General features: G+C 39.7%; 71 protein-coding genes (1 of these 71 cut by a window edge). 23 read left to right on the top strand and 48 right to left on the bottom strand.

Annotated features, from left to right (window positions below):
- The 5 genes from folD to PN471_RS16910 form a co-directional block, all read left to right on the top strand.
- Positions 1–498, top strand: partial view of a bifunctional methylenetetrahydrofolate dehydrogenase/methenyltetrahydrofolate cyclohydrolase FolD gene (gene folD / locus PN471_RS16930; protein ID WP_271777842.1) — the 3' portion only. It extends 378 nt beyond the left edge of the window; only the last 498 of its 876 coding nucleotides appear in the window; its start codon lies off the left edge, out of view; its stop codon occupies positions 496–498.
- Between the two features lie 683 nt (positions 499–1,181).
- Positions 1,182–2,120, top strand: coding sequence for a geranylgeranyl diphosphate synthase CrtE (gene crtE / locus PN471_RS16925; protein ID WP_271777841.1), 939 nt, complete (start codon positions 1,182–1,184; stop codon positions 2,118–2,120).
- Between the two features lie 79 nt (positions 2,121–2,199).
- Positions 2,200–2,655, top strand: a complete 456-nt coding sequence (locus PN471_RS16920) for a divergent PAP2 family protein (RefSeq protein WP_271777840.1) — start codon at positions 2,200–2,202, stop codon at positions 2,653–2,655.
- Between the two features lie 101 nt (positions 2,656–2,756).
- Positions 2,757–4,853 (top strand): RecQ family ATP-dependent DNA helicase, encoded by a 2,097-nt coding sequence (locus PN471_RS16915; RefSeq protein WP_271777839.1) that lies wholly within the window; start codon positions 2,757–2,759, stop codon positions 4,851–4,853.
- A 6-nt stretch (positions 4,854–4,859) separates the two neighbouring features.
- Entirely contained in the window at positions 4,860–6,101 is a 1,242-nt protein-coding gene (locus PN471_RS16910) for a DNA-processing protein DprA (RefSeq protein WP_271777838.1), read from the top strand.
- A 125-nt stretch (positions 6,102–6,226) separates the two neighbouring features.
- Here the strand turns inward: PN471_RS16910 and PN471_RS16905 are convergent, their stop codons facing one another.
- The 4 genes from PN471_RS16905 to PN471_RS16890 form a co-directional block, all read right to left on the bottom strand.
- Complete coding sequence (locus PN471_RS16905) at positions 6,227–6,880, bottom strand: hypothetical protein (protein WP_271777837.1); 654 nt, start codon at positions 6,878–6,880, stop codon at positions 6,227–6,229.
- A gap of 109 nt (positions 6,881–6,989) precedes the next feature.
- Positions 6,990–7,319 (bottom strand): MgPME-cyclase complex family protein, encoded by a 330-nt coding sequence (locus tag PN471_RS16900; RefSeq protein ID WP_271777836.1) that lies wholly within the window; start codon positions 7,317–7,319, stop codon positions 6,990–6,992.
- 277 nt (positions 7,320–7,596) lie between these two features.
- Positions 7,597–8,316: a SnoaL-like polyketide cyclase gene (locus PN471_RS16895; protein WP_271777835.1), complete on the bottom strand. Its 720-nt coding sequence runs from the start codon at positions 8,314–8,316 to the stop codon at positions 7,597–7,599.
- 130 nt (positions 8,317–8,446) lie between these two features.
- Positions 8,447–9,169, bottom strand: coding sequence for a pyridoxine 5'-phosphate synthase (locus tag PN471_RS16890; RefSeq protein ID WP_271777854.1), 723 nt, complete (start codon positions 9,167–9,169; stop codon positions 8,447–8,449).
- 124 nt (positions 9,170–9,293) lie between these two features.
- On the opposite strand from PN471_RS16890, the gene PN471_RS16885 reads away from it, so the two are divergent.
- Positions 9,294–9,932: a Uma2 family endonuclease gene (locus PN471_RS16885; protein ID WP_271777834.1), complete on the top strand. Its 639-nt coding sequence runs from the start codon at positions 9,294–9,296 to the stop codon at positions 9,930–9,932.
- Positions 9,933–10,275: 343 nt separating this feature from the next.
- On the opposite strand, the gene PN471_RS16880 is transcribed toward PN471_RS16885, so the two are convergent.
- Positions 10,276–11,157, bottom strand: a complete 882-nt coding sequence (locus PN471_RS16880; protein WP_271777853.1) for a PstS family phosphate ABC transporter substrate-binding protein — start codon at positions 11,155–11,157, stop codon at positions 10,276–10,278.
- A gap of 773 nt (positions 11,158–11,930) precedes the next feature.
- On the opposite strand from PN471_RS16880, the gene PN471_RS16875 reads away from it, so the two are divergent.
- Positions 11,931–13,589, top strand: a complete 1,659-nt coding sequence (locus tag PN471_RS16875) for a mechanosensitive ion channel family protein (protein WP_271777833.1) — start codon at positions 11,931–11,933, stop codon at positions 13,587–13,589.
- Positions 13,590–14,006: 417 nt separating this feature from the next.
- Here the strand turns inward: PN471_RS16875 and PN471_RS16870 are convergent, their stop codons facing one another.
- A complete protein-coding gene (locus tag PN471_RS16870) occupies positions 14,007–14,144 on the bottom strand; it encodes a hypothetical protein (protein WP_271777832.1) in 138 nt (45 codons plus the stop codon).
- Between the two features lie 122 nt (positions 14,145–14,266).
- On the opposite strand from PN471_RS16870, the gene PN471_RS16865 reads away from it, so the two are divergent.
- Positions 14,267–15,028, top strand: a complete 762-nt coding sequence (locus PN471_RS16865; RefSeq protein WP_271777831.1) for a Uma2 family endonuclease — start codon at positions 14,267–14,269, stop codon at positions 15,026–15,028.
- A 132-nt stretch (positions 15,029–15,160) separates the two neighbouring features.
- Here the strand turns inward: PN471_RS16865 and PN471_RS16860 are convergent, their stop codons facing one another.
- Complete coding sequence (locus PN471_RS16860; protein ID WP_271777830.1) at positions 15,161–15,943, bottom strand: ABC transporter permease; 783 nt, start codon at positions 15,941–15,943, stop codon at positions 15,161–15,163.
- 221 nt (positions 15,944–16,164) lie between these two features.
- On the opposite strand from PN471_RS16860, the gene PN471_RS16855 reads away from it, so the two are divergent.
- From PN471_RS16855 to PN471_RS16825, 7 genes are all read left to right on the top strand, one after another.
- Positions 16,165–16,770, top strand: coding sequence for a DedA family protein (locus tag PN471_RS16855; protein ID WP_271777829.1), 606 nt, complete (start codon positions 16,165–16,167; stop codon positions 16,768–16,770).
- Positions 16,771–16,845: 75 nt separating this feature from the next.
- Positions 16,846–18,570, top strand: coding sequence for an ABC transporter ATP-binding protein (locus PN471_RS16850; protein WP_271777828.1), 1,725 nt, complete (start codon positions 16,846–16,848; stop codon positions 18,568–18,570).
- 77 nt (positions 18,571–18,647) lie between these two features.
- The gene (locus PN471_RS16845) at positions 18,648–19,880 is read left to right on the top strand and encodes a DNA cytosine methyltransferase (RefSeq protein ID WP_271777827.1); all 1,233 of its coding nucleotides are present in this window, start codon (positions 18,648–18,650) and stop codon (positions 19,878–19,880) included.
- Positions 19,853–20,830 (top strand): Bpu10I family restriction endonuclease, encoded by a 978-nt coding sequence (locus PN471_RS16840; RefSeq protein WP_271777826.1) that lies wholly within the window; start codon positions 19,853–19,855, stop codon positions 20,828–20,830. Before PN471_RS16845 ends, PN471_RS16840 begins: the two co-directional genes overlap by 28 nt.
- A gap of 80 nt (positions 20,831–20,910) precedes the next feature.
- Complete coding sequence (locus tag PN471_RS16835) at positions 20,911–21,810, top strand: M48 family metallopeptidase (protein ID WP_271777825.1); 900 nt, start codon at positions 20,911–20,913, stop codon at positions 21,808–21,810.
- Between the two features lie 479 nt (positions 21,811–22,289).
- Complete coding sequence (locus tag PN471_RS16830) at positions 22,290–22,790, top strand: 2TM domain-containing protein (RefSeq protein WP_271777824.1); 501 nt, start codon at positions 22,290–22,292, stop codon at positions 22,788–22,790.
- Positions 22,791–22,878: 88 nt separating this feature from the next.
- Complete coding sequence (locus PN471_RS16825) at positions 22,879–23,460, top strand: Uma2 family endonuclease (protein ID WP_271777823.1); 582 nt, start codon at positions 22,879–22,881, stop codon at positions 23,458–23,460.
- 61 nt (positions 23,461–23,521) lie between these two features.
- Here PN471_RS16825 and PN471_RS16820 read toward each other — a convergent pair whose 3' ends face one another.
- Together PN471_RS16820 and PN471_RS16815 are read right to left on the bottom strand one after the other, a co-directional pair.
- Complete coding sequence (locus PN471_RS16820) at positions 23,522–23,938, bottom strand: type II toxin-antitoxin system VapC family toxin (RefSeq protein WP_271777822.1); 417 nt, start codon at positions 23,936–23,938, stop codon at positions 23,522–23,524.
- Entirely contained in the window at positions 23,935–24,219 is a 285-nt protein-coding gene (locus PN471_RS16815) for a hypothetical protein (protein ID WP_271777821.1), read from the bottom strand. The genes PN471_RS16820 and PN471_RS16815 overlap by 4 nt, the downstream gene beginning before the upstream one ends.
- 166 nt (positions 24,220–24,385) lie before the next feature.
- On the opposite strand from PN471_RS16815, the gene PN471_RS16810 reads away from it, so the two are divergent.
- Entirely contained in the window at positions 24,386–24,556 is a 171-nt protein-coding gene (locus PN471_RS16810) for a hypothetical protein (RefSeq protein WP_271777820.1), read from the top strand.
- A gap of 65 nt (positions 24,557–24,621) precedes the next feature.
- On the opposite strand, the gene PN471_RS16805 is transcribed toward PN471_RS16810, so the two are convergent.
- Both PN471_RS16805 and PN471_RS16800 read right to left on the bottom strand, forming a co-directional pair.
- Positions 24,622–24,912 (bottom strand): type II toxin-antitoxin system RelE/ParE family toxin, encoded by a 291-nt coding sequence (locus PN471_RS16805; protein ID WP_271777819.1) that lies wholly within the window; start codon positions 24,910–24,912, stop codon positions 24,622–24,624.
- A gap of 3 nt (positions 24,913–24,915) precedes the next feature.
- Positions 24,916–25,146 (bottom strand): addiction module protein, encoded by a 231-nt coding sequence (locus PN471_RS16800; RefSeq protein WP_271777818.1) that lies wholly within the window; start codon positions 25,144–25,146, stop codon positions 24,916–24,918.
- Between the two features lie 277 nt (positions 25,147–25,423).
- Between PN471_RS16800 and PN471_RS16795 the strand changes: the two genes are divergently transcribed.
- The 4 genes from PN471_RS16795 to PN471_RS16780 all read left to right on the top strand — a co-directional run bounded on the left by PN471_RS16795 (position 25,424) and on the right by PN471_RS16780 (position 29,114).
- Positions 25,424–26,434, top strand: a complete 1,011-nt coding sequence (locus PN471_RS16795; RefSeq protein WP_271777817.1) for a hypothetical protein — start codon at positions 25,424–25,426, stop codon at positions 26,432–26,434.
- Positions 26,435–26,453: 19 nt separating this feature from the next.
- Entirely contained in the window at positions 26,454–26,648 is a 195-nt protein-coding gene (locus PN471_RS16790) for a hypothetical protein (RefSeq protein ID WP_271777816.1), read from the top strand.
- Entirely contained in the window at positions 26,626–28,683 is a 2,058-nt protein-coding gene (locus PN471_RS16785; protein WP_271777815.1) for a dynamin family protein, read from the top strand. Before PN471_RS16790 ends, PN471_RS16785 begins: the two co-directional genes overlap by 23 nt.
- Before the next feature lie 71 nt (positions 28,684–28,754).
- Positions 28,755–29,114 carry a hypothetical protein gene (locus PN471_RS16780; RefSeq protein WP_271777814.1) on the top strand — a complete coding sequence of 120 codons (360 nt, stop codon included), beginning with the start codon at positions 28,755–28,757 and terminating at the stop codon, positions 29,112–29,114.
- A 167-nt stretch (positions 29,115–29,281) separates the two neighbouring features.
- Here PN471_RS16780 and prfA read toward each other — a convergent pair whose 3' ends face one another.
- From prfA to rplC, 31 genes are all read right to left on the bottom strand, one after another.
- Positions 29,282–30,382, bottom strand: coding sequence for a peptide chain release factor 1 (gene prfA, locus PN471_RS16775; RefSeq protein WP_271777813.1), 1,101 nt, complete (start codon positions 30,380–30,382; stop codon positions 29,282–29,284).
- 121 nt (positions 30,383–30,503) lie between these two features.
- Positions 30,504–30,740, bottom strand: a complete 237-nt coding sequence (rpmE, locus tag PN471_RS16770; protein ID WP_193898200.1) for a 50S ribosomal protein L31 — start codon at positions 30,738–30,740, stop codon at positions 30,504–30,506.
- A 110-nt stretch (positions 30,741–30,850) separates the two neighbouring features.
- Positions 30,851–31,267: a 30S ribosomal protein S9 gene (gene rpsI, locus PN471_RS16765; protein WP_271777812.1), complete on the bottom strand. Its 417-nt coding sequence runs from the start codon at positions 31,265–31,267 to the stop codon at positions 30,851–30,853.
- Complete coding sequence (rplM, locus tag PN471_RS16760; RefSeq protein WP_271777811.1) at positions 31,267–31,722, bottom strand: 50S ribosomal protein L13; 456 nt, start codon at positions 31,720–31,722, stop codon at positions 31,267–31,269. The genes rpsI and rplM overlap by 1 nt, the downstream gene beginning before the upstream one ends.
- 55 nt (positions 31,723–31,777) lie before the next feature.
- Positions 31,778–32,641: a tRNA pseudouridine(38-40) synthase TruA gene (truA, locus tag PN471_RS16755; protein ID WP_271777810.1), complete on the bottom strand. Its 864-nt coding sequence runs from the start codon at positions 32,639–32,641 to the stop codon at positions 31,778–31,780.
- Positions 32,642–32,731: 90 nt separating this feature from the next.
- Positions 32,732–33,082, bottom strand: coding sequence for a 50S ribosomal protein L17 (gene rplQ, locus PN471_RS16750; protein ID WP_193898197.1), 351 nt, complete (start codon positions 33,080–33,082; stop codon positions 32,732–32,734).
- A gap of 39 nt (positions 33,083–33,121) precedes the next feature.
- Complete coding sequence (locus PN471_RS16745; protein WP_193898194.1) at positions 33,122–34,066, bottom strand: DNA-directed RNA polymerase subunit alpha; 945 nt, start codon at positions 34,064–34,066, stop codon at positions 33,122–33,124.
- A 97-nt stretch (positions 34,067–34,163) separates the two neighbouring features.
- Positions 34,164–34,559 carry a 30S ribosomal protein S11 gene (rpsK, locus tag PN471_RS16740; RefSeq protein ID WP_015079191.1) on the bottom strand — a complete coding sequence of 132 codons (396 nt, stop codon included), beginning with the start codon at positions 34,557–34,559 and terminating at the stop codon, positions 34,164–34,166.
- A gap of 54 nt (positions 34,560–34,613) precedes the next feature.
- A complete protein-coding gene (rpsM, locus tag PN471_RS16735) occupies positions 34,614–34,994 on the bottom strand; it encodes a 30S ribosomal protein S13 (protein WP_096669278.1) in 381 nt (126 codons plus the stop codon).
- 106 nt (positions 34,995–35,100) lie between these two features.
- Entirely contained in the window at positions 35,101–35,214 is a 114-nt protein-coding gene (gene rpmJ / locus PN471_RS16730) for a 50S ribosomal protein L36 (RefSeq protein ID WP_015079193.1), read from the bottom strand.
- Positions 35,215–35,330: 116 nt separating this feature from the next.
- Positions 35,331–35,555 (bottom strand): translation initiation factor IF-1, encoded by a 225-nt coding sequence (infA, locus tag PN471_RS16725; RefSeq protein ID WP_006276978.1) that lies wholly within the window; start codon positions 35,553–35,555, stop codon positions 35,331–35,333.
- 204 nt (positions 35,556–35,759) lie between these two features.
- The gene (locus PN471_RS16720) at positions 35,760–36,314 is read right to left on the bottom strand and encodes an adenylate kinase (RefSeq protein ID WP_271777809.1); all 555 of its coding nucleotides are present in this window, start codon (positions 36,312–36,314) and stop codon (positions 35,760–35,762) included.
- Positions 36,314–37,627 carry a preprotein translocase subunit SecY gene (gene secY, locus PN471_RS16715; RefSeq protein ID WP_271777808.1) on the bottom strand — a complete coding sequence of 438 codons (1,314 nt, stop codon included), beginning with the start codon at positions 37,625–37,627 and terminating at the stop codon, positions 36,314–36,316. The genes PN471_RS16720 and secY overlap by 1 nt, the downstream gene beginning before the upstream one ends.
- Before the next feature lie 173 nt (positions 37,628–37,800).
- Entirely contained in the window at positions 37,801–38,244 is a 444-nt protein-coding gene (rplO, locus tag PN471_RS16710) for a 50S ribosomal protein L15 (RefSeq protein ID WP_271777807.1), read from the bottom strand.
- A gap of 64 nt (positions 38,245–38,308) precedes the next feature.
- The gene (gene rpsE, locus PN471_RS16705; RefSeq protein WP_027402091.1) at positions 38,309–38,833 is read right to left on the bottom strand and encodes a 30S ribosomal protein S5; all 525 of its coding nucleotides are present in this window, start codon (positions 38,831–38,833) and stop codon (positions 38,309–38,311) included.
- An 83-nt stretch (positions 38,834–38,916) separates the two neighbouring features.
- Positions 38,917–39,279, bottom strand: a complete 363-nt coding sequence (gene rplR, locus PN471_RS16700) for a 50S ribosomal protein L18 (RefSeq protein ID WP_271777806.1) — start codon at positions 39,277–39,279, stop codon at positions 38,917–38,919.
- 2 nt (positions 39,280–39,281) lie between these two features.
- The gene (rplF, locus tag PN471_RS16695; RefSeq protein ID WP_193898187.1) at positions 39,282–39,830 is read right to left on the bottom strand and encodes a 50S ribosomal protein L6; all 549 of its coding nucleotides are present in this window, start codon (positions 39,828–39,830) and stop codon (positions 39,282–39,284) included.
- 80 nt (positions 39,831–39,910) lie between these two features.
- A complete protein-coding gene (rpsH, locus tag PN471_RS16690; RefSeq protein ID WP_027402094.1) occupies positions 39,911–40,312 on the bottom strand; it encodes a 30S ribosomal protein S8 in 402 nt (133 codons plus the stop codon).
- A 20-nt stretch (positions 40,313–40,332) separates the two neighbouring features.
- Positions 40,333–40,881 carry a 50S ribosomal protein L5 gene (rplE, locus tag PN471_RS16685; RefSeq protein ID WP_271777805.1) on the bottom strand — a complete coding sequence of 183 codons (549 nt, stop codon included), beginning with the start codon at positions 40,879–40,881 and terminating at the stop codon, positions 40,333–40,335.
- 113 nt (positions 40,882–40,994) lie between these two features.
- Positions 40,995–41,345 carry a 50S ribosomal protein L24 gene (rplX, locus tag PN471_RS16680; RefSeq protein WP_027402096.1) on the bottom strand — a complete coding sequence of 117 codons (351 nt, stop codon included), beginning with the start codon at positions 41,343–41,345 and terminating at the stop codon, positions 40,995–40,997.
- The gene (gene rplN, locus PN471_RS16675; RefSeq protein ID WP_096669290.1) at positions 41,345–41,713 is read right to left on the bottom strand and encodes a 50S ribosomal protein L14; all 369 of its coding nucleotides are present in this window, start codon (positions 41,711–41,713) and stop codon (positions 41,345–41,347) included. The genes rplX and rplN overlap by 1 nt, the downstream gene beginning before the upstream one ends.
- Before the next feature lie 46 nt (positions 41,714–41,759).
- Positions 41,760–42,008 (bottom strand): 30S ribosomal protein S17, encoded by a 249-nt coding sequence (gene rpsQ, locus PN471_RS16670; RefSeq protein ID WP_271777804.1) that lies wholly within the window; start codon positions 42,006–42,008, stop codon positions 41,760–41,762.
- 6 nt (positions 42,009–42,014) lie between these two features.
- The gene (rpmC, locus tag PN471_RS16665) at positions 42,015–42,242 is read right to left on the bottom strand and encodes a 50S ribosomal protein L29 (protein WP_027402099.1); all 228 of its coding nucleotides are present in this window, start codon (positions 42,240–42,242) and stop codon (positions 42,015–42,017) included.
- A 3-nt stretch (positions 42,243–42,245) separates the two neighbouring features.
- Positions 42,246–42,671: a 50S ribosomal protein L16 gene (rplP, locus tag PN471_RS16660; protein WP_193898183.1), complete on the bottom strand. Its 426-nt coding sequence runs from the start codon at positions 42,669–42,671 to the stop codon at positions 42,246–42,248.
- 62 nt (positions 42,672–42,733) lie between these two features.
- Complete coding sequence (gene rpsC, locus PN471_RS16655; protein ID WP_271777803.1) at positions 42,734–43,513, bottom strand: 30S ribosomal protein S3; 780 nt, start codon at positions 43,511–43,513, stop codon at positions 42,734–42,736.
- Between the two features lie 57 nt (positions 43,514–43,570).
- Positions 43,571–43,930, bottom strand: coding sequence for a 50S ribosomal protein L22 (gene rplV, locus PN471_RS16650; RefSeq protein WP_039204355.1), 360 nt, complete (start codon positions 43,928–43,930; stop codon positions 43,571–43,573).
- A 96-nt stretch (positions 43,931–44,026) separates the two neighbouring features.
- The gene (gene rpsS / locus PN471_RS16645; RefSeq protein WP_027402103.1) at positions 44,027–44,305 is read right to left on the bottom strand and encodes a 30S ribosomal protein S19; all 279 of its coding nucleotides are present in this window, start codon (positions 44,303–44,305) and stop codon (positions 44,027–44,029) included.
- 146 nt (positions 44,306–44,451) lie between these two features.
- Entirely contained in the window at positions 44,452–45,315 is an 864-nt protein-coding gene (rplB, locus tag PN471_RS16640) for a 50S ribosomal protein L2 (protein WP_271777802.1), read from the bottom strand.
- A gap of 136 nt (positions 45,316–45,451) precedes the next feature.
- The gene (locus tag PN471_RS16635; RefSeq protein ID WP_027402105.1) at positions 45,452–45,769 is read right to left on the bottom strand and encodes a 50S ribosomal protein L23; all 318 of its coding nucleotides are present in this window, start codon (positions 45,767–45,769) and stop codon (positions 45,452–45,454) included.
- On the bottom strand, positions 45,762–46,394 hold the full coding sequence (gene rplD, locus PN471_RS16630) for a 50S ribosomal protein L4 (RefSeq protein WP_271777801.1): 633 nt from the start codon (positions 46,392–46,394) through the stop codon (positions 45,762–45,764). Before rplD ends, PN471_RS16635 begins: the two co-directional genes overlap by 8 nt.
- A 102-nt stretch (positions 46,395–46,496) precedes the next feature.
- A complete protein-coding gene (gene rplC / locus PN471_RS16625; protein ID WP_271777852.1) occupies positions 46,497–47,135 on the bottom strand; it encodes a 50S ribosomal protein L3 in 639 nt (212 codons plus the stop codon).
- Positions 47,136–48,008: 873 nt separating this feature from the next.
- On the opposite strand from rplC, the gene PN471_RS16620 reads away from it, so the two are divergent.
- Positions 48,009–48,485 carry an NAD(P)H-quinone oxidoreductase subunit N gene (locus PN471_RS16620; RefSeq protein ID WP_193898179.1) on the top strand — a complete coding sequence of 159 codons (477 nt, stop codon included), beginning with the start codon at positions 48,009–48,011 and terminating at the stop codon, positions 48,483–48,485.
- 78 nt (positions 48,486–48,563) lie between these two features.
- Here the strand turns inward: PN471_RS16620 and PN471_RS16615 are convergent, their stop codons facing one another.
- On the bottom strand, positions 48,564–49,223 hold the full coding sequence (locus tag PN471_RS16615; RefSeq protein WP_271777800.1) for a Uma2 family endonuclease: 660 nt from the start codon (positions 49,221–49,223) through the stop codon (positions 48,564–48,566).
- 196 nt (positions 49,224–49,419) lie between these two features.
- Here PN471_RS16615 and PN471_RS16610 point away from each other — a divergent pair, with 196 nt between their 5' ends.
- Positions 49,420–50,502, top strand: a complete 1,083-nt coding sequence (locus PN471_RS16610) for an ATP-binding protein (protein ID WP_193898872.1) — start codon at positions 49,420–49,422, stop codon at positions 50,500–50,502.
- Between the two features lie 46 nt (positions 50,503–50,548).
- On the opposite strand, the gene PN471_RS16605 is transcribed toward PN471_RS16610, so the two are convergent.
- The gene (locus tag PN471_RS16605) at positions 50,549–51,040 is read right to left on the bottom strand and encodes a GNAT family N-acetyltransferase (protein ID WP_193898874.1); all 492 of its coding nucleotides are present in this window, start codon (positions 51,038–51,040) and stop codon (positions 50,549–50,551) included.
- A 108-nt stretch (positions 51,041–51,148) separates the two neighbouring features.
- Here PN471_RS16605 and blaOXA point away from each other — a divergent pair, with 108 nt between their 5' ends.
- Positions 51,149–52,000, top strand: coding sequence for a class D beta-lactamase (gene blaOXA, locus PN471_RS16600; RefSeq protein WP_271777851.1), 852 nt, complete (start codon positions 51,149–51,151; stop codon positions 51,998–52,000).
- A 16-nt stretch (positions 52,001–52,016) separates the two neighbouring features.
- Here the strand turns inward: blaOXA and PN471_RS16595 are convergent, their stop codons facing one another.
- From PN471_RS16595 to PN471_RS16580, 4 genes are all read right to left on the bottom strand, one after another.
- Positions 52,017–52,736, bottom strand: coding sequence for a class I SAM-dependent methyltransferase (locus tag PN471_RS16595; RefSeq protein WP_271777799.1), 720 nt, complete (start codon positions 52,734–52,736; stop codon positions 52,017–52,019).
- A 101-nt stretch (positions 52,737–52,837) separates the two neighbouring features.
- The gene (locus PN471_RS16590) at positions 52,838–54,487 is read right to left on the bottom strand and encodes a dipeptide ABC transporter ATP-binding protein (RefSeq protein ID WP_271777798.1); all 1,650 of its coding nucleotides are present in this window, start codon (positions 54,485–54,487) and stop codon (positions 52,838–52,840) included.
- A gap of 180 nt (positions 54,488–54,667) precedes the next feature.
- Complete coding sequence (locus tag PN471_RS16585; protein ID WP_271777797.1) at positions 54,668–55,336, bottom strand: ABC transporter ATP-binding protein; 669 nt, start codon at positions 55,334–55,336, stop codon at positions 54,668–54,670.
- A 14-nt stretch (positions 55,337–55,350) separates the two neighbouring features.
- Entirely contained in the window at positions 55,351–55,623 is a 273-nt protein-coding gene (locus tag PN471_RS16580) for a hypothetical protein (protein ID WP_039204363.1), read from the bottom strand.
- Positions 55,624–55,816 lie beyond the last annotated feature (193 nt).

Raw genomic sequence — 55,816 nt, 5'->3', positions numbered from 1 at the left:
CCCGTGAACTTAGGACGACTGGTGCGAGGTGAAACAGGTTTACGCAGTTGTACTCCCGCCGGTGTGATGCGATTGTTAGGAGAATATAAAATTCCTTTACAGGGAAAAAAAGCTGTCGTCGTAGGCCGGAGTATTTTAGTAGGGAAACCGATGGCTTTGATGCTACTAGAAGCTAATGCTACAGTTACCATTACCCATTCTAAAACCCGGGATTTACAAAATATTACCAAAGATGCTGATATCTTGATCGCTGCCACCGGTATTCCCGGCATGATTAGTGCTGATATGGTAAAACCGGGCGCAATTGTGGTAGATGTGGGCATAAACCGGGTTACAGATAGCAATGGCAAAAGTCGGTTAGTTGGTGATATTCAATTTGAAGCGATCGCTAATGTGGCAGAATATATTACCCCTGTTCCCGGTGGTATTGGTCCAATGACAGTAGCCATGTTATTGCAAAATACTGTTTCTAGCTATTTACAAACAACAGGCAACTGAGAAATAATTTTTGTCAGTAACTCAGCCCTAAAGGGACTGAGCTTGTAAGAAATTGCAAGCTGTACTGACCAGTCTAAGTCTTCACTGACTACGTTTTTTGAGTCACGACACCCTGGAATGCGTAGCTAGTTCCCTGCTCTGTCATTTGCAATTAAACAGTTTTAAAGTCACTGAAACAGTGTTGCAAGTCTAAAAAGCTCTTAAAACATTGACGAAGCTAACATCACCCCGAAAGGGAGGCTCTTCGGAGCAACACATTATGCGTACAGAGTTAGGAAATTTGAATCGGTAATTGTCCCGTTGAAAGTACATCACAAAAGTACCCCGAATTTCCTAACTCCAAGGCGGTAATGAAAAAATATTCAAGGTGGTTAAAACCGTGGTCAGTGAGCTTGTCGAACTGCTCGTGTCGCTTCCCTCTCAGGTCTGAAGATTCTGAGTTTCCCGCATACCGCGAGGTTTTATGAATATTCATGATTCCTCAGTACAACGGGAATCAACAGCGGATTTTAGATTTATTCCCCGCATAAATTCGGGGACTTTAAACTCTTTAAGATTTTAAATCCAAAATCCAAAATCTAAAATCCAAAATTCGGTGAGTGTTTCCGCCCCAAACCCCCGTAAAATTGGTACACAGATCACAAACAACCCAATATTTTCAAAAGTCAAGAGGAATACAAAGCATGGTAGCAACGGACAAAAGATTGGAAACCCCCAAAAAATCAGAATCAGCTAGTTTTAACCTCGCTACCTATCTCAAAGAACGACAACAGCTTTGCGAACAGGCTTTGGATAATTCCATTACCGTCGTTTATCCAGAAAAGATTTATGAAGCCATGCGCTACTCACTCTTAGCTGGAGGGAAACGAGTTCGGCCTATTCTCTGTCTCGCTACTGCCGACATGATTGGTGGCACAATAGAAATGGCCATGCCTACAGCTTGTGCCGTAGAAATGATTCATACCATGTCATTGATTCATGATGATTTACCCGCAATGGATAACGATGATTATCGTCGCGGTAAACTCACCAATCATAAAGTTTATGGTGAAGATGTCGCTATTTTGGCAGGTGATGGTTTATTAGCTTTAGCCTTTGAACACGTGGCCGCCCAAACTCCTACAAATGTACCTAGAGATAGAGTATTACAAGTCATCATTCGCCTGGGTAAAGCATTAGGCGCGGCTGGCTTAGTCGGTGGTCAAGTAGTAGATTTAGAATCGGAAGGTAAATCCGATATTTCCTTAGAAACCCTGAATTTTATTCATAATCATAAAACAGCAGCCCTGTTAGAAGCTTGCGTAGTTTGTGGGGGAATTATTGCTGGTGCATCCGCTGAAGATGTGCAAAAATTAACTCGTTATTCTCAAAATATTGGTCTGGCTTTCCAAATCATTGATGATATTCTAGATATCACTGCTACCCAAGAGCAGTTGGGTAAAACCGCTGGGAAAGACCTCACAGCCCAGAAAGTCACCTATCCTAGTCTGTGGGGAATTGAAGAATCTCGCGCCAAAGCCCAACAACTGGTTGCTGAAGCTTGTGCTGAATTAGAATCCTATGGTGAAAAAGCCATTCCTTTGCAAGCGCTCGCCCACTTTATCACCAGTCGCAATCACTAAATCCAATTTTAGATTTTGGATTTTGAATTGCTGACTCCATACAACCACTACCCACACTTACTAACCTCACCAAAATACCATGCAGGACATAGGCGAAATTATCAACAACCGCGTGCTGCTGGTTGCGCTTGTAGCTTGTTTTGTGGCTCAAGGATTAAAGCTTATCGTTGAGCTAGTTAAACATCGCAAATTAAATGTGCGTGTTTTAGTGACTACTGGAGGTATGCCCAGCGCCCATTCAGCCCTAGTAACAGCCCTAGCAGACGGTGTAGGTCAAACTTTAGGCTGGGCATCTCCAGAATTTGCTCTAGCTACAGTTTTTGCTATCATCGTTATGTACGATGCCGCTGGAGTGCGTCAAGCTGCCGGTAAGCAAGCAAAAATACTCAATCAAATGATTGATGAATTATTCCATGAAAAACCGGACTTTTTTCAAGACCGTCTCAAGGAATTACTAGGACATACACCAGTTCAAGTTATCGCTGGTTCAGTTTTAGGTGTAGCTATTTCTTGGTTAGCGCGGGCTGTATATTAGTCATTGGTAATTGGTCAGATTTCCCAGATCATCAACGTATTACAAATGTTGTAGGTTATCCTTTGTGATACAAAAGTATGGTAGGTAGATACTCAGCATCTATGACAACCATACTCAAAGAAAAAGCATTATTCCTTCTGCGTCAGGCCTTGAATAACCCAAACGCTGATTTTCACAATGGACAATGGGAAGCTATTGAAGATTTACTACTGAACAAATCACGGTTACTTGTCGTTCAGCGCACAGGTTGGGGAAAAAGTCTAGTTTATTTTTTAGCGACTCGCTTATTAAGAGATCAAGGTGCTGGTTGCACTTTATTGATTTCACCTCTTTTAGCATTAATGCGAAACCAAATTTCAGCAGCAAAACGTATTGGAGTAAAAGCCGAAACAATTAATTCTAGTAATACAGATAATTGGAAACTTGTAGAAACAAATTTGTTAGCAAATCAAGTAGATATTTTATTAATTTCTCCTGAAAGATTAGCTAATGATGAATTTAGAGAAAATATCCTTTTACCATTATCTCAAAAAATAGGTTTATTTGTTGTTGATGAAGCCCATTGTATTTCTGACTGGGGACATGATTTTCGTCCTGATTATCGCCGTATTGTCAGAGTTTTACAAGCCTTACCACAAAATATTCCTGTTTTGACTACAACTGCTACAGCTAACAATCGAGTAGTTGATGATATTAAAGCTCAATTAGGGTCAAATCTGCGCGTTTATAGAGGAAATTTAACTAGAGAAAGTTTACATCTACAAAATATTTACCTTCCCAGTCAAGCCGCAAGATTAGCTTGGTTAGCTCAACATCTATCTCAATTACCAGGAAGTGGTATTATCTACACATTAACTGTGCGTGATGCTCAACGAGTTGCTGATTGGTTGAAAACCCAAAATATTAATGCTAAAGCATATCATAGCAAATTAGAAGATGGAAGAGAAGCATTAGAAGATGAACTCCTAGAAAACAAAATTAAAGCATTAGTAGCAACTACAGCTTTAAGTATGGGCTTTGATAAACCCGATTTAGGATTTGTCATTCATTATCAAAGACCTGGTTCTGTTGTACATTATTATCAGCAAGTAGGTAGAGCAGGTAGAGCAGTAAAAACAGCCTATGGAATTCTTTTAAGTGGTGATGAAGATGAAGAAATTACTAACTACTTCATTGATACAGCATTTCCTCCCCAAAGACATACAGAACAAGTATTAGCGGTAATTAATTCTGCTAGGAATGGAATTTCTGTTAACGAAATAGAACACAAAATAAATCTTGCTCAAGGACAAATTAATAAAGTTTTGAAATTACTATCTTTGGAATTTCCCACACCTGTCACCAAGATAGATTCTAAATGGTATGCTAACCCAGTCAACTATCAAATTAATCGTCAAAAAATTGCAGAAATCACCCAAATCCGCCAACAAGAACAACAGCGTATGGCAGATTATATGCAAAGTAAACAATGCTTAATGGCTTTTTTAACAACAGAATTAGATGATCCAAATGCACACGAATGTGGTAAATGTGCTGTATGTTTAGGTAAGCCATTATTCCCGGAAACTTTTGCAGATGAACTTGTAAATCAATCAATTTTATATTTACGTCGTAGTAACCAAATTATTGAACCCCGCAAAAAGTGGATTAAAGAATCATTGCTCACCTATGGGTTTTCTGGAAACATTAAAGACAATTTAAAAGCAGAAGAAGGAAGAACATTATCTTTATGGGGTGATGCAGGTTGGGGAGAATTAGTCAAGAGAGGAAAATATCAAGATAATCATTTTGATGATGCACTTGTCCAGGCTACTGTTGAGATGATTCAACGTTGGAAACCTCAACCTTTTCCCACTTGGGTAACGTGCGTTCCTTCCTTAAGTCGTCCAGAACTTGTACCTAATTTCGCCCAAAGACTAGCTGATAAATTAGGCTTACCATTTAAACCCATTGTCCGCAAAATTCGTCAAACTCAGTTACAAAAACAGATGAATAACAGTTATCAACAAGCTCATAATTTAGATGGATCTTTTGCAATTGATGATTGGCAAGGAATGAGTGGTAATGTATTCTTAGTTGATGATATGGTAGATTCCCGTTGGACTTTTACTGTCATTGCAGCACTTTTGCGTAATGCTAGAAGTGGATTAGTTTATCCTGTAGCATTAGCTCTTAATTCATTAGGTCAATCGGATTAGAAAATTATGTTAAATCATGTCCTAGCACCAGATACTCAAGCAATTTTGCTGTTGTGTGCCAGTTTTGGACAAAATCGCCAAATTGAACCGCTACCTTTGACTCTGGGTGAATATAACTTGTTAACAGACTGGTTACGAGAACATCAAATGCGTCCAGCAGATTTACTGGAAACAACAGCAAAAGAACAAGTACAAAAAATAAGTAACAATAAACTTAACCCTGATAGGCTTTTAGCTTTATTACAACGGGGTGCAATGTTAAGTTTAGCTGTGGAAAAATGGACCAGTCGGGGCTTATGGATATTAGGACGCAGTGATGCTAAATATCCAAAACGTCTTAAACAAATATTGAAACATTCAGCACCAGCAATTATTTATGGGGTTGGAAATACCGAATTATTATCTTTAGGAGGATTAGCAATTGTAGGTTCTCGTGATGTAGATGAGGATATTATTCACTACACACGCAAAGTTGCCCAAACTTGTTCTCAACAAAGCATACAAGTTATTTCCGGTGGTGCAAGAGGGATAGATCAAGAATCAATGTTAGGTATTTTGGATCATGGAGGAACGTCTGTTGGTGTATTAGCTGATAGCTTGACTAAAGCAGCAGTAAATAGTAAATATCGTTCTAGTATTCAAGAAGGTAGATTAACTTTAATTTCTAGCTATGATCCTGATGCTGGTTTTAGCACAGGCAACGCAATGGGAAGGAATAAATATATTTATAGTTTAGCAGATTATGCCTTAGTTGTTAATTCTACTTGTGGTAAAGGTGGAACTTGGGCTGGTGCAGTAGAAGCATTATCTAAATTGAAAGAAGTTCCTGTCTTTGTGAAAATGGGATCTTCTGTACCAGAAGGAAACCAGCAATTATATAATCAAGGTGCAAAACCGTTTCCTTCAGAAGTTGAACATGGTAATTTGCGGGAGATGTTAACAAAAACTATTAATGATTTTGAATCGGTAAAAACTGAAATAATCCCAGAACAAAATGTTAAGATTATCGCACAAGATTTCACCAATATGTCTAAAGATATTTATAATGTCGTTTTACCTATAATTCTTAATCATTTACAGCAACCCAAGGATGCAAAATCTCTTGCGGACTCTTTACAAGTGAGAAAAGTGCAAATGGATGATTGGTTAATAAAAGCTATACACGAGGGGAAGGTAATAAAAACAAAAATAGAAAAGCGAGTTGCTTATGTGGTTAATCAATCAGATACTCAACTTTCTTTGTTATAATATTAGCGTCCCAGATTTCTCACAAGCGAGAAAAAACAATTGACTGCCATATTCTCATTCTTTAGGAGAAATCCAGATATCTAGTTTTAGTCCCTGATTAAAAAACAACTAACACCGGACAACTATCAACGGACGCTTGAGCGGAGTAAGACTACTTTGCGACCATCAGCTAAGACAGCTACAAAGCCACTCTCGCTGAGTTTTTGCAATGTATTGTATGCTTCTTTTTGGTTGGTAGTATAAACTGCCAACAGGTAAGGGCGTTGTCCATAGGAGACAAAACCCACATCACCTCCTACGGATTTTTGCAAGCTACTAACCATTTCTGGACGGTTGAAATAATCAACCAGAATTGCATAACCTTCCCCTAATATTTTGGGGTTGTAGCTGATTTTTGAATTTGGTACTTTTGAAGTTGTTTGTGGTACTTGTTGAGGCGTTTGCTGTACAGGAAGAGTGGCGATAATGGCAGACAAACCAACTATATTCTGAATATACCTTGCCCAGCGATTGGCATCATCAATCTTCCTAAATCCACCAATCCGCGTTACTGTTTGATTGTTATATTTACAAATAACTGTTTTTAATTCAGTCGGTAATGCACTACGCAACTGCTTTTGATTTTCAGTTGTAGGACTGACTACCAACAATAGATATTCTTCTACACTTGGTGGTTGACAATTAGTAAGATTTTGTTGAGCAATACCAGGATTAATATTGCTAATTAAAGGAACTACCGACAGTAATAACACACTTGGCAAGATTTTTAATAGTTGCATAAATTGGTAATTGGTAATTGGTAAAATCTTTACTCCCTGCTCCCTGCTCCCTGCTCCCTGTTCCCTGCTCCCTGCTCCCTGTTCCCTGTTCCCTGCTCCCTGTTCCTTATTAAGAAACTGTACTGAGAGATGCTAAGGGACTGGGTATGCTATCAGAAGGGGCGGGAAATTCGCCAGTAATCACATACTCTAACCGCAGTTTTAGCCAGGTAATAAATTGGGCATTGGTGGAAATAATAGCTGCCGCAGGTTGAGGACATTTCTTTTTAATATCTTTCATTTCTGCTGCTTCTAAAAAAGCGGGTTGCCTAACTAACCAAAAATCAATTTCTTTTTCTTGTTCATGATAGTTACGAGTCCGTTCTTTGAGAACTTCTTCTATCGGTTCTTCTTCCATAAGAAAGTGTTGACTGGCCAAAACGTAATAGTATGTTTTCATTTTCTTTGCTTGCTGACTAATCTATAATTTTAGGGTAAGGTGGTAAGATCCCCGACTTCTAGTATTAATTCATCATTTATAAGACTTACGCAAGTGTCACACTAAAAATCTGTTGTAGGGTGCTTTACTACTGCATAAATCATGCAAATAAACAGATTGTTGATATCTGACGCACCCTACTAATGTGCCAGTTGCGTAAGTCCTAATTTTTTGACATCACGAGAGAAGAATTTGGGGATCTGATTAGGATACAGTGTTGAATCTGTACCCTGAGCAATTAACTTGTCTTCAATCCCTGAAACCAAGAACCAAAAGGACAACCACTACCCTTATTTTTACTATTTTCTAGTTTGCCACCTGCTGTCAGGCTTTCTAAAAATAGGGCATTATCAAAATAGTGTTCTAAGGAAACAATTTTTAAATCTTCGGTGACATGAGCAACACTCATACCGATAATTTCTACTGTTTTCCCTGTGGGTGCATAATCTTTATATTTACCCTGAAAATGTCCCCAGTGTCTCCATTTAAATGTAACATTTGGGGGACCGGAATAAACTGCCAATACTTCCCAGGGAAATCCTTGGGGGAAGGTACTATGAAAGATATCATGGGAAGATTCAAAACTTTCTTCTGAAGCCTTGTAATGTTCAGAATCAGCCATAAATAAATTATAAGTACCTGATTTACCTAACTCGGCGGCGGTGTATTCTTGACCCCCATTACTTGTTACCCGGAATTTGTCATTGACGATAGATAACCACTGTGCGGGGTTAGTTTTCCATGACACTTCCATTTCAAAGGTTCTGACGAGATTTTCGACAATTGCTTCCAGTGTACCTTGTAGATGATGGTGGATACTCTCTTTTGCTAGGTTTTGCTGAGAACGGCTATAGTCAGGGGCTTTTTGATAACGCCATTGAGCATCTGTACTGGCTGCAATTACTTTATCTCTATCTTGTACCCATAGGGGCAGGTTCTTAGGCTGTTGAGAGGTCATAGTAGTTTGAAGTTTCCAAATTTGACTCTAGTTTTCTGGAATTACGCAGCTACAACCCCTCTAGTCCAAAGAGGTAAAGGGCAGGGGGCAGGGGGAAAGATTTTACCAACTACCAATTACCAATCACCAATTACCAATTACCCCGCATTGCTTCTTTCATTTCCCTGACTGCTCTTTCCATACCTACTAAAGCTGCCCGACTGATGATAGTATGACCAATATTGAGTTCCTCCATGCCTGGAAGGGCGGCAATGGGGTAAACATTCCAGTAGGTGAGTCCATGACCGGCATTCACCCGCAAACCAGCTTTAATGGCTTGTTCACAGCCTTGGGCTAATAAAGTTAGTTCTTTTTGGCGAGTTGTTTCGTCTTTGGCTTCTGCATATTGTCCTGTGTGTAGTTCAATAAATTTGGCTTTTACCTTGACAGATGCCTCAATTTGTGGTGGTTCGGCATCAATAAACAAACTAACGGGAATGCCGACATTTTGCAGTTTATCAACTATCTCTCCTATTCTAGCAATTTGTCCGACAATATTTAAACCACCTTCTGTTGTTACTTCTTCCCGTTTTTCTGGTACTAGGGTAACATAATCGGGTTTGATATCTAGGGCTATAGCTAACATTTCTGAGGTTGCTGCCATTTCTAGGTTTAAATGGGTTCTCACTGTTTCTCGCAATAGCCGCACGTCTCGATCTTGAATATGTCTTCTATCTTCGCGTAAATGGGCGGTAATGCCATCAGCACCCGCTAGTTCTGCCAATACTGCTGCTGCTATAGGGTCTGGTTCTACTGTCCGCCGGGCTTGACGAATGGTAGCGATATGGTCAATATTAACACCGAGTGTAGGCACGCCTGGTTTCTCCTGTTTAACGGTTCTTTTGATGTTAATTCTACAGGAAATATCAATTGTACGGTGAATGGTCATATTATAAAGGAAGATAATTCTTGAAAAATTGGATAATCTTTGAGGCGATATGCTTTTAGAACTGCAACAAATTATTGTCAATCCAGGTCAACAAATGTTACTCAAGGATATTAGTTGGCAGCAGTTAGAAAAGATTTTGGAGGAAATGGGAGAAAGGCGTGCGGCGCGTATTTCTTATAGTGATGGTTGGTTAGAAATTATGGTTCCTTTACCTGAACACGAAAAAGATAAAGAACTTATTGGTGATTTAGTTAAACTTTTATTGGAAATACTCCAAATTGATTTTGAGCCTTTTGGTTCGACAACACTTAAAAATAAGCGAATGCAGCAAGCTGTAGAACCAGATACTAGTTTTTATATTCAAAATCAAGCTGCTGTAATTGGCAAAAATCGGATTGATTTAAATATAGATCCACCACCAGATTTAGCTATTGAAATTGATATTACTTCTCGGACTAGATCTGACAATTATGCAATTTTGGGAGTTCCTGAACTGTGGCGATATCAACAACAAGGTTTGGAGATTTTCTTGTTACAGTCAGGGAAATATATAAAGTCTCAATCTAGTCCTAATTTTCCTAATATTCCCATTGTCGAATTAGTTAATGAGTATGTACGGCAGTGTTTAACTATTGGGAGAAGTCAGGCTATGCGGAATTTTAGGAGTTGGGTTAAGGATAATTTGTAATTGCTAAGTAGGTTGGTATTGAAAATTGTCGTTATGGCAAGGCAAAAGGCACTCATGCAAGAGGCAAGAGTGAAGAGGGTTTGGGCGATTTTACATTTCTTTACACAGTTTGGTTTTATTGTGTTCACCTACTTATTCGGTAAAGTTGTAAAATTAAGGAATTGGCACGAACTCGTATTTGTCAGTTCCGGGTTTTTGTTGAACTTTGACTAAGAAGATATTATTGTTTATGCGATCGCCTGATTGTAAAAAATAAATTTTTCCTGTCGCATCATCAATTGAAAAGTTGTAATTGCTTAATAGATACTTTGCACGAAGATTCAGCAAAGTGAAGCATTAGCAACTAGTTACTTTTGTCAAAACCTCCAGTTTCTTGAAGCTGTCTTATCGTGTTTTTACATTGTTCTGTCTGAAGTAGATTTGCATACGCTTCACCAGCTTGCTGTTCTTTTTGACCATTTTCCTTAACCACTACATAAAAATCAACAGGGAGTGGATATTCACCACTATAAATCGCTTCTATGTTAACCCGATTACGCTTGCCAGGTCCACATTCAGCAGGTGACACGAAGTTTTGTTGTTGGTATGGATAGAAAGTTTTACCCTTATTAATAATAGGTAAAGTCTTAACTCCACACTGTGGTACTATATCTGAGATAGGTCCTACAAAGATTCCCCCAGCTTCTCTAGTGATTTCTCGGAGTCCTTCATTAGTTGTATTAACATAGTTAATCTTTTCACCAAACTCTATGATTTCTAAACTTTTTCTAAACTCATCAGTGCTTGTTGAATTATTACCACGCACATAAAACTTAATTGGTATATCTGCTGGATTACCAGCCTGTCTCCAGTTGTCAATCTTTCCACTAAAGATTTTACTTACTTGGTCTTTGGTCAGAGAATTGATCGCTAATTTGGGGTTAACGGCTACTGCTAAACCACTTTTAACAACTGGAATTGCTTTAAGACTTTTTTTAGCGTTGTGATCCTCTTGAGTCGAAACATTACGAGATGATAGAGCAAAATCCAGTTCACCATCTATTAACTTCTCAATACCTATTCCAGAACCTTTTACTAAGTCCTTTCTTATGTTGATATTAAATAGTGGATAAGTATTTTTAATTTCTGATTCTAGCTTTGGGTATATAAAACTCCAGGAAGTGCTGCCACCGTACTTAAATGTTCCTTCAGGTACATTGTGGACTTCTGCAAATTGGTTGGTAATTTTTATTGGAGGTAACTTACATGGAGGACATTCTTTATCCGGCTTAATATACCATGCTACCGCAAAACTAATAATTCCTAGACTTAATATTCTAGGACTTACGCATTGACAGGATCAACCAAATATGAGGTATGGGTTTCGGGCATTTTAACGTGATTTTTTGATGATTTTTGAGCGCTCGCTATTGAGCAGAAGTTAATCACCAAAAGCCTGAAACGAAGGATTTTCGTTCATGCACATCATGGTGAATTTGTACAGTGCGTAAGTCCTACATAATCAAATACTTTGAGAAAGCTCTAAGGAGATTATCATACGCATAAAATTTAAACTACAAAGGCTTTGTAAGTGACAATACCTTGTCCAAATTAGGAAAAGCCTTGATTTGTAGATTGGGTTGTGGAACGTAAACATTCGCGGAGCAATTAGCATGAAACCCAAGATGAGCCTTGGATTGCGCTGTCACTTAACCTAAACTACCTCTGATGGGTGAAAAGGTGGTAAAAATAAGGTATTATCTTAAAATTACACTTAAGTAAGTCAGCGTTATTAAAGAATCAATGTAACGAAATGTAAATTAACGAATACCTTATGAATAGGGTATTTCGCGGTTTTTACCAAACTAAATATATATTGACTTTATTGTGCCGACTTACTTACATGGTTACATAGACAAAAAATACATCAAATATCAATCACATATAGAGGTTGATTTTTGAGATTGGATAGTTTATCATCCTTTTAATTTGTTAAAAATTGTAAGAATTTAGACACTAATGATTTATTTTCTTGCCCAAGCGGCAGCCTCACCTGCAAGAACTAATCCTGTAGCCACAGCACTACTAGTTATGCCAACCGCGGCACAATTTGGTACGTTCCTTTTCAGTTTAGGTTTATGTACCGGAATTTCTTTTGCACTTTATATAGGGCTTTTTTATGTACTAAAATCACTTGCTCGCAAATGGGAAAAAGATACATTACTACTCCTTCTTGGCATTTCCGAAACTCCTCTGACTATAATTTTTATCCTTACGAGTCTCAAAATTGCCCTATTCAACTTAAGTAATTCAGGAGAAATAATTGAATGGATTCAGAAGGGACTCCTAGCCTTTCTAATAGCGGCTTTAACTTACTGGGTGACTCAGTTGTTTACAGAGGCAGTCGTTAGCTATTTGAAAGCTTATGCCAGGAGAACGGAGGCGATTTGGGATGATGTTTTAATACCTCTTCTTCAAAATTTTATCCCAGTAATTACTTATATTATTGGTATTTCTCTATTCTTTACTACCCTTGGTGTAGATTTAACTGGGATAGGATTAGCCCTAGGTAGTATCACTGTGGTTTTGGGATTAGCAGTGAAAGATATTTTAAGCAACTTCTTCAGTGGCTTAGTCTTATTAGTTGATACACCATTTAAGTTCGGAGATGTGATTGCTACTTCTGATGGTTCACTGGCAATTATCAAACAAATTGGGATTCGGGTAACAAAGTTGTATTTGATTGAAGAGCATTGTGAAGTATATATGCCTAATGCTGCTTTGGGAAATCAAAGTATCACTAACCTGAGTCGTCCTACTACTCACTATGCCTATACGATTAAGGTATCAGTGAGAATTGATGCTGATGCCATCATGGCGACGGATATCCTGCAAGAAATTGTTGCTGGACATCCAGACACATTAGCTGATTTTGATCAAAAACTCAAATCATTAGATAGCTTCTATGGATTAAAAGAAGCTCAGGGGGATAGGCTTTCCAAAAAGGATGCTGGACGCAAACGGATACTAATTGAAAAAGAAATAAATCTTCAGTTGAAAAAAGTCCACACCGTATTCCAGAAATTAATTGAAGAAATTCAACTTTTAGAAAGAGGTGGGTTAGATACACAAGAACTGAGAAGTATTCAGAAGACGTACATAGAGATATTAAACCTAGTAGGAATGGTTGTTATCACAGAACGAAAGGGTAAACGACAACGCTCTTGGTTGGAAGAAGAACAAGAGTCTACGAATAAAGAAAATCTCATTAGCTTAGTGAGATGTTGGTATCAAACATGGTTAAAAGATCCAGATTTGGTCTTGGAAGATCAAAATGTCTTGCCTGATGAATGGGAACAAAAAATTGAACTTCTGAAGATAAAACTGAATAAATTATTTCAGAAAATTTCTAGTCCAGGAGTTGATGAAACTAGGTTAGATGACTACGCAATCAAACTTCTAGATTGGTTGGAAACTAACTTTAAGGAGTCTTCTACTGCTTGGAAAGAACCACAAATTCAAATTACAGATATTCAAGGTTCTTCCATTCAATTTTCTGTAAGGTTCTATATTGATAATATTCAATTAGAACACTGGCGACGTGGTGAAAGAGTTAAAAATGAAGTGCGACGAGAAATGATTCGCCGCTTGAGACTGGCTCATATCTACACTGGTTAGGTCCTAAATAATTGCGGTAGTAAGGATTGAGATTTTCAATACAAGTAGGTTAGCATTGAAGATCGTCCTTATGGCAAGGCAATAGGCAATAGGCAATAGGCAATAGTGAAGAGGCAATAGTGAAGAGGCAATAGTGAAGATGGTTTGGGGGATTTTACTTTTCTTTACACCAATACCTTGTCCAAATCAAAAAAAGTCTTGATTTGTAGGTTGGATTGAGGTACGTTCACGTTCGCGGAGCGTGGCGTTAGCCATAGTGTGGCGATAGCCATAACCCAACAAATGCGTCGGGTTGCGCTGTCGCTTAACCCGACCTACAAAAAATGCACAAGGTATTGTTACACAGATTGGTTTTATTGTGTTCACCTACTTAACGTGGAATGGTGCGTTACGCTGTCGCTAACACACCTTACTTTTTTACTTTTGCACTTTATTTAATTCACATCCCTTAGTTTTTTCTGCGATAAATTTTTGCGCTGATTCCAGTGCTACTGTTAGTTCTTTTTGAGCATTGGCCTTAACTTTCACCTTTTTACCATTAACTTCAACTTCCAATTCAATAGTTTTATTACGCAAGCCGCCCAACCATGCCAACACGCTATAGTCAAAGGCTTTGAGAAAGCTCCAACAAGATTATCATAGAAGTTTAGGCTTGATGAAAAAGGCGATAATCACTCATGACTACCGATAAGAATCTAGCCATTGTTGACAGGGAAGCCCATGACTCATCCACACATTTCGTGTTTGACGATGGTGAAACCCATAACCCGCCAACAGATTTAATATTTGATGATGGTGAACCCTTGGAATCAAATAGACACCGGACTGGAATGAATGTCCTCATTCGGTCATTGCAGCAGTTTTGGTCTGACCGCAATGATTATTTTACTGGGGGCAATATGTTTATTTATTACAGCAGTGCCCAGGTTCGCAATCGTGATTTTCGCGGACCCGATTTCTTTGCTGTTCTCAATGTTGATGGTACTAACACTCGACAAGGTTGGGTGGTTTGGGACGAAAATGGTCGCTATCCTGATGTAATTGTGGAATTAATGTCACCTTCTACGGCAGGAATAGATAAAGGGTTTAAAAAAGACCTTTATGAGCAGACTTTTCGTACTTCGGATTATTTTGTCTATGACCCATTTAATCCTCATTCTTTACAAGGATGGCATTTAGATGACAATCAAAAGTACCAGCCGTTAATCCCCAATGAACATGGTTGGCTATGGAGTAGACGTTTAGGTTTATGGTTGGGAACTTGGGAAGGAACGGTAGAAAGGCAAACCACAATTTGGGCGCGGTTTTATGATGTTGCTGGTAATCTAGTTCTATTGCCAGAGGAAGCAGCTAAATCTCAAGCAGAAGCAGCTAAGGCAAAAGCAGATAGGTTGGCTGCTAGATTACGAGAATTGGGTGAAAATCCAGATATGTTGTAATCGTCAGGTTTCGCAAATCCCTGGCTTCTAAGGATAAGTCACAATTTCTGGAGACGATTACAACAGAAGTCGGGGATCTTAATTTTTGTTTACAAGATGATCCGGTAAGCGTAATGGTGAAGTTGAGTCCACTTAACTGGAAGCACTAGTGTAAAAACGGAGAGCAAATCGCCAAAACTGAGTAGAAATGAAAAATAATATCAAAGCTAATAATCCCGCACTCAGCAACCAGGTAAATTGAATTTGTCCTAACATGGACTGGGCGGGAACTGTAGTTAAAAAAGCTACAGGAACTACAAAGGTAAAGAAAAAACGGTAAGCAGCAGGATAGGCTGTAATCGGGTATCTGCCGGCATCTAAAAGTCCTCTTAATACTTCTGTGACGTTGTATATTTTAACAAACCAAATACTGGTCGCACCTAGTATAAACCACAGACTATAAAGAATGACCAAACCACAGGACAAGGGGAAAATAGTCAGTAAGTATTTGTCAATTCCTAAGCTGAGTTTTGTACCAGCGTAGCCAATTATGAGTAAACCGAAGATTAAATCTGGTATTCCCCAGGGAGAAACGGTATGAATAGATAACCAAAACTGACTACGAATAGGTTTTAATAATACAAAGTCTAAAGTCCCTTCTTGGACATGACGCACAATCCGATTTAAGTTCGGAGCTAGGAAGGTAGCACTAAAGCCTTGTAATAAGGTGAAAATTCCTAAGACTACTAAGGCGGCTTCCCATGACCAGCCTGTAAAAGTGTAGCCTGTGCGGTAAAACAGGAACAAACCAAAGACACTACCTACTAAATTACCTAAGCTACTGAAAGCAGTAATGATAAAATTAACACGATATTCCATTTCCGCAGCGATCGCCGCACTCCAAAATAATCTCAGAACTTTTAAATATCTTCGCATTTTTCATCTTTACCCCAATATCTATTAAATATAGAATAATTTTATCTAAGGAACGCAAATTTAATGACCTGCAATTCTGATTTAATGTAGAATGGTGCGTTACGCTGTCGCTAACACACCCTACTTTTCTACTTTTTTACTAAACTTAATATTATTTTTTATTTTTATAAATTTATAAACGCTAAAATGTTGGATGCAACTTCTTAAGCAAATCCGATTTTATGCACTTTAATTTACCGGAATTAATTAAATCGTTGGGTTATTTTGGAGTATGGGGAATTATCTTTGCTGAATCTGGTCTATTGATTGGGTTTTTTCTCCCTGGTGATAGTTTATTATTTACAGCAGGATTTGTCGCTTCCCAGAACTTGCTGAATATTTGGGTGCTGATTTTTGGTGCATTTGTTTGTGCGGTATTGGGTGATAATGTTGGGTATTTTACTGGACATAAATTTGGCAGAAAATTATTTGATAAAGATGATTCTTGGTTATTTCGTAAAAAACATATTGTTAAAACTCAAGATTTCTATGAAAAGCATGGTAAAAAAACAATTGTTTTAGCCAGATTTATGCCGATAGTTAGAACTTTTGCACCGATTGTAGCAGGTGTTGGAGCTATGCACTATCACTCTTTTATGTCCTACAATTTAATTGGCGGCTTTGTTTGGACAGTTGGGATTACTTTGTTAGGGTTTTTCTTAGGAAAATCTTTACCAGCGGAACAATTAGATAAGTATCTATTACCAATAATTGGCTTAATTGTTGCTGTTTCTTTATTACCTGCGATTATTCATGTAATTAAGGAAAACAACGCTAATAAAGAATAAAATATTTTATTCCCAAATGTACCCAAAAACTGGTAGCGTCAAACAAGGAAAATATTTTTTTGTGGATGTTACGACTTGAAAAAACGTTCTAATTATTGGCAACTGTTACCATATATCCGCACCCAGTGGACAACTATCGCTAAGGGTTTTGTCGGGATTTTGGGATATGTACTGGCAACTTTAACCTTGATTAATGTTGCGGGTAAGTTGGCAGCTCCTTTCGGAAATGGTAATGTATTAGCGATCGCTCAATTAGCCGGAATCAGTGCTGCTATCTTTCTTGTCAGGGGCTTTTTTCAGTCGGTGCAAGATTTATACATGGCAAAGGCAGCTTTAAGGGTGGCTTTTGATCTCCGACAACAGGTTTATACCCATTTACAAAAACTCAATCTCAGCTATTTTGAAACTGCTAAAGCTGGGGATTTATCCTATCGTCTCACAGAAGATGTTGACAGGGTTGGAGAAGTTATCAATAAGCTTTTTCATGATTTTACTCCCTGTACTTTACAGTTAATTGCCATTCCTATTTACATGATTTATTTGAATTGGCAACTTACCCTAGCGACGGTAATTGTTGCTCCAATTATGGGAATTTTAATTGGTTGGTTTGGGGAAAGATTACGGAAATATTCTCTTAAAAGTCAAAGTCGTATTTCTGATTTATCGGCTATTTTAACGGAAGTTTTTAGCGGGATTCGCTTAATTCAAGCTTTTGCTGCGGAAAAATACGAAATAGAGCGATTTAGTCATGAAGCAGAACGCAGTTTTAAAGCTAAATATTCTGTAGAAAGATTAAAAGCCATTCAAATTCCCATTGTGGGATTTTTAGAAGCTGTCAGTGCCTTATCTTTGTTAATGGTAGGAACTTGGCAAATATCTCAACGCAATTTAACCGTAGGTGAATTTTTTAGTTATTTAACAGCAGCAGCTTTGTTAATTGATCCTATTGGTCATACTACTAATAACTATAATGAATTTAAACAAGGTGAGGCATCAGTTGATCGGGTTTTTGAATTATTAGCAATTCAACCAACGGTGTTAGAAAAAGTTAATGCTATTACTCTTCCTGCTGTCAATGGTAAAGTTGAATATCGCAATATCACTTTTGCCTATAAATCAGGAGAACCTGTATTAAATAATATTAGTCTATTAGTCATGCCCGGTCAAGCGATTGCCCTTGTTGGTGCTTCCGGTGCTGGGAAAACTACTTTTGTGAATCTATTACCTCGATTTTATGATTCTGAATTTGGGGAAATTTTTATTGATGATGTAAATATTCGAGATGTGACTTTAAATAGTTTAAGAAAACAAATTGGTATTGTTCCCCAAGAAACGATTATGTTTTCGGGAACTATTGCCCAAAATATCGCTTTTGGACAAGATAATTTTGATATTAATGCAGTAGAATCAGCGGCAAAAATCGCCAATGCTGATCAATTTATTCAGCAATTACCAGAAGGTTATCATACTTGGGTGGGAGAGCGAGGTGTGAATTTATCAGGGGGACAAAGACAGCGAATTGCGATCGCTCGCGCAGTCCTGCTCAACCCGCAAATATTGATACTTGATGAAGCCACATCGGCGTTAGATTCAGAATCAGAAGCTTTGGTACAAGAGGCTTTGGAAAGATTGATGGAAAACCGCACGGTGTTAATTATTGCCCATAGATTGTCAACGGTGCGGAAGTGCGATCGCATTTTGGTGTTAGAAAAAGGGCAAATTGTCGAATCGGGAAATCATGAGGAATTATTAGAATTAGAAGGAAGATATGCGCGGTATTATGCTCAACAGTTTTCCTAACGTACATTCCTTATTGAAAAAATTGAATAGCTTTGTACAAGTTAAGATATCAATTATTTGAGTTAATTTTGATCAAAATGAAAAAACCCATTGCTATTGATTTATTTGCTGGTGCTGGAGGCTTTGCTTTAGGCTTTGAGATAGCAGGTTTTTCCGTTCCTCTCTCTGTTGAAATTGATGCTTGGGCGTGCAATACGCTACGCTACAATCACCCTCAAATGACAGTAATTCAAAATGATATTCGTGAAATCAATACTGCAAGTCTTGTTAAAGAAATCTGTTTTTTCCATCCTGACATTATTATAGGGGGTCCACCCTGCCAAGGTTTTAGTATTGCAGGACCTACCCAGAAAGATCCCAATGATCCTAGAAATACTTTATTTATTAACTTTGCTCAGTGGATAAGTTTTCTTCAACCTAAAGCATTTGTCATGGAGAATGTCAAAGGTTTACTATCGCGTAAAAATGTTGAAGGGATAAAAGTAATAGATATTATCAAGAAAACCTTTGAAAACATCGGCTATTTTGTAGAAATATGGTTACTTAATTCTGCTGAATATGGTGTACCACAAATTAGAGAACGTGTTTTTATTGTTGGAAATAAAATTGGTAAAAATTTAGGTATTCCTCCAAAAACACATTCTTTAGATTTACTAAATATTACTACCGGACAATTATCACTTGAAGGAATACATCTACCTCCTGCTATTAGTTTATGGGATGCCATATCAGATTTACCGGCACTTAACGCACGTGAAGGTAAAGAAGAACAACCTTACATATTAGAAGCTCAAAACTCTTATCAGAAGTGGATAAGAAATGATAGTAAAATCCTTTACAACCATGTAGCAATGGAACATTCTAACAGGCTTGTAGAACGTTTTAAACAAATCAAATGGGGTGAATCTAGTTCAGACGTAGCAAAGGAATATGGTGCTAAACGCCGAAGTGGAAATGGTGAATTATCTGATAAAACTTATGATCAGAATAACCGACGATTAAATCCCTATAAACCAGCCCACACTATAGCAGCTTCTTTTTATGCAAATTTTGTTCACCCTTTCCAGCATCGTAATTTAACAGCCCGTGAAGGTGCGCGTGTTCAGTCTTTTCCAGACAATTATCGTTTTTCTGGGAAAAAAACGGTTGTATCTCATAAGTTATTGCAACGGGAAAATAGATTTAATGAGAAGTTTCTTTGCCAGTATAATCAGGTAGGTAACGCAGTCCCACCCCTTCTTGCTAAAGCAATTGCAGTTCATCTTCAACAAAAATTAGAGTTATGCCCACAACTGATAGAAACCCTTTAGTTCACGGTTCAAATCTGGAACAAAAGGAGAAGCATCGTAAAAAATACAGAGATATTGAAAGTAGAAAATATCTTCAAGAAATTAGAATTAAGTATGATAAATGGCACTTAGATAATGTTCAATTAATTGGACTAACATCAATAAAGACTGATAATGATGATGAAATAATTTCTAAGCGAGTAGAACTTTTTACTGCGTACAAAGACTTTTTAGACCAACAACATTATGCAGAGAAGTTTGACTCTCGTTCTAATCTCCATTCTAGTATATTAGAAGAATTTCTTTATTATTTATTTAGAGATTTAGCTGAAGACTTTGGAGAAAATGCACTTATTGGTAAATCACATACTTTTAAAGATATTTTCTTTGTACCTCCAAAATATTCTGAGATGTTGAAACGTCCCTATGCTCGTATTGAAAAGAAAGACCATGACTTTGTAATTGGTGCAACTATTCAAGCATCATTTGAAGCAGTTACTCCACCAGAGGAAAAAGAAGATAGTGGTGAAATCCTAACAGTGGTAACAGAAGAACCAGAGAATTATTCAAAAGTTACAGTTACAGGTAATACAGAAACACATATTTTCGATATTCCAGTTATTGCAATTGAATGTAAAACGTATCTTGACAAAACTATGCTCGAAAGTTCATCACGAGCACCAGAAGATTTAAAGGCAAGAAATCCCAACAGTTTGTATATTGTATTAATGGAATGGATAAAGTTGACGAGTGATGTTAATCTACGAAAATATAAAATTGACCAAATCTATGTACTACGTCAGCAGAAAAACACTGATAGAGAATTTAGGTACGAGGAAAATTATGTAAAAAATCCGCTTAATCCAACTGTAGTTCAACATTTATTTTATAAAGTGCGGAAGCATTTAACAATGGACTGGGTTGGAGGAATTGAACAAGGTATACAGCGCGGTTGGTTAATTGAAGAATAGCTATATGTAAATATATTTATCTTCTCTAGGAGATCCAAAAAATATAATTTAATTGTATTTACCAAATTAATGCACTACCCATGACAAAAAAAATATTAACTGGACTAAGTTCACAAACTTACGAACACCCATTTGATCGCAAAGCCTTGGCTTCTTTACAAAGTATGCCTGGTATTTCTCCTTTGCTCAAAAAAGTCAACGAATATGGTATTGATCGTTTACTGAGATTACAAAGTATTGCTAGTGAAATCAGAGTCACACCGCGCAATTTTCCCCAATTGTATCAACCCTTGCTAGAAGCTTGCCAAATTCTTGCTGTGACAACTATTCCTGAATTGTATTTATTTCGAGGTACAGGACATATTCAAACCTATATTATTGGTGTAGAAAAACCTATTATTGGTGTCAACATTGAAGCAATGGAATGGTTGAATTATGATGAATTGCTGTTTATTTTTGGATATGAAATTGCTCGAATTAAAAGTCAACATATAATTTATCATCAAATAGCAATTGTCATGCCAGCATTAAAAATGTGGTTAAGTAGTACCACATTAGGCTTAGGAGGATTGATAGCTAGTGGTGTAGAATTGGCATTATATAATTGGGTAATGATGGCAAAGTTCACCGCAGATCGGGCTGGGTTATTAGCTTGTCAGGATATTGATATTGCAACTACCGCACTGATGAAACTTGCAGGTTTACCAGAAGAGTATTTAACTGCTCATGTGATTGAAGATTTTCTCATTCAATCCCGTGAATTTGCCTCTAATAGTGTTGATAGTCTAGATCAAGTTACGAAAATATTAAGTTATTCAGAATCTAATCTTTCTTGGTTAGTAATGCGGACTGGTGAATTGTTAAAATGGGTTGATTCTGGAGAATACAATCATGTACTGCAAGGAGAAAATGTCAATACTCCAAAAGGAAAAGAGGAAGGAGATGAAAAAGAAGGATGGAATTTTTTGACTTCTTGGTAATTTGATTTTGAGCAACTCTTCAACATCCATAAGTTACCTCTTACATCAATCAATACATATAAAAATAGCCCTGAACACACCCCCCACTGTCAAAATCAACATCAGCAACATCGCCCCTGAAACCCTAGCCACCCTCTGCTTTGACTTCCTGGGCTTCGATGCCAAAAATGCCCAATTTATCATACTGATTGAAAATCCGTAGGGGCGCAGGGTCTGCGCCCTCTTCTCATCGGACTGCTAATAACCACCATAGATATTTTTCCCAACCATAACTAATTGAACACCAGATTGATTTATATTTGCTAATCTAGAAGTGGTGTAAATACAGCAATTTTCGCTCTAATGAAATACAATGGAAGGCGCAAGCCCTGCGCCCCTACGGGTTTGGGGATAAAAAACTGTACCTCATAACATTAGAAAGTGCTGTATTGCTGATGGTAGTGCATTTTTCTATTAAAACTATTATTTGAGCAACAATTATGACAACGTTTCACCCTAACAGCCTGCGTTCCTACAGCCAAGAGGATGTACAGCAAATTCTGCAATTAGCGATCGCTCGTCAAGTGGACGACAACGATCAAGAATTTTCCTATCAGCAAATCCTGGAAATTGCCACAGAGTTACAAATATCACCCGATATCCTCCAACAAGCGGAACGGGATTGGTTAGGTAAACAAAACGAAGTAGAACAGCGTAAAGCTTTTAATCTTTATCGCCAAAGTAAATTTAAAAAACGTTTAGGAAATTACGCAATCATCAATATTTTTTTCCTAGCGATTGATGCCATTAGTGGCGGTCTTTTTTGGTCACTTTACATCTTATTAGCTTGCGGATTAGCCATATCTTTAGATATTTGGAATACTTTTCAAACTAAAGGTGAAGATTATGAAATCGCCTTTCAAAGATGGAATCGCAACCATCAAATTAAACAAACAATCAACACAGTTTTAAATAGGTGGTTTAAGGTGTTTAGTCCTTAAGTTTGATATCAACTGGGTTAGACATAAAATAATAACCTATTTAGCTTCATTTGGATCAAGATTCAATCTCTATACTTGGGTTTAAATTATGATAACTACACTCATTGAACGAGAAGCAGAACCAATTTTAATTAGCGACCTCACTTGGAGGGAATTTAAAGCTGTTGAACAGCTAATTGAGCGCCCAGGTTTAAGGTTGTCCTTTTTAGATGGAGTTTTAGAGATTCGGAAAATGTCAGGAAAAAAACATGAAACTATCAAAGAACGTATTGGATCTTTACTAGAAATTTATTTAGAATTTTTAGAATTAGATTTTACTCCAACTGGTTCTGTTACCCTAGAAAATGAATTGGAAAAAGTTAAAAAAGAAGGAGATAAATCTTACGAATTAGGAGCAAATAGAAAACGTCCTGATTTAGTAATTGAGGTGGTTGTTAGTAGTCGAGGAATTAATAAACTGGAAGCATACAAAAGGTTACAAATTTCTGAAGTTTGGTTTTGGATTAATGATGAATTATTGTTGTATAGTTTAGGAAATGGGGTATATGAAACTGTTACTAAATCGCAACTTTTACCGAGTTTAGATGTAGATTTATTGATGCGTTGTATTAATATAGAAAATCATGCTCAAGCACTACGGGAATTTCGAGCAGGGATAAAAATTATATAACTATTTGTAATAACTCCTCATCCTCAGAGAAGTTAAAGATAATTCTACAATCATAATCTGATCAAGAGTTTGTTAATTCCGCAATTAATTGTTCAGGAGTGATAATTCTTGGTGTCACAACAGGGAAATCTTGAGGATTACGGGTAATAATCCCATCTAATTGATTGACTACCGCAGTGGAGTATTGAATTGCATCTTCAAAATCCTTAAAATTGGTTGTGAAAGCCATACTAATTACAGCCTGATTTACCGTAGCAATTTGACAGAAGGTAAGTATTTCTTGCAAAAATTCAATAGTTAAATTTCGACCTTTTTGTTTACGGATAATATAATAAAGGTCGCTAATGGTTGATGCTGAAATGTAGCCTTCTATTTGTCCCTGTTCAACAAATGCTAAAACTGTCTCGCTATTAGTAAAGTAAGGCTGTCTTTCTAGGGCAATATCTATAATTATGTTGGTATCAAGCAAGACTTTCACAGGTTATGTTTCTCCTTTAAATATTCCCATTTAGCTTGATCTGGATCAAAATCAGGTGGTGCGGGTTGGGTTTTCTCAAACCAATTTTGCAAAGCCTTGATTTTAGTTGGTCTTTTCGGTGTTTCTGGTGCTGGTTCGCTGGTTGGGGTTTTGGTATGATCGAGAGTATCCGTAGCTGGCCAAACTACAATTTCCACATTTCCGGGGGGTAAATTCACGGGTTCGGTAATCAGCAAGTTACCAGATTGATCAATTTTTCCTTTGAGTTTGTATGCTTGCATGATGTTTTTCATGAGACTCTGTTTTTATATTATCTCGCGTTGAGCAAAATTCAATGTCTAAATTTGGGTTTAAATAAAGGTGGCTCTCCTAGAGTGGTTATGGTAAAATAATATAAATAAACTGGAAGCATATAAACGGTTACAAATTCCTGAAGTTTGGTTTTGGATGAATGATAAATTATTGTTTTATAGTTTAGGAAATGAGGGATATGAAGCTGTTAGTAAATCGCAACTTTTACCGAATTTAGATGTAGATTTATTGATGCGTTGTGTTAATATAGAAAATCATGCTCAAGCACTGCGGGAATTTAGAGCAGGGATAAAAATTACAGGATAGGATAAAAATTGTAGAAAGTTCTACTCAAGATTATACCTTTGCTAACTTTTATGTAATAGTTGCTATTAAATGCGATCTTGCCAATATTTTGGTTTGCGACTACAGTGCATAACCGCTACAATTAAAATGTATTCATCTTCTATGGTATAGAGTATTCCATAGGGAAATTTATGCACTAAACACCGACGAATATCTTCATCAGTAACCGCATAGCGTTTAGGTGATTCAATAATTCGGAAAATGGCATCTTCAACAGCGTTGATAAAATTTTGTGCTGTTTCAATTTCATTTTCTGCATAAAATTGCACTGCTTCTGAGTATTCTGTTAATGCAGCCGGATGGAAATTATATTTCATTTTTCATCTTTCTACAATTTGTCTGATTTGAGCTAAAGCTATTTCTCCAGAAATTGGCTCAACGGTATGATTTCGTATTTCAGCCCGGCGTTTTTTAGCTTCTATGTTCCAACTCTTTTGGATATTTTCATCAATATCAGATTCTAGACTTTCAATTAGTTTTTCTACTAAAAATACTCGGCTAGAACTGGGTAAAGACAAGGCTTCGTAAATTAATTCTTCAACTGATAGCATAATTATTTATATTCCCTGTAAATTGAATTGAGAATAGGGACAAACAAAGACTTTATTCACAAACTATTTTATCATTCTTTCTGTGGAAATGTCAGATTGACGATGACAGTGTTTCTACATTATTTCGTTTTGACTAAATTGCATCGTATATTTCGCTAGTGCAATCTTTTTATTTACACCAACTATATATTTATTTTTACCAGTAGTCAATTATTACCGTATTGAGTATAATTTATTTTATTAACCGCTTCTGTCAAATATCAAGAGGTAATCACCCATGTCTGACGATTCCCAGCGTAATTCTGCTGTCAACGCGGCGGCGACAACTAACATTCATCATGTCAATTTACAGGATTTACCTTTAAGTACGGCACGTAGATTATATGAAGGTGGTGTTCGTTCTGGTGAACCTATCCGAACGACAATAAAAGCCCAAGAAATGTTAGATAAAATTCCCCCTTCTCAACGTGCGGGTATAGATAGTCAAACTGCGGCTAATAATGCCAAAGAGTACCTATCTGATAAGCACGCTAGTCACGTTAAACCCCACAGTAAGGGAGGTTCTAATGATCCGAGTAATATCAGATGGGAGAATGGTAAGGATAATATGGCTCGTGGTGATAAAACCATGACAAGTCAGGAGCAAATGAGATTAAATGCTAAATACCACTTTGATAACTTAACTGGTGCTGTAAAAGCAGGTTTGCAAGCTGCACCAATAGGGGCGGCTGTGGGTGCAGTTACAACTGTACCTCTTTCACTTTTAACTCACGGGCTGCGTGTAGTTCGAGGTGAAATTTCTGCACAGGAAGCGATTACAGAAACATTAAAAGATACTGCTATGGGTGGTGCAGTTGGGGGTGTAACAGCATTTACAACAGCAATATTAGCTGCGGCTTGTCCACCAATAGCGATCGCATTAACCACAGTAGCACCTTTATTAGCTGTTGTTGGTGCTGGAGGTATGGCTGTTGAGTTTTTCAGAATCTTAGATGATCACAAACAGGCTGTAAAAACCTATTATGAATCTTTAACTCGGCAAGAATTAGGAAGATTACAAGAAATTGAAAATGATCTGATTTATGAACATCAGAAAAATCTAGAATTTTTGGCAGAAGCAAAAGCAATTAATCAAGAAATTACAAATCGTCCAATTGCACCAGGAATAGAAGGGGCTATGCAACGCTTACGTGAATCAGTGGCTATTGCTCAATCTTTAGGACTTACATCAGCAGATAGTAAGTTATTGCCTAATTCTCAACCTGTTTACCTTCCTCCTAGTCATTAAATAATAAATCAAGAATTATATGATTTTGATATTACCTTTTGTAATCAGTGCTGTTGGTTTTGCTGTTGGTGCTGTTGCAGGTGCTTTTACTGCTCATGCTGCTGGAGAAAATGATAGACAAGCCGCTAAACATCACAGAAAAGTTGCTAATGAATTAGTTGATAAATACACGAATCTACAAAAACAATACTATGAACTTGCTAGCCTTAGTTAAACAAAAATATCAAGTAGCTGTAATTGCAGCTATGAATGCAGGTAAAAGTACATTCCTCAATGCTTTGATTGGTGCAGATGTTTTAGCTACTAATGTAGAGGCTTGTACAGTTTTTCGCACAGATATTCGTCCAATTAACGCAGAACAAACACCCAGACTTTTAGAATATCGAGAAGATCAAGAATTACCTGAAATTATAGCAACTGGTGATGCAGAAGAAATTAGGCAGAGGTTTTTAGACCGTACATATCAAATCAGAGATAATCAAAATTTAGATAATACTACAAGTTTTGAATTAGAACATCCTATTGACGCTATTCGTAACTTGCCATCTCTATCTGGATTTACTTTAGTTGATACTCCTGGACCAAATGAATGGAACTCAGAGAGTTTTAATACAGTAGCTTTAAAACAGACTTGTCTAGAAGCACTTCGCACTTGTGACGCTATCTTATTTATTCTGGATTACCTATCTTTTAAAGACAATATTAATTTAGAATTGGTGAAATATTTAATTGAAAACCGCCAGGAAATTTTAGGACAAAATACAGGAAAAATGTACTTTCTACTTAATAAAGTAGATATGAAAGGAGAAAGTGATAGAAAGATTGAAGATGTGATAGAATCTTTAAGAATGAGTTTGGTTAGTTTTGGTATTCCTGAACCAAATATTTTCCCAGTTATCGCTAGACAGGCTTTATTATCTAAGCTCATTCAAGAAGGCAAGGCAACTGATAGCCATATTAAGGATTTTAGAATTTTCTATGCTCCTAGATACGCAACTGAAGATGAAGAAGGAAACTACATTACACCTGCACCCCGCAAAATTGCACCCCAAACTTTAGAAGATAGTGGTATTCCCAAAATTGAAGAGACAGTAATTAAAAATATTGTTCAAACTTCAGGATGGAATTTATTGAGTGATGTCTTGGCTGTTTTGAATAAAGCTGCTCAATCTGTAGCTGATACACTTAGTACAGAAATTCGCGGTTGGGAGTTAGAATTTGAGGAACTACAACAAAAAATAGAGGAATATAAACAACGTTTTGAGTTAATTGAAAATAAGTTAGCAATTGTAAAAAAGTCCGTACAGTCACAAAAGAAAAGATTATTCAAAACTTTTAGGCAAGAAATTTATAGGTTTGCTGAAACGGCTAAAAATCGTATAGATTTGGAAATTGATAAAGTAGCAGAAGAAAAATCTAAAAATTCGGGTTCTGTATCTAGTAAAGAAAACCAAAATCTTGTCTCGTTTATTTGGAATAAAGTTACTTCATTGTTAAAAGAGGATTCAACTTCAGAACCATATAAAATCAAGGTAAAAGACAAAAAAGATGCTAAAGAAATAGGTAAAATTATTAATGATTACTGCGCTCCTATAGTTCATAACTTTTGGCTGGATACACAAGACAGACTCGTGAGAGAAGGTACAAAGATTCAGGAAGACTTAGTTCAGCAAATTCAACAAGAAATACAAGCTATTTCTGATGAATTATCTCAGTATATTGGTGAGACTTTGCAAGTAGAGATTGGTACTAATGCAATTCAGTTTCCTAAATTTGAATTTTCTGGCATTGATACTAAAATTCAAGAACAACGAAAAGTTTTTGAAAGAACTAAGACAATAACTATGCAAGAGGAACGTTGTTGTGCAAGTCCTCATGTCTATGAACAAGATGTTGTTATGAAAACAGAAGTATCCTACTATGAAATTGATTTACGGCTCACTGCTCAAGGAATTAAAGACAAGATAGATGAGCAAGTAAAGAGAAACATAGGTTTACTCAAGGGTATTATTGACGAACAAGTAGAAGAGAATTTTCAGAAAGGTGAACAGCAAATCAATGATTATATCAATAGATTTCTGGATATTTTTGATAATTTGCTGACACAAAGGGTAAAGAGAGAATCTGAATCAAAAGAGATTGTTTCTATTCTAAAAAGTCAAAAATCAGAAGTGAGTGAATATCTCAATGAATTGATATTTATTCAAGAAGTGCTTGATAATTATAAGCTGTCATCTATTGACAGATAACCAGTATTAACAGATAACCAAAATATAAATAAACTAAGAAAGAAAAAGCAAAAATTGGAGAATAAACACAAATGACTCTTGATGAAATTGCACGCATGGCAGCATCATTAGGTTTACCCGCAGTGATGTTTGCAGTGGCCTGTTCTATCGCTGCTGGTATGGGTTTAGTAGGTGGGGCAGTAATTACAACAGCATTAGCTATGCTAGGTGGACCTTTTGGAATGGTTGCTGGTCTAGGGGTACTTGGTGCTTCAACTCTTATTGGTAATGCTGTAGCTAATTATGGTATTGAAGAATTTCTTGTAGCCGTCTACAACGTACATCGCAACAATGGCCGACCATGCAGCGAACTGACCAACGAAATCAACACTTTGTGGATTTCATACGAACTGAGGAGAAGAATAATTAACAGAATTACGTGTTGCAAATGAAATATCAATGATAATTTCCCATAATATAAGTCTGAGATAAATCCCCGACTTCTTCAAGAAGTCGGTCATCCCACAAAATCTTATTGCTCCCCCTCTTCCCATAAGAAAACCGCCTGTGGGTGCAAAACAAAACAACAAGCGGTTTTCTAAGATATTTATGCAGTAAATTAGCTACTAGAAACACTTGTTGCTAATTCTGCTAAACGTTCTTGCTGATCTTGAGATATGCAAGATTGGATTACTGTTTCTAAATCACCTTCCAGGACAGGGTTTAGAGTATAGTTTTGACCTAATCTGTGGTCAGTTACCCGGCTATCTTTATAATTGTAAGTGCGAATTTTTTCAGAACGAGAACCAGTCCCCACTTGCGATCGCCGCATGGAAGTTACAGCCTCCTGTTGTTCTCGCAACTTCAACTCATACAACTTAGCCCGCAGAATCTGCATCGCCCGTTCCTTATTCTGCAACTGACTCCGTTCTTCTGTACAGAAAATCCGAATCCCAGTGGGTTTGTGGAACAAATCAGCGGCTGTTTCCACCTTATTCACGTTTTGTCCACCCGCACCACCAGAACGCGCCGTACTCATTTCAATATCTTTCGGGTCAATGTGGATTTCCACCTCATCCACTTCTGGCATAATCGCTATAGTCGCCGTCGAAGTGTGAACCCTTCCTCCCGATTCCGTTGCTGGTACGCGCTGAACACGATGTACACCAGACTCAAACTTCAACTTACTATAAACACTATCACCTTGAATTTCTAGAATTACCTCTTTAAACCCGCCCATTTCCCCCAAGGATTCGCTAACCAGCTTCACCCTCCAACCTTGGGTATCAGCATACCGCGAATACATTCGTAGTAAATCCCCCGCCCAGATACTAGCTTCATCACCACCAGTACCAGCGCGAATTTCCAACATAATGTTTTTATCATCGTTGGGGTCACGGGGTAGCAGCAATACCTTTAAGCGACTTTCCAAATATTCTAGCTTTTCCTCTAGTTCACTAACTTCCAAAGCTGCCATTTGTTGCAACTCAAGATCACTATTAGATTCTTTGAGGATCTGACGCGCCCCTACCAATTCATCCTGGGCTGTTTTCCAAGTTTCATAGGTATTAACGACCTCTTCCAAAGAAGAACGAGACTTAGCAATTTTTTGATACTCATCAGGATTACTAGCGGTATCAGGATCGGCTAAACGGCGTGTTAATTCATGAAAAGTTTGTTCAACAGATTTAAGTTTCTCCAGTAAGTATGATTCTGCCATGATGACTATAAATGCTCCTAAAAAATAACAAGTTGGCTCAAGCATTAAATGACAAGCGACCCAGCACTATGCAGGGTCGTCTGTGGCTTCCGCCACACTATCAACAGCTACAGCCAACCAGCTACTTTTGATTATCGTCGCCAGTTTGAGTGCTGGACATACCATATTTACGCAAGAAGCGTTCTACACGACCTTCAGTATCAATCATTTTCTGAGTACCAGTGTAGAAGGGGTGATTTCCAGACCAAACATCTACGTGGAGTTCGGGCTTGGTAGCACCAATGGTCATAACAACTTGACCATTACAGTAGACCTTAGCATCTGGATACCATGTGGGATGAATATCAGGTTTAGCCATTGTTTTTTTGTGGGGAATCTATAATAAATTGGGACTGGGGATTGGGGACTGGGGACTGGGGACTGGGTAAAAAGTTTCTTTATCCTGACTCCTGACTCCTGACTCCTATCTTAACGTTTCGAGTATTGAGGAGCTTTACGAGCTTTGTGTAAACCGTATTTCTTCCGTTCTTTAGCTCGTGGGTCACGAGTTAAATAGCCTTCAGTTTTCAAAGGTGAACGGTTATCTGGATCAAGTTGACATAAAGCACGGGCAACACCTAGACGAATAGAATCTGCTTGTCCAGTTAAGCCACCACCTTCAGCTTTCACCACGATGTCATATTCGCTTTCTAATCCCAAAGTTTCCAAAGGAGCTTTGATAGAGCCTAAGTAGTTAGGATTGAATTGGAAATACAAATCTCCATCTTTACCGTTAACAGTCATTTTCCCTTCACCGGGAACTAGACGAACTCTAGCCACAGACGCTTTACGACGACCAGTACCCCAATAAACAGCACGTCCGCTAGTAATTTCTGCTACCTGCATTAGTTTTCTCCAGGAATTGTACTAATTGTGATTTCTTTGGGTTGTTGTGCTGCATGAGGATGAGTTGGGCCTGCATACACCTTCAGTTTGGTAAATAACTGTTTACCCAAACTATTTTTAGGTAACATACCTTTAATAGCGTGTTCGAGAATTCTTTCTGGTAATCGCTGTTGTAACTTAGCAAAAGTTTCGGTTTTCATACCACCGGGACGGCCAGAATGGCGACGGTAAAGCTTTTGAGTGCGCTTTTTACCTGTAACTGCCACTTTCTCAGCATTGATAATAATGACAAAATCCCCGGTATCTAAATGGGGAGTATATTCAGCTTTTCTTTTACCTCTGAGGATCATAGCGACTTCACTCGCTAGGCGACCCAGACGTTTATCTGTCGCGTCTACTAAGTACCAATCACGCTCAAGAGATGCTTGAGGGGGAAGGTAGGTTTTACTAGTCATTTTGTTTGTCCTTTGTCAGTGCCTTGTCAAAATTCAAGGCGTTAGCTTAATCATCTTAATCACACAAATCATGAAAATCATAGTTTAGACATTGATTATTCATGACTAGGTATGGTTGGGTGTCATACCAAATTTTTGGCGGAAAGGGAAAATCGGGATAACCGACTCTCAACAAGCATAACCCGTGAGCAGGTGCAGAATATTTCACTTCTTCCCGGCGTTCTTGTTGCCAGATATCAGTGAAGTCATCTAGAGTCCGCTGACCAGAACCTACTTGTACTACCATTCCGATTAACAGCCGCACCATGCCATATAAAAATCCATCAGCCTGAATTTCAATATGGATAAATGATCCACTCCGACGACATTCTACTGCTTGCACTTCTACCCAGGAATGCGATCGCGCTGACCCAGCCCGTTCAAAAGCAGATAAATGGTGTTTTCCCAGCAGTGGTTTTAAGGCAGACCTAATTAAGGCTTCATCTAAAGGGGCATAATAATAATGCCAACTGAAAGGTTGTACAAATAAATTCGGTAACTCTTCAGTGTAGATAGTGTAGCGATATCGTCGGTAAATCGCACTAAAACGAGCGTGCCAACTTTCACTTACACTGGCTGATGCCCTAATTAATATACCTGGGGGCAAGTAGCCATTGAGAACCTTTGCCCACCTGTGAGCAGGAATTAAACTTGCGGCTTGAAAATGAGCTACTTGAGCGGCAGCATGGACTCCAGAATCAGTTCGACCTGCTCCGTGGAGTGTCACATGATACCCTAAAACAGTGGCGATCGCTGTTTCTATCTCTTCTTGAACAGTTCGCTGTCCTTTTTGTCTTTGCCAGCCGTGAAAATGAGTACCTATATACTGAATGACTAAGGCTACTCGCTGAGTCTGATTTTGCTGGCGGCTTTCTAACATAATTTAGTCAGTTGTTAGTTGTCAGTTATCAATTGTCAGTTGTTTTTTATTTGCTACTGACCAATGACCAATGACTAATGACTAATAACTTTAAACTAGTTCAATAATCGCCATTTCCGCATGATCACCGCGACGGGGGACGGTATGCAAAATCCGAGTATAACCACCTTGACGGTTAGCATACCGAGTCGGAGCTTGCTCGAATAGGGCATGAACTAGGCTTGTGTCGTAGATATAACCTAATGCCTTGCGACGAGATGCTAAAGAGCCATCCTTGGCTAGGGTAATCATTTTATCTACTTCACTGCGGACAACTTTAGCTCTGATTAAAGTTGTAGTAATTCGACCATGACGTACCAATTCTGTTGTCAAAGCTCTGAGAAGAGCTTTACGTTGATCCGCTGGTTTACTAAGTTTTTTGACTCGGCAACGATGACGCATAATAATGCACTAATGAAGTTTCATTTATTGGGTTTTGATTTAGCTTGGCTTAGAGCTTCTTTCTTGAGGTAAAGTAATACCTAAGCGACGCTGTAAAGCTTCCACTACTTCTTCCGCTGACTTTTGACCAAAGTTTTTGATTTCTAACAGGTCTTCTTGGGTGTAATCCAATAAGTCAGCGACGGAATTTACTTGGGCGCGTTTTAGACAGTTATAAGCTCTCACAGATAACTGCAATTCTTCAATGGGAATTTGCGCGGTTGGGTCATCCGGCATATCCGAACTTGTGTCTGTTGGTTCTAAGGAGATATCTTTTAATGGGTTAAATAAATCTACCAAAATTCCAGCAGCAGATGATAGTGCTTCTTGAGGAGAAATACTACCATTAGTCCATACTTCCAAAAGAAGTCGATCTTTCAAAGAGCCATCGCCACGGGCTTCTTCAACACTATAGTTGACCTTTCGCACCGGCATAAACACTGAGTCAATTTGCAGAAAATCCAAAGATGTGGCTTCTTCTCTGCCTCGTTCTACAGTCCGGTAGCCTTTGCCTCGCTCAATCCGAAATTCCATTTCCAGTTTTCCGCCTTCAGCAATGGTGGCAATATACTGGGTCGGGTCAATCACTTCTACTTCACTAGGTAAGTCGAAATGTGCCACAGTAACTGTTGCTGGTCCATGCACGAGTAAACGACCAATTTGGGGCTGGGAAGAATAACTCTTGAGAATGACATCCTTCATTCGCATGAGGATTTCCAGTACGTCTTCCCTTACCCCTGGAACTGTTGCAAACTCATGACTAACTTCAGCAATTCTCACTGCTGTCACTGATGTCCCTTCTAAGTTAGAAAGTAAAACCCGCCGCAATGCGTTGCCAACAGTGGTCCCTTGACCGCGCTCTAGGGGTTCTAGAACGAACTTACTGTAATAGCTCCGACTTTCCTCTGCATTAGACTCTACACATTCAATTTGAAACTGCGCCACGGAGTAGCCTCCCTCACTTCGTAAAGTCAAAAGTCAAAAGTCAAAAGTCAACAGTCAACAGTCAAAAGTTGACAGTTAACTGTTAGATGAGAAAAGTTTAAACTCGACGGCGCTTGGGTGGACGGCAACCGTTGTGGGGAATTGGGGTAATATCCCGAATGAGTGTAATTTCTAATCCTGCACCTTGAAGCGCCCGAATCGCGGTTTCTCTACCTGCACCGGGTCCACTCACCATAACTTCGATTTGCCGCATTCCTTGGTCTGTGGCTCGTCTAGCCGCGCTTTCCGCAGCGGTTTGTGCGGCAAAGGGTGTTCCCTTTTTTGCCCCTTTAAATCCACTAGAACCAGCACTTGCCCAGGAGATCACATCTCCATTTTGATCGGTAATCGTGACAATGCTATTGTTGAAGGTAGACTGAATGTAGGCAACCCCATTGGGTACGTTCCGTTTTTGCTTTTTGCTCCCGGATTTTTTTGTTGGTTGTCTGGCCATATTTCTTTAGTGAATTTAAGGTACAACTTGCTAATTGCAGCAAGTTTAGAAAAATTATTTGCCAGGGGCTTTCTTCTTACCAGCCACTGTCTGTCTTCTACCACGTCTGGTTCTAGCGTTGGTACGGGTTCTTTGTCCACGCACTGGCAAGCCCATGCGGTGTCTCCGACCTCTGTAACAGCCAATATCAACTAAACGCTTGATATTTAGTCCTTCTAAACGGCGTAAATCTCCTTCAACTTGGTAGTTGCTTTCGATTTCTCCTCTGAGGGCTGCCACATCAGCATCGGACAGGTCTTTGACGCGGGTATCGGGGTTAACACCGGTCGCTGCGAGAATTTGATGTGATCTAGTTAAGCCAATTCCGTAAATGTATGTTAGACCGATTTCGACACGCTTATCGCGTGGAAGGTCTACGCCGGAAATCCGTGCCACAATGAATCTCTCCCTATTGTTTTCGTAGTTGCAGTTAGCAAAGTGCGGTACTTTTCTTTTGTCCGATTAATTGTCGCGGATTTAACTTTGCTTTGATAGACAGCTTCTATCCTTGGCGTTGCTTGTGTTTGGGATTTTCACAAATCACCATGACGCGACCACGACGCTTGATCACGCTGCACTTTTCACAAATTTTCTTAACTGAGGCTCTGACTTTCATGCCTTTTAAATTTGACTCCAAATAGTAAATTATAGCATTTCTAGAAGAAATATTTCAGCTATGGAACTAGAAAAAGACCAGTTGATTTATGTATGGTAAGATTCTCTGTTATTGATTTATTTCTTCCGCAGACGATAGGTGATTCTACCTTTGGTTAAGTCGTAGGGTGTTAATTCAACTTTGACGCGATCGCCAGGTAAAATCTTGATGTAATTACGGCGAATTTTCCCAGAAATGTGTGCTAGGACATTAAAGCCGTTATCTAAGTCAACACGAAACATTGCATTAGGCAACGATTCGGTGACAGTCCCTTCCATTTCGATTAGATCTTGCTTAGACAAGTTTTTTCCTCAACTCAACAATCTCCTATTGTCCTTGTATCATGGGCATCAAGAACACAATTAGAGAAAATATCAACAGTTTATTAATATATCTTAGCTAAAATTGACTTGCGCCCGCCGTGGAAGATAGGGGCGAGGTAATAAAGGCAAAGGAAAATTTGGTTTTTTCTTACTGCCGACATAGACCGCTACCCCTGAGTTTCTTTAAGCAGCTATGATATCTTTCAAATGAGTAAAAACTTCTTCTTGGGACTGATTACCGTTGACTGTGAGGAGTTTTTGGCGATCTGTAAAATAGTTAATTAAGGGTGCAGTTTCATCGCGGTAAACTTCCAAGCGCCGACGAATCACTTCTTCAGTATCATCTTTTCGTCCACGTCCTAGTAACCGGGTAATGACAGCTTCATCTGGGGCATCCAGATTGATGACCTTTTCACCACCCTGTCCTAGACTTGTGAGTAATTCTGCCAGAAACTCTGCCTGTGTAACTTTACGAGGAAAGCCGTCTAAAATCCAACCTGTTTTAGCATCTGGTTGTTGCAGACGTTCCTTAACCATATCTTCTACTAATGTGTCGGGGACTAATTCGCCTTTATCCATAAAACTTTGGGCTTGCATTCCCAAATTTGTTTTGTCTTGAATAGCTTGACGTAAAATGTCACCTGTAGAAATATGGGGAATCCCTAAAAATTCAGCCAAAGTTTTAGCTTGAGTTCCCTTACCAGCACCCGGTGGTCCCAAGAAGATTAATCGCGTCACTATTGTTTCACCATTCCTTCATAACGCTGAGAGATAACGTAAGTTTGGATTTGTTTAGCCGTATCAATTGCCACACCAACCAAAATCAACAAAGATGTTGCCCCCAAGCCCTTAAAGGTGGGAACTTTCAAAGCACTTTCTACGGCTGTAGGAATAATTGCCACCAAGCCTAAAAAGATAGCCCCTAAAAAAGTGAGGCGATTTGTTACCTTTTCGATATACTCACTGGTAGCTTTTCCAGGACGAATACCGGGGATACTAGAACCCATTTTTTTCAAATTCTGAGCCACATCTACTGGGTTGAGAATCAACGAAGAATAGAAGTAACTAAAGAAAATAATGGAAGTTAAGTAAACGAGGGCATATACCCAAGGTGCAGAACCACCAGGACTTAAATAGGTATTAACAATGGTTGCTAATTCGGGATTTTTAGTGAAATTGGCGACTAAAAGTGGCAAACTGAGGATTGCTGCTGCAAAAATAATCGGCATTACCCCACCAGAATTAAGACGTAGGGGTAAATAACTCCGCTGTTCTGCTAAAACCCTTCTGCCTACCTGACGACGGGCGGAAATAATAGGGATGCGACGCATTCCTTCCTGGACGAACACAATACCCACGATTGTGAACATAAAAACTAGTACCAGGACGATGACGCGCCCAACAATTTCCCTGCCACCAACCTGTACCAAGTCAATGGTATCGCCTAGAGATTTGGGTAAAGAAGCCACAATGTTGACAAAAATCAACAAAGATGCACCATTACCGATACCCCGTTCAGTAATCAGTTCTGATGCCCACATAACGAACATTGAACCAGCAGTTAGAGCGATCGCAGTTTCTGCGACAAATATTGGACCTGGGTTGAGAGCAAATTGTTGGAGGAATAATGCCGAAAACGCCACACTTTGAATAATTGCCCAAACTACAGTTACATAGCGGGTAATTTGTGATATTTTCCGCCGGCCTGCTTCCCCTTCGTTTTTCTGTAAATTTTCTAAAGATGGCAGAGCCGCAGTGAGCAATTGGATGATAATGGAGGCATTAATAAAGGGCAAAATCCCCAAAGCAAAGATCCCCAAAGTAGAGAGTCCCCGTCCGGAGAATATATCCAATAAACCGAAGATGGAATTGTTGCCAGATATAGCCTCAGCAAACTTAGGTCTATCAATTCCTGGAACAGGCAAAAATATCCCCAGGCGAACCAAAATTAAAATACCGACAGTGACAAGCAGCCTACCTCTGAGTCCGGCTGCTTGCGCCATCTGCATAAAAGTTTCTTGAGCCGTTGGGGCTTTGTCTCGACTGATCATAGAGTTTTACCTTTGAAGTCCTAACTATGATTTACGTGATTCATGTGATGAAGATGATTAAGTCGTCTGAACTGTGATTTTTGTAATTTATTTGATGAATGTGATTTTGATAATCATCTTCATCAAATAAATCATATGAATCATCTTAATCATAAAAATCATAGTTCAGACTTTTATACAGTTTCACAACTTCCACCGGCAGCTTCAATTTTGATTCGAGCTTGGCCTGTGAAAGCAGCAGCTTTTACCTGAAGAGGAACATTCAATTCCCCATTACCCAAAATTTTCAATTCACCTTTAACAGTGGTTAAGATACCTGCCACTTTCAAGGATTCCAATGTTACTTCTGAGTTAGCAGGTAAGTTAGCTAACTTCTCTACATTAATCGTAGTGTAGATTCTCCGGTTAATGAGGGGAAAGCCCTTGAGTTTAGGTATCCGGCGGTACAATGGCTGTTGACCACCTTCAAAACCTGGTCTTGTACCACTACCAGAACGGGATTTTTGACCCCGCATCCCTAGACCAGCACTAGCACCCTGTCCAGCAGAAATACCTCTACCTACACGCTTACGGCGTTTTTTAGAGCCTTTTTGGGGCTTAACATCATTAAGTCTCATTTTGGTTTGTGATTTTAGATTTTAGATTTTGGATTTTAGATTGAGAATCTGATACAAAGAGTGACTAAATATAGAGTTTCTCAATGGCGATACCGCGATCTTCAGCAACTTCACTTAATGTCCGCAGGGTAGATAGAGCGTTAACTGCGGCTCTGGCGTTGTTCAAAGGGTTATTTGAACCTAGTTGTTTAGCAAGGATGTTACGTATTCCTGCTAACTCTAATACAGTCCGTACAGCACCCCCAGCAATTACCCCTGTACCTGGTGCGGCTGGACGCATCATCACTTTAGCTCCGCCACCGATGCCATCAATGGGGTGAGGAATGGAATTAGATTTGGTGATAGGAATGTCAATTAGATGTTTTTTGCCATCAGCGACACCTTTTTTAACTGCACCAATTACATCTGATGCCTTACCAACTCCAACTCCGACTTGTCCACGTTCATTACCGACGACGACAATGGCACGGAAGCTAAGTTTTTTACCACCTTTGACGACTTTACTCACCCGGCGAATTTGAATAACTCGCTCTTGCCAGGTGGTTTCTTCTTTTTTTGTACGGCTTGCTTTACGACGACCGGTTACCATAATCAATGCTCTCTTTTAGTTGTCAGTTGTCAGTTGTCAGTTGTCAGTTGTCAGTTGCTACTGACTATTGACTACTGACGGACTTAGAAATCTAGACCAGCTTCGCGTGCCGCCTCAGCCAGTGCTTTAATGCGACCATGATAGAGGTTGCCACCCCGGTCAAAAACGACTTTAGTGATGCCCTTTTCTAGGGCGCGTACAGCTACCAATTTACCAACTTGCACTGATGCGTCACAGTTAGCACCAGAAGCTATGTTAGATTTCAATTCTGGTTCTACGGTTGATGCGGCAACTATAGTTTCTTGCTTGGTATCATCAATAACTTGAGCATAAATATGCTCATTGGATCGAAAGATAGCCAAGCGTGGACGTTCGGTCGAACCGCTGACTTTGCCACGAACGCGCTGATGACGACGTTGTTTTGACTCTTTGCGTGTAAGTTTCATGTTTACTTCTTACCACCCTTACCAGTCTTACCAGCTTTGCGTCTGACCACTTCACCTGCATAGCGAATACCTTTGCCTTTGTAAGGTTCAGGCGGACGGACTGCACGAATTTTAGCTGCTGTGTTACCGACAATTTCTTTGTCATAGCCGCTAACTATGACATTAGTAGTACCTTCTACAGCAAATTGAATTCCTTCCGGTGGTTCAATTTGCACTTTATGGCTAAAGCCCATATTTAAGATGAGGTTACGGCCTTCAAGTTGGGCGCGATAACCAACCCCTTGAATTTCTAAGCGACGTTGAAAACCCTGGGATACTCCCTCCACCATATTGGCCACCAAGGTGCGGCTCAGACCGTGCATTTGTCTGGAGGTGCGGGTTTCATCACGACGAGTAACTAGCAATGTTTCTCCATCTAAGGAGAGTATGACATTGTTAGGTAGTTGACGGGAAAGTTCACCTTTAGGACCTTTCACCACTACTTTGACACCATCAATCGCCACTTGCACTTTGGCGGGAATGGTAATTGGACGTTTACCAATACGAGACATGATTTTTTGTTCTTTGTCAGTTGTTTTTTGTCAGTTGTCAGTTGTTCGTTGTTTTGCCACTGACCAATGACCAATGACGACTACCAAACGTGGCAAAGCACTTCACCGCCTAGATTTTGGCGGCGTGCTTCGCGGTCAGTCATAATCCCACTGGATGTAGAAATAATGGCAATACCGATACCGCCTAGCACTCTTGGTAATTCTTTTCTGTTGGAGTAAACACGCAAACCTGGTTTACTCACTCGTTTTAGGGCAGTGATTAGGGGTTGGCGATTTTTACCTTTGTATTTCAGGGAAATAACCAGGTTCCGCTTAATTCCTTCTCCTGCTTCTTCAACTTCCGCAATGAAGCCTTCTTCTCGCAGTACCTTGGCAATACTACGAGTCATCTTTGTAGCTGGTACTTGCGTAGTTTGATGCCTTGCCATATTGGCATTGCGGATGCGCGTCAGCATATCTGCAATTGTGTCGTTAGCCGCCATCGTTCCCTCTTTAGATGAACTTATTGATCGCGAAAGGGCATTCCCATTTCCTTAAGTAAGGCGCGGCCCTCTTCGTCGGTTTTTGCCGTGGTGATAATAGAAATATCTAAACCCCGGACTTGATCGATTTTGTCATATTCCACTTCTGGAAAAATTAGCTGTTCGCGCACGCCCAGAGTGTAGTTACCACGGCCGTCAAAGCTTTTGGGGCTGACACCGCGAAAGTCTCTGATTCTGGGTAGTGTCAGGTTAATCAGACGATCTAAGAAGGCGTACATCCGTTCGCCTCTGAGTGTCACCATAATCCCGACGGGCATACCTTGACGAATTTTAAAGCCGGCGATCGCTTTCTTGGCCCGTGTTACCACAGGTTTTTGTCCAGTAATCAGGGCTATTTCGCTGATGGATGCCTCGAGTGATTTAGCGTTTTGAGCAGCTTCTCCCAAACCTCTGTTGATAGTTACCTTAATCACCTTCGGCACTTGATGCACGTTGGTGTATTGAAACTGGTTAATCAATTTAGGAGTAATTGTCTCTTGATATACGGTTTTGAGTCGTGTGATGGCCATAGTGTTTGTCCTGTTATTCCCTGGTCTTGGTCAGGGAATTTTAGATTTTGGATTTTGGATTTTGGATTTGAGATTTTGGTAGAAAATCTAAAACCTCATCCTTATTCACCAGTTTATTTATCTAAAATCTCACCTGTTTTTTTGAGCATTCTCACTTTCTTGCCTTCGGCGGTGAAAGTGTAGCAGACGCGACTAGCAACGTTTTGTTTGGTGGAATAGAGCATCACATTGGAGCTATGAATGGGGTACTCCTGGGTGACTATTTGCCCTGATTCGCCTTCCTGCTGGGGTTTGACGTGCTTGGTTTTAATGTTGACACCTTTGACAAGAACTTTGCTCAGTTGTGGTAGTGCTTTAATCACTTCACCAACTTTACCTTTATCTTTGCCAGCGATGACTTGCACGGTATCACCAGTTTTGACGTGCATTTTATGAAAAACTTTGGGTTGTGGGCGCTTTGCCATTACAGCACCTCCGGAGCCAGAGAAACAATTTTAGTAAAGTTTTTATCGCGCAGTTCTCGAGCTACGGGTCCAAATACCCGTGTACCTCTAGGATTACCTTCTTTGTTGATAATCACTGCGGCATTATCGTCGAAACGGATAGCCATTCCACTATCACGAGTAATAGCTTTACGAGTCCGCACGATTACGGCTTCCACAACATCAGACTTTTTGACAGCCATGTTAGGTGAAGACTCTTTGACAACGGCGATAATTCTATCGCCTACGCCACCATAACGGCGGTTGCCTGCACCTAATACGCGGATGCACATTAGTTTTTTAGCACCGCTATTATCTGCGACATTCAGATAAGATTGGGGTTGAATCACAACTGGTCTCTCTTTTGGGGTCGTTGTAAGTTAATACAACTGTTTACTATGTAGCTTTGGTGTTCAGAATTTCTGTAACTTGCCAACGCTTGGTTTTGCTCAGGGGTCTGGTTTCTTGAATCCGCACGCGATCGCCTGTTTTACAGGTATTCTCTTCGTCGTGAACTTTATAGCGGCGGGTTTGAACTACGATTTTGCCGTACTTGAGGTGAGGAGCGCGGTTTTCTATGGCTACTACCACAGTTTTTTGCATTTTATCGCTCACTACCAAGCCAACTCGTTCTTTAACTGCCATAATTTCCTACTTTTGCTCTTGGTCTGAAAGACTTGCCGCCCGTTTCCGTTCTCCTTCTACTGTTAGCAGTTGGGAGAGCCGATGGCGTGCGTGTTTGAACTGGTGAGGCTTTTCTAGTTGTCTTGTGGCTTTTTGCAAGCGCAACTGGAACAATTGTCTTTTCACGGCGACAATTTCCTCGGCCAGTCTTTCGTCATTTAATTCTCTAGCTTCCGCAATCTTGGGAAGAGGCATAACCTACTCCTGCTCCTGTGGTTGAGAGCGCACAATAAATTTGGTCTTAATTGGTAACTTAGCGTCAGCCAATCGCATCGCTTCGCGGGCAATTTCTTCAGCAACGCCGTCAATTTCAAACATGATCCGGCCTGGTTTGACTACGGCTACCCAAAACTCTGGGTTCCCTTTACCAGAACCCATCCGGGTTTCAGCAGGACGCATGGTGATTGGTTTATCAGGGAAAATCCGAATCCAGATTTTACCACCCCGGCGAATATACCGAGTCATTGCCCGACGGGAAGACTCGATTTGCCGTGAGGTAATCCAAGATGGTTCTTGGGCTTGGAGTCCAAAATCCCCAAAGTTGAGGGTACTGCCACGGCTGGCAAGACCTTCCATGCGTCCGCGTTGTTGTTTGCGGAATTTAGTTCTTCTAGGACTTAACATGATTTGTCATTAGTCGTTGGTCATTAGTCGTTGGTCATTAGCCATTAGTTATGGACTAGTGACTAGGATTCATTGGAGCGGTCTTCAAACTGTTGACGACGACGTTGTTGTTGTCGGCGACGGGGTTCGCGTTCACGATCGCCACGGTCACGGTCACGTTCTCTGGCGGGTTGAGCAGGAGCTTGTTCCTGACCAGGAATAATTTCTCCTTTAAATACCCAAACTTTAATGCCGAGAATCCCGTAAATTGTCTTGGCTGTGCAGCCAGAATAGTCAATATCAGCACGTAAGGTGTGGAGAGGAACTCGACCTTCACGAGTCCACTCAGAGCGGGCAATTTCTGCACCGTTGAGCCGACCACCGACTTGAACTTTGATTCCTTGGACACCTGCTCTTTGAGCGCGTTGAATTGCTTGACGCACAACTCGGCGGAAGGAAACCCGACGTTCTAATTGTTGAGCAATGTATTCGGCAATCAGGTAAGCATCCGCATCAACTCGTTGGACTTCAACAACGTTAATGCGAATTTGGCGATTACCACCCAAAGCTCCTTGTAGTCCAAGACGTAATGATTCAATACCTTGACCACCCCGACCTACAACCACACCTGGTCTAGCTGTCCGTACTTCTAGGTCAATCTGATCCGCTTTGCGCTCGATTCTCACTTCGGAAATACCGGCGTTATTTTGAGCGTATCTACCTAGTTTTTGTTCAATGTACTGGCGGAGTTTGTAGTCTTCCTGTAGAAGTTCTGGATAACGGTCAGGTTCTGCAAACCAACGGGATTGGTGTTCTTGAGTTATACCCAGTCGAAAGCCGACTGGATGAATTTTCTGTCCCACAAAAGCTTCCTCTAAAATTTCTTACTGTACGCAATTTTTTTGTGCCTATATGGCTGTTTACTCAGCAGTAGCGCCAGCGGAAACAGCAACAGTGATATGACACGTTGGTTTGCGAATTTGGTAAGCTCGACCTTGCGCTCTGGGTTGAAACCGTTTTAGCACAGGTCCTTGGTCAGCATAGGCTTGACTAATCACCAAACTGGCCCTGTCCAAACCAGCATTATGCTCTGCGTTGGCTGCGGCACTTCTGAGAACCTTTAAGATGGGTTCACAAGCACCATAGGGCATAAATTCGAGAATGATTAGTGCTTCTCTGTATGAACGCCCGCGGATTTGGTCAAGTACACGGCGCACTTTATAGGGAGAAATGCGTATGTAACGGGCGATCGCCTTAACTTCAGTAGTGTCAGTTGCCATTTTCATAACTTACTCTATGTGTGTCAGTTGTCTATTGTCAGCGGTTGTCAGTTGCAAGAGGACTAAATGACCACTGACTACTGACTAAATTAATGACTATCTCCCTGATTTTTTGTCACTTTTGCCATGACCTCTGTAGGTACGGGTAGGAGCAAATTCTCCTAACTTATGTCCTACCATTTGTTCATTGACAAATACGGGAACGTGCTGCCGTCCATTATGAACAGCGATAGTATGACCTACCATCAAGGGCAAAATGGTCGAAGCTCTCGACCAAGTTTTAACCACTTGTTTTTCATCTTTTGCGTTTAACTTCTCAATTTTCTTGAGCAGATGGTCAGCAACAAAAGGACCTTTTTTTAAAGAACGACCCATAGTTCAATTGTGGATTGTGGATTTTGGATTTTGAATTTCTTAATTTTGGATTTTGGATAATTAAGCTGTCTTAATATTAGGCTTCAAAAACTTTGAACGCTTAAAAATAGACTCAATCTAAAATCCAAAATTTAAAATCTAAAATTCTAAGACTGACGGCCACCACGACCCCGTTTAGATGATTTGCGGCGACGACGGATAATCAACTTAGTACTGGCCTTTTTGCGTTTACGTGTCTTCGCCCCTAAAGTAGGTTTACCCCAAGGTGTTACAGGACCGGATCTACCGATAGGCGCTCTACCTTCACCACCACCATGTGGGTGATCCACTGGGTTCATGGCACTACCTCTAACCTTGGGACGACGGCCTTTCCAGCGATTTCGTCCAGCTTTACCGGCGCTGAGGTTTCTTGCGTCTGTATTACCAACTTGTCCAATGGTGGCGTAGCAATCACGCCGAATCAACCGGACTTCACCGGAAGGTAACTTCAATGTCACATAGTTGCCTTCTTTAGCCACAACTTGTGCTACTGCACCAGCAGCACGGACAATTTGACCACCTTTACCTGGGGTCATTTCGACGTTGTGAACACCAGTACCCAAGGGAATATTCGATAAAGGTAAGGCATTACCATCTTCGATAGGTGACTCAGGTCCAGCAATGATCTTTGCGCCTACAGTCATGCCATTGGGTTGCAAGATGTAACGTTTTTCGCCATCTTCATACAACAACAAAGCGATCCGCGCATTCCGGTTAGGATCGTATTCAATGGCTGTAACTGTAGCCGGTATATTCCGCTTATCTCGCTTAAAGTCAATAATGCGGTAAAGTTGTTTGTGTCCGCCACCCCGACGACGGCTGGTTATCCGCCCTTGATTGTTCCGACCTTTGGGACGATGAACTGATTCAGTTAATGATTTTTCTGGCTCAGTTTTCGTAATTTCGGCAAAGTCAGAGATGATTACTTGGCGAGTACTGGGGGTATAAGGGCGATAAGAACGAGTACCCATAGTTCAGTTTTGGAGTTTTGATTTTTGATTTTGGAGTCAGAATTTTTTGATTTTAATTTCCGATTTTTAATTGTTGTTTGGCATTTTCTTGATTTATTAGCCCAATCTCAAATCTAAAATTCAAAATCTCAAATTTTTAGACTTCTGGGAAGAGAACTTTTCTGATTTTTTCTTCGTCCCCAGGAGCAACAGTGACAATAGCTCGCTTGTATTGGGGTTTGTATCCAATAAATCTACCTACCCGTTTTTGTTTGCGGGGTGGGTTAGCGGTATTGATTTTGACGACCTTAACTGCAAATAGGTCTTCAATTGCGGCTCTAATTTGTGGTTTGGTGGCTTTAGGAATTACTTCAAATGTGTATTTGTTTTGTTCCATGAGCATGGTCGCTTTTTCGGTGAGAATGGGGCGACGCACTAAATCGGGTAGATCACGGGTGGCAACTACTTTAGGCACTGTAGACCTCCTGGATCTTCTCTAGGGTTGATGATGTGACGATAATTTTGTCAGCATGGAGCAAATCGTAAACGTTTAACTGGTCAGCAGGAATCAGTTTTAAGTTTTCGATGTTCCGGGCTGATAAAAGCACGTTTTCTGCAATTTCAGACAAAATCAATAGTGCTTTTTGTTCTGGTGCAGCGCCCCATCTAGCTAATGCTGCTACGAGATCCTTGGTTTTAGGACGCTGTAATTCATTGCTAAATTCTTCAACAACAATTAGATCGTCAGCACGACTAATAAAGGCTGTTCGCAATGCCAATCGGCGTTCCTTGCGGTTCATTTTTAGGTCAAAGTCTCTGGGTTTTGGTCCAAAGATCACACCGCCTCCACGCCACAATGGTGAACGGATAGAACCAGCCCGGGCGCGACCTGTGCCTTTTTGCCGCCAAGGTTTACGACCACCACCACGAACTTCTGCACGAGTTTTGGTGCTGGCAGTTCCCTGGCGAGAATTGGTCATTTGTCTGACTAGGGCGCGGTGTACGATATGCGCCGCTGTTGTTTCTTTGGCAACTCGTAAGTCAAAGTTTGTTTCTCCAACTTGCTCTCCTTGCCAATTTTTAATTACACTCTGTACCATCTTTGTGTCCTTTGTCAGTTGTCAGTTGTCTTTTGTCAGTTGTCTTTTGTCAGTTGTCTTTTTTTGCTCCTAACTAATGACTACTACCCAATGACTAAATGACTATTTTTTACCAACTATAGTTGCAGGAACGACGCTGACTAAGGCTCCTGGTTTGCCAGGAATAGCTCCTTTAATCAGGATTAAGTTGCGTTCTGCATCTACTCGTACTACTGTCAATTTGCGAATTGTGACACGAGTACCGCCTAAACGTCCTGCCATCCTTTTCCCGGGATAAACACGACCTGGGGTTGTACCAGCACCGATAGAACCTGGCGCTCTATGGTTTTTGGAACCGTGTGACATGGGACCGCGACCAAAGTTGTTCCGCTTTTGGTTGCCGGCAAAACCGCGACCAATACTCGTACCAACTACATCTACGATTTCACCTGCCCTAAAAATATCTGCTTTAATTTCTTGACCTAAAGCATAATCACCAGCGCTATCGGTGCGATATTCACTCAGATGACGGACTGCTGGAGCGGATGATTTAGCCAAATGTCCCAACAGTGGTTTGTTCAGTGCCTTGGGTTTGACTTCGCCATAACCAACTTGAATGGCAGAGTAACCGTCGGTCTGTTTCGTTTTAACTTGCGTAACGGTGCATGGACCGGCTTTGACGACGGTAACAGGAATGGAGACTCCTGCTTCATCAAAGATTTGGGTCATGCCCAGTTTGGTGCCGAGAATACCTACAGACACAGTTACTGGTTCTCCTTTCGTTTTATTTTTTTGGGCTAAACCTGGAAGTCGAATGGGGACAGATTTTGCTGCTGTCGCTTGAGTGTAAACTTTACCTCTAAAATTTGGACTGGCGTTGGACAGTGCAAATTCTTGGCGACGCAACAGTTTTTGTCCCTTTTGTTTTAGTGAATTTGTTTATTTTCACTTACTCAATCACAATAACAGGAATAACTGCCTACTCTATTGAGAAGGGATTACTTCTGGAATTCAATGCGAGGCTTGATGGCTTTGCGCTGTGTGCAGCAATGCTTTCGTCCAAGCAGTTGCTTTGGCACTCTACCGTTGTAGCCGGACTTAAGTGGTTATTGACCCTCAGTATCCTTTTCCTCAGTCCTAACATCATGCCATGAAACCAACATTATTGCTGAGGAACTACTTATTTTCATGCCCTAAACTACTGTTTAAGGTTTTGCCTAATTTTTTTTAGGATTTACGGGAGTGATTTGGTGTGGGAGCTTAAATATGACTTTGGCTCTTTATTTGACCTGAAAGCTTTTTTAGTTTAGCAGTCTCTTATGAAGTGAGCCAGTTTTATTCTTTTGGGGAAACTAACTAGAAACTCAGATGCTAGGACTAAACTAGGAAGTCTAAATAAGAAAGATGGCTATCTAATTATACTATTCGGTCACAATCTAATAATATAAACTATTCTTTAATTTTTGTCTAGTGTTTTTTTGCTTTGTTATGGGATGCTGAGATGTGGGTAGGGAAAATCACCCATGTTCCGGCTGTGAATTTTCAAAATTGTTGAAAATATGCAGGTTCATTTAACTTAATCTACCACTAGAGAGTGAATAATAGAGATATCTAAGTGGGATAGGAAGAAAATATATGGCACTAATTACCACTGGCAACGGTTTCATCCGCAATTTGGAGAAATTTGGGGCGTTGGGTGTTTATGTTCCTCTGGAGGGGGGCTATGAAGGTCGGTATCTGCGCCGATTACGGGCAGCTGGCTATGTTGGCCTCCATATTACTGCAAGAGGACTGGGTGATGTGGCTGCGTATCTGACGCAAGTTCATGGTGTCAGACCACCACATTTAGGCAAAAGAAGCAATAGTAGTGGTGCGGCTGTGGGTGATGTATATTATTTACCACCAATGATCAGTTCGCATCTGGCACAATTACCTCCTAAGTCGAAGGGGTTGGTGTTGTGGATTATGGAGGGATATATTCTTTCTGATCAGGAAGTTGAGTATTTGATGGATTTGCCTAAGCTAGAACCAAGGGTTAAAGTGGTAATTGAGAGAGGTGGCGATCGCACTTTCCGCTGGACACCTTTGGAAAAGACACTGTTAGCTAGTTAGGTAAATTACCAGGGTGAAGAAGCCCAGAGTAACACCAGGGTGGGGAAACCCCACCCCTACGGTTTGTTTGGGGATATATTAACTTTGTATTTTCTGTTGTACCCAAGTACGAAAAGATTTACTAGCCTGTACTTCATCTATTTGGCAATCTTGCAAAAATTGATAAAGTTTTTCTTTGGTAATTATAGAAAATGTGGGACTTTTTTCTATTTCAATATATTGATGATCTTGAAGTTGATAAATTCGCAACATTTCACCGTTATACCGCCAAAATTCTGGTACACCCATGCTGGCATAAAACTGGAGTTTATTTATGTCAGTGTGAGTAATATCTACTTCTACAATCAAGTCTGGTGGTGGATCTTCGTTTAAATTAAGTTTTTTTCCAACTACTTGAGGTTGATTTTGAATGTAATAACAGTTGTCGGGTTCAGCACTTCTTTGTAAATCATCACGATTTAAGGTGGTTGAACCCATTGTTTTAATTTTTAACCCACTTTCTTCTACCAAAATGCGGATGAATAGTTCAATCAATCTGGTAGCACTTTCATGTTCTTCTAAAGGCATGGTAATTTCTAATGTCCCTTGATCATAGATAAGTCGAGAAGAACGACTTTGCCCTAATGCTGCTAAAATTTGCTGATAATTTTGCCAACTGATATTGTGGAAAACTACTCGCTGTTCTGCGGGGGTAGTTCCTGGGGTAATATTGTTTGGTTTAGTGATTGTGCTAACCATATTTGCCTTGAAATTTAGCTTAATATAGAACTCATATTTGATTTTTGAAAAAAATTAGGTATTGTAGGGTGCGTCAGATATTACAAATCTGTTTATTGATAAAATTTATGCGGTCTGACGCACCCTACGTATCTTTTCATAAATCAAATATTATTCCTATAGTTATTATAATATATTACGCAAAAGCGAGAACTGAGTGAATTTAAATTTGTCTACTTCATTACAATTAATTGGGCGTTCTGTAGAATTTCAGCGGATTATTGAAATCCTGGCAAAAGATGGTGATTTGTTAATTACTGGAGTTCCTGGTAGTGGAAGACGTACTTTAGTGAAAGGTGCAGCGCAGGAGGTGAATACAGTTATCTTGGAAATAGACTGTATCCGCGCTACGGAGGCGGAGAGATTTGTACAACTATTAGCGGAAGCGATTAGTCAAAACTGGGAAGCGGAAAAAATTCAAAATTGGTTGAAGGAAAATACTTCGGCATTTTTTACTTTTAATTCGGAAAATCAACTAAAAATAGTTCGTTCTTTGGAACAAGAACAATTATGGCAAGCTTTCGCTAATTTGTTAGACTTATTAGAAATAATGGCGGTTGATTTAAGTCAAAGAATATTACTGATTTTACAGAGTTTTCCCCATATTCGTTCTTGGGATCGTCATGGTTTATGGGAAACTACATTTAGAAAGGAAGTTAAGGCCTATCCTCATGTTAGTTATGTGTTGATAGCCACGATTGCTGAGTCTAGCCAACATTCAGATGATACTAATTATCCGATAGAAACTATCCAATTAGCCCCTTTAGCTAAGGACGTTGTCGCCTTGTGGGCGAGGGAAATCTTACATACGCAAGGTTTCACCTTTGATTGTCATAGTCAAGCCTTGCAGCTATTTCTAGAGGCAGTACAGGGACATATTGGGGATGGGATGGCGATTATTCGGCGGTTATCTGCGTCCCGTTGTGCAGATGGGTTAATTAGGGAGGAAGATGTGCAAAAGGCTATAGCAGGATTACTGAAAGATTTATCTATGACTTATGAATCTTTGCTGATGTTGTTACCGGCAAATCAGGTACATTTATTAGAGTCTTTGGCTATTGATCCTACTGACAAACCTCAGAGTAAGGAGTATATTCAAAAGCATGGACTTTCACGGGGTGGGAGTCTGCAAGGTGCGTTAACTGGGTTACAGCATAAGGGTTTAATTTATGATGCTGAACATGGTTATCGGTTAGCTATGCCTTTGTTGGCTTTGTGGTTGAGGGAAAGGTTGGGTTAATTTATTTGAAGGTAAGCTATTGTTAAATCTGAATCCTGAATTTTTCCTACATCACCCGCAGACCCAAAATCATCAAATCTCGTTCCACTCCATCCAAATCAGCAATTTTCGGTAAATTCCCCCAAGCTTGAAATCCAAACCAGGCAAATAACTTTAAACTGGGTTGATTGTGGGCGAAAATAAAACTAACTAACGTCTTTAAACCTAAATTGGGACTTTCCTCAATGGCTTTTTCTAAAAGTTGTTTTCCCAAACCACGTCCTTGAAAATTTGGGGAAATGTAAATACTAATTTCCGCTGTAGAATAGTAAGCTGGTCTACCGTAGAATGATTGAAAACTTAACCATCCAGCAATTACACCTTCGGTTTCCAGTACCCACAGGGGAAACTTTGAAGGGACTCGTCCTTGAAACCAAGCCATACGACTTTCCACAGACACAGGTTCTAAATCAGCGGTAGCCATGCGGCTAGGAACAGCAGCGTTGTAAATGGCGACAATGGCGGGTAAATCAGATTCTATGGCATGGCGGATCATCATTGCGGCTATTTGGGCAAAATTCTTGATAAGATATTTCCAAATAATACACTCTCACCGGAAAATTTATCAGGTTTTCTGTTGATTGTCTTTAAATCTCAATGGAGAAAAATCTTGTTTCCTATTTGGCGATCGCTCAGTCTGGTATTTACAGCTATAATCACTATTAGCCTTGGGTCAATCTATGTTCAGGCACAAACTTCCCCTGTGTTATCTCCAGATTCACCAAAAGTCAAGGTTAGAGTCCCCGATTTAGGGCGACATTTCCAAAAATTTGGGGTGACAGGATCAATCATAATTTATGATTCAAAAAACAATCGTACCTATGAACACAATCCTCAGCGAAATGTCACCGCATTTACTCCAGCTTCAACTTTCAAAATTTTCAATGCTTTGACAGCTTTAGAAACAGGTGTGATTGCTGATGATGTTGCTATCTTGACTTGGGATGGAATTTATCGAGATTTTCCGGGTTGGAATCAAGATACAAATTTACGTCAAGGTTTCAAAAATTCAACTGTCTGGTTTTATCAAATTCTTGCCCGTAAAATTGGCAATGAACGAATGCAGCAATGGATTGATAAAGTTGGTTATGGCAACCGACAAATTGGTACTTCCGCAGATATTGATCGTTTTTGGCTGCAAGGAATTCTGAAAATTACACCTAAAGCACAAATTGATTTTTTGCAACGGTTGTATCAAGGTAATTTACCTTTTTCAAACCGAACAATGGATATTGTCAAAGATATCATGGTGCGTGAACAAACTCCAAACTACACATTGCGAGCTAAAACGGGATGGTTAATTAGTAATAAACCTCAAATAGGTTGGTTTGTCGGCTATTTGGAACAAGATCAAAACGTCTACTTTTTTGCCACAAATATTGATATAAATAAGCCAGATGATCTACCAGCTAGAATCGAGATTACACGCAACAGTTTGAAAGATTTAGGTTTGCTATAACCTTCCAGATTATATCTTAAAACCGGACTTTGTACAACTCGAATAATTCTCCTAATTGTCTTTTGACTATTTTAGCACCCCCAACTTTAATGATTTTTTCCCACTCTGTAGCAGGTTCGAGAAATACCTCTGCACCCAAGTAAGTTTCTAGTACAGCCCAATCTTCTGCTAAAGGCTGTTCGGAATTAAGAATATCAAAGACAAAATGTCCACCTGGTTTTAATACTCGTTTGACTTCGACTAAAACGGCTTGCCAATATTCTAGGGGAAAATAGCAACTAAATCCTGTGGCAATTATTAAATCAAATTGATTTTCAGGATAGTTTAAATGGTGAGATGGTCCTAGTTCTACACCTTTGAATAATTTGGAATTTAACTGTGAACCACGAGAATTAAGAGTATCTCTGGCAATATTACTAATTTCTTGTCCATAAAAGAATGCTTGCCAATCTCTCCAAGGATAGATTAAAAAGCTGACACCGCAACCAATATCTAAACAATGTTCGTTTTTTTGAGGTTGAGCAATTTCCCAAAAGGGTGAAACTATTCTTTCATTTAATCTGCCATTAATCCATTCCCGATATATTGGCATTTCTTGAACTTCGTCTGGAACTGCAAATTTCTGATTTTCATATTGGCGATTAAAGCGATATGCTACTTGTGCTATTCTCTCTTGCCATTTGTCTGCGGAATAGGTGTTTGTTTTATAAAAATTAGGGGGTGAATTTTTAGACATTTATTACTTTGGTGATTGGTGATTTTATTATTTCTCTTGACTTCGGAAATTCTGAAAGGGCGGGGAGACCCTGAAAGGGCGGGGAGACCCCGCCCCTACTGTCACGCTTTTGCGAGGAGAGGTGCAGCAGCGAGGAGGGTTTGGGTGTAGGGATGTTGGGGGTGGGTAAAAATTTGTTTAGTCTGTCCTAGTTCTACTATTTTACCACCATTCATTACGGCGATGCGATCGCACAAAAATCTTGCTAACCACAAATCATGGGTAATGAACAAGTAGGTTAAATCAAATTCTGCTTTGAGTTGTAACATCAAATCAAGAACTTGTGTTTGCACGCTGGCATCTAACATACTCACTGGTTCATCACATATTATCAGTTTGGGACGAGTAATTAAAGCTCTGGCTATGGCTACCCGTTGTTGTTGTCCTCCAGATAAATCGGATGGATAACGGTGATAATATAATTCGGCGGGTGTTAAACCAACTTTTTCCAACATCCATAAAACCTGTTCTTTGGCTTTTTGGGTATTAGCTAAATTATGAATTAATAAAGGATCTCCTATACTTTGTCCTACCGTCATAGCTGGATTTAAACAAGCATGAGGATCTTGAAAGATCATTTGGATTTGTCTACGGGAAGAACGGATTTCTTGACGGGACAACCTGGTTAATTCCTGTCCTAAAAATTCGACTTTTCCCGATGTGGGACTAATCAATTGTAAGATGGTTCTCGAAAGTGTACTTTTCCCACAACCAGATTCTCCCACTAAGCCTAAAATCTCCCCAGCATACAATTCTAAATTAATGCCATCTACGGCTTTAATTGTTTGTCCTTCTCCTTTAAATATCCGTTCAATAAAATTCGGTTCTATAGTGTAATGCTGTTTAAGTTCTGTAATTTTTAAAATGGGATTTTCCTTTCCTGTTCCCTGTTCCCTGTTCCCTGTTCCCTCTTCATCAACTGCTTGAATATATAAAGCTGCTTTTAATAAAGATTGAGTATATTCATGTTGAGGATGAGCAAATACAGTTGCCGTTTTCCCCATTTCCACCATTTTACCCTGATACATAACTCCAATGCGATCGCAATATTCCCCCACCATTGCTAAATCATGGGAAATTAACAACAATCCCATGTTTTCTTCCCCACACAATCGCGTTAATTCTTGGAGAATTTGAGCAGAAACAGTCACATCTAAACTTGTCGTTGGTTCATCCGCCACAATTAACTTAGGACTCAACAACAAAGCCAAAGCAATAGCTACCCGTTGACGCATTCCCCCACTAAACTCATGGGGATATTGACTCCAACGACTCGCGGGAATTTTCACCTTTTCCAAAGTCGCTAAAGCCTTTTCTTTCGCTTGCTGTTTGGATAACTCCGGTGCATGAGCTTGTAAAGTTTCAATACAATGATTGCCAATTGTCATCAACGGGTCAAGGCGAGTCATGGGATCTTGAAAAATCAAGGCTACCGCTTCACCACGAAACTTTTGCATCTGTAAAGGTGTCAAATCCAATACAGACTGTCCCTGGAATTTAACTAATCCTTCCGTGCGACTAGAACTAGGCAATAAACGCATTATTGCCCGTCCAATGGTGGATTTTCCACAACCAGACTCTCCCACCAATCCCATTTTTTCCCCAGATTGAATAATAAAAGATACATCATCAACCGCCCAGCTTGCCACTTCTTCACCACGTTGAGGATAAGCTACACGGAGATTTTCAACACTAAATAAAGCTTCATTCATAATTAATTAAATGTAATAATTTCAGTAGGGGCGGGGTTTCCCCGCCCTCTCGATTGTATTGCTCAAAATTAGGATTTTTATTCCTTCTTCATCCTGACTCCTGAACTCCTGACTCCTGACTCCTGACTCCTGACTCCTGAACTCCTGACTGGGCGCAGGCCCTGCGCCCCTACCTCCTGCCTATTGATGTACTTGAATTAAGCGCTGTTTGAGACGTTCCGCTTCACCGGAATCAACTAAACAACCCTTTTCCAATAAAAAAGCACCATCACAGTAATTCAACTCTTCTAAGCGATGAGTTACCCATAATGCCGTAATGCCACGGCTCTTAACGAGATTACGGACACTAGCCACTAAATCGAGTTGACTATCTGGATCTAGTAAAGCAGTAGGTTCATCTAATAATAAAACATCACAATGACGAGCGATCGCTCCAGCAATAGCTACCCGTTGTTTTTGTCCACCAGAAAGCGCGTAAATAGGTCGTCGCTGAAGAGACAATAAATTTACCGCCCCCAAAGCTTCCTCAACCCTAGCCTTCACCATTGCAGGTTGTAACTTTTCTGCCACCAACCCAAAAGCTACATCAGCACCAACCGTTGGCATTACCAATTGATGATCAGGATTTTGGAATACAAAACCAACAGCAGGTGAAATAGTCACCTCCCCAGATTGAGGAGCTAATAAACCCGCTATTAATCTCAGGAGCGTAGATTTACCACTGCCATTTGTCCCCAGAAGCATCCAAAACTCACCTTTAGGTACTTGAAGAGAGCAAGATTTGATTACTTGCTCCCCATGAGGCCAAAAGAAGTTTAAATTATTAACTTCAATGCCTACTGCTGTCATGTTTATACCTTGTGTTATTCAGCAGTAAAAGCAGCAAAGCCGGGTGGTTTACCACTGCTAGTAGCCGCACTATCTTTTTGGATAATCTGGACTCCCGAAATTTCACTAGCACGGACAGCAATTTTTTTCTCTGTTTTGCCTTCGCACTTGAGTTCGACAATATCAGGATTTCCAGAACGCATTGCCGCCAAAATTAGCTGGTAAACAGCCTCGGCATCTTCAGTAGACTTTCGTTGTACTGATATGGGGAAAGCAGTATTTCTGATGCTTAAGTCAATGGTAAACATTTAGAACTAATGAATTTTCACTTTAAGACCTATTCTAGCGTCATTAGTTAGTTGTCAGTTGTCATTGGTCATTGGTCATTGGTCATTGGTCATTGGTCATTGGTCATTAGTCATTGGTCATTAGTCATTAGTCAGTTGCAAATATCTTTCCCCTGCCCCCTGCCCCCTGCTCCCTGCCCCCTGCCCCCTGCTC

It is taken from the genome of Aphanizomenon sp. CS-733/32, from assembly GCF_028330045.1.
Classification (GTDB): Bacteria; Cyanobacteriota; Cyanobacteriia; order Cyanobacteriales; family Nostocaceae; genus Dolichospermum; species Dolichospermum gracile.
The sequence above is the reverse complement of the archived record's forward strand: the minus strand, read 5'-3'. Positions and strand labels throughout refer to the sequence as shown.

Excerpts from the sequence above, each read along its gene's own strand:
- crtE (WP_271777841.1), top strand. The coding sequence starts at position 1,182 with ATGGTAGCAACGGACAAAAGATTGGAAACCCCCAAAAAATCAGAATCA.
- PN471_RS16920 (WP_271777840.1), top strand. The coding sequence starts at position 2,200 with ATGCAGGACATAGGCGAAATTATCAACAACCGCGTGCTGCTGGTTGCG.
- PN471_RS16915 (WP_271777839.1), top strand. The coding sequence starts at position 2,757 with ATGACAACCATACTCAAAGAAAAAGCATTATTCCTTCTGCGTCAGGCC.
- PN471_RS16910 (WP_271777838.1), top strand. The coding sequence starts at position 4,860 with ATGTTAAATCATGTCCTAGCACCAGATACTCAAGCAATTTTGCTGTTG.
- PN471_RS16905 (WP_271777837.1), bottom strand. The coding sequence starts at position 6,880 with ATGCAACTATTAAAAATCTTGCCAAGTGTGTTATTACTGTCGGTAGTT.
- PN471_RS16900 (WP_271777836.1), bottom strand. The coding sequence starts at position 7,319 with ATGAAAACATACTATTACGTTTTGGCCAGTCAACACTTTCTTATGGAA.
- PN471_RS16895 (WP_271777835.1), bottom strand. The coding sequence starts at position 8,316 with ATGACCTCTCAACAGCCTAAGAACCTGCCCCTATGGGTACAAGATAGA.
- PN471_RS16885 (WP_271777834.1), top strand. The coding sequence starts at position 9,294 with ATGCTTTTAGAACTGCAACAAATTATTGTCAATCCAGGTCAACAAATG.
- PN471_RS16875 (WP_271777833.1), top strand. The coding sequence starts at position 11,931 with ATGATTTATTTTCTTGCCCAAGCGGCAGCCTCACCTGCAAGAACTAAT.
- PN471_RS16865 (WP_271777831.1), top strand. The coding sequence starts at position 14,267 with ATGACTACCGATAAGAATCTAGCCATTGTTGACAGGGAAGCCCATGAC.
- PN471_RS16860 (WP_271777830.1), bottom strand. The coding sequence starts at position 15,943 with ATGCGAAGATATTTAAAAGTTCTGAGATTATTTTGGAGTGCGGCGATC.
- PN471_RS16855 (WP_271777829.1), top strand. The coding sequence starts at position 16,165 with ATGCACTTTAATTTACCGGAATTAATTAAATCGTTGGGTTATTTTGGA.
- PN471_RS16845 (WP_271777827.1), top strand. The coding sequence starts at position 18,648 with ATGAAAAAACCCATTGCTATTGATTTATTTGCTGGTGCTGGAGGCTTT.
- PN471_RS16840 (WP_271777826.1), top strand. The coding sequence starts at position 19,853 with ATGCCCACAACTGATAGAAACCCTTTAGTTCACGGTTCAAATCTGGAA.
- PN471_RS16835 (WP_271777825.1), top strand. The coding sequence starts at position 20,911 with ATGACAAAAAAAATATTAACTGGACTAAGTTCACAAACTTACGAACAC.
- PN471_RS16830 (WP_271777824.1), top strand. The coding sequence starts at position 22,290 with ATGACAACGTTTCACCCTAACAGCCTGCGTTCCTACAGCCAAGAGGAT.
- PN471_RS16825 (WP_271777823.1), top strand. The coding sequence starts at position 22,879 with ATGATAACTACACTCATTGAACGAGAAGCAGAACCAATTTTAATTAGC.
- PN471_RS16815 (WP_271777821.1), bottom strand. The coding sequence starts at position 24,219 with ATGCAAGCATACAAACTCAAAGGAAAAATTGATCAATCTGGTAACTTG.
- PN471_RS16810 (WP_271777820.1), top strand. The coding sequence starts at position 24,386 with ATGAATGATAAATTATTGTTTTATAGTTTAGGAAATGAGGGATATGAA.
- PN471_RS16805 (WP_271777819.1), bottom strand. The coding sequence starts at position 24,912 with ATGAAATATAATTTCCATCCGGCTGCATTAACAGAATACTCAGAAGCA.
- PN471_RS16800 (WP_271777818.1), bottom strand. The coding sequence starts at position 25,146 with ATGCTATCAGTTGAAGAATTAATTTACGAAGCCTTGTCTTTACCCAGT.
- PN471_RS16795 (WP_271777817.1), top strand. The coding sequence starts at position 25,424 with ATGTCTGACGATTCCCAGCGTAATTCTGCTGTCAACGCGGCGGCGACA.
- PN471_RS16790 (WP_271777816.1), top strand. The coding sequence starts at position 26,454 with ATGATTTTGATATTACCTTTTGTAATCAGTGCTGTTGGTTTTGCTGTT.
- PN471_RS16785 (WP_271777815.1), top strand. The coding sequence starts at position 26,626 with ATGAACTTGCTAGCCTTAGTTAAACAAAAATATCAAGTAGCTGTAATT.
- PN471_RS16780 (WP_271777814.1), top strand. The coding sequence starts at position 28,755 with ATGACTCTTGATGAAATTGCACGCATGGCAGCATCATTAGGTTTACCC.
- prfA (WP_271777813.1), bottom strand. The coding sequence starts at position 30,382 with ATGGCAGAATCATACTTACTGGAGAAACTTAAATCTGTTGAACAAACT.
- rpmE (WP_193898200.1), bottom strand. The coding sequence starts at position 30,740 with ATGGCTAAACCTGATATTCATCCCACATGGTATCCAGATGCTAAGGTC.
- rpsI (WP_271777812.1), bottom strand. The coding sequence starts at position 31,267 with ATGCAGGTAGCAGAAATTACTAGCGGACGTGCTGTTTATTGGGGTACT.
- rplM (WP_271777811.1), bottom strand. The coding sequence starts at position 31,722 with ATGACTAGTAAAACCTACCTTCCCCCTCAAGCATCTCTTGAGCGTGAT.
- truA (WP_271777810.1), bottom strand. The coding sequence starts at position 32,641 with ATGTTAGAAAGCCGCCAGCAAAATCAGACTCAGCGAGTAGCCTTAGTC.
- rplQ (WP_193898197.1), bottom strand. The coding sequence starts at position 33,082 with ATGCGTCATCGTTGCCGAGTCAAAAAACTTAGTAAACCAGCGGATCAA.
- rpsK (WP_015079191.1), bottom strand. The coding sequence starts at position 34,559 with ATGGCCAGACAACCAACAAAAAAATCCGGGAGCAAAAAGCAAAAACGG.
- rpmJ (WP_015079193.1), bottom strand. The coding sequence starts at position 35,214 with ATGAAAGTCAGAGCCTCAGTTAAGAAAATTTGTGAAAAGTGCAGCGTG.
- secY (WP_271777808.1), bottom strand. The coding sequence starts at position 37,627 with ATGATCAGTCGAGACAAAGCCCCAACGGCTCAAGAAACTTTTATGCAG.
- rplO (WP_271777807.1), bottom strand. The coding sequence starts at position 38,244 with ATGAGACTTAATGATGTTAAGCCCCAAAAAGGCTCTAAAAAACGCCGT.
- rpsE (WP_027402091.1), bottom strand. The coding sequence starts at position 38,833 with ATGGTAACCGGTCGTCGTAAAGCAAGCCGTACAAAAAAAGAAGAAACC.
- rplR (WP_271777806.1), bottom strand. The coding sequence starts at position 39,279 with ATGAAACTTACACGCAAAGAGTCAAAACAACGTCGTCATCAGCGCGTT.
- rplF (WP_193898187.1), bottom strand. The coding sequence starts at position 39,830 with ATGTCTCGTATTGGTAAACGTCCAATTACCATTCCCGCCAAAGTGCAA.
- rpsH (WP_027402094.1), bottom strand. The coding sequence starts at position 40,312 with ATGGCGGCTAACGACACAATTGCAGATATGCTGACGCGCATCCGCAAT.
- rplE (WP_271777805.1), bottom strand. The coding sequence starts at position 40,881 with ATGGCCATCACACGACTCAAAACCGTATATCAAGAGACAATTACTCCT.
- rplX (WP_027402096.1), bottom strand. The coding sequence starts at position 41,345 with ATGGCAAAGCGCCCACAACCCAAAGTTTTTCATAAAATGCACGTCAAA.
- rpsQ (WP_271777804.1), bottom strand. The coding sequence starts at position 42,008 with ATGGCAGTTAAAGAACGAGTTGGCTTGGTAGTGAGCGATAAAATGCAA.
- rpmC (WP_027402099.1), bottom strand. The coding sequence starts at position 42,242 with ATGCCTCTTCCCAAGATTGCGGAAGCTAGAGAATTAAATGACGAAAGA.
- rplP (WP_193898183.1), bottom strand. The coding sequence starts at position 42,671 with ATGTTAAGTCCTAGAAGAACTAAATTCCGCAAACAACAACGCGGACGC.
- rplV (WP_039204355.1), bottom strand. The coding sequence starts at position 43,930 with ATGGCAACTGACACTACTGAAGTTAAGGCGATCGCCCGTTACATACGC.
- rpsS (WP_027402103.1), bottom strand. The coding sequence starts at position 44,305 with ATGGGTCGTTCTTTAAAAAAAGGTCCTTTTGTTGCTGACCATCTGCTC.
- rplB (WP_271777802.1), bottom strand. The coding sequence starts at position 45,315 with ATGGGTACTCGTTCTTATCGCCCTTATACCCCCAGTACTCGCCAAGTA.
- rplD (WP_271777801.1), bottom strand. The coding sequence starts at position 46,394 with ATGGTACAGAGTGTAATTAAAAATTGGCAAGGAGAGCAAGTTGGAGAA.
- PN471_RS16620 (WP_193898179.1), top strand. The coding sequence starts at position 48,009 with ATGGCACTAATTACCACTGGCAACGGTTTCATCCGCAATTTGGAGAAA.
- PN471_RS16615 (WP_271777800.1), bottom strand. The coding sequence starts at position 49,223 with ATGGTTAGCACAATCACTAAACCAAACAATATTACCCCAGGAACTACC.
- PN471_RS16605 (WP_193898874.1), bottom strand. The coding sequence starts at position 51,040 with ATGATGATCCGCCATGCCATAGAATCTGATTTACCCGCCATTGTCGCC.
- PN471_RS16595 (WP_271777799.1), bottom strand. The coding sequence starts at position 52,736 with ATGTCTAAAAATTCACCCCCTAATTTTTATAAAACAAACACCTATTCC.
- PN471_RS16590 (WP_271777798.1), bottom strand. The coding sequence starts at position 54,487 with ATGAATGAAGCTTTATTTAGTGTTGAAAATCTCCGTGTAGCTTATCCT.
- PN471_RS16585 (WP_271777797.1), bottom strand. The coding sequence starts at position 55,336 with ATGACAGCAGTAGGCATTGAAGTTAATAATTTAAACTTCTTTTGGCCT.
- PN471_RS16580 (WP_039204363.1), bottom strand. The coding sequence starts at position 55,623 with ATGTTTACCATTGACTTAAGCATCAGAAATACTGCTTTCCCCATATCA.